At 31.1% G+C, this 57671-nt stretch carries 52 protein-coding genes (1 of these 52 running past the window's edge); 36 read left to right on the top strand and 16 right to left on the bottom strand.

What is annotated here, in order from left to right; all coding sequences use genetic code 11:
• Together AC27L2_RS10355 and AC27L2_RS10360 are read right to left on the bottom strand one after the other, a co-directional pair.
• On the bottom strand, nt 1-3724 hold a 3724-nt coding region (locus tag AC27L2_RS10355; RefSeq protein WP_487211694.1), incomplete at its 3' end, for an SdrD B-like domain-containing protein.
• 290 nt (nt 3725-4014) lie between these two features.
• Nucleotides 4015-5193 carry a C1 family peptidase gene (locus AC27L2_RS10360; RefSeq protein ID WP_487211695.1) on the bottom strand — a complete coding sequence of 393 codons (1179 nt, stop codon included), beginning with the start codon at nt 5191-5193 and terminating at the stop codon, nt 4015-4017.
• 227 nt (nt 5194-5420) lie between these two features.
• Here AC27L2_RS10360 and AC27L2_RS10365 point away from each other — a divergent pair, with 227 nt between their 5' ends.
• From AC27L2_RS10365 to AC27L2_RS10445, 17 genes are all read left to right on the top strand, one after another.
• Nucleotides 5421-5708, top strand: coding sequence for a hypothetical protein (locus AC27L2_RS10365; RefSeq protein ID WP_487211696.1), 288 nt, complete (start codon nt 5421-5423; stop codon nt 5706-5708).
• Nucleotides 5709-5836: 128 nt separating this feature from the next.
• The gene (locus AC27L2_RS10370; RefSeq protein ID WP_487211697.1) at nt 5837-6082 is read left to right on the top strand and encodes a septation protein SpoVG family protein; all 246 of its coding nucleotides are present in this window, start codon (nt 5837-5839) and stop codon (nt 6080-6082) included.
• A 258-nt stretch (nt 6083-6340) separates the two neighbouring features.
• Complete coding sequence (locus AC27L2_RS10375; protein ID WP_487211698.1) at nt 6341-7312, top strand: isoaspartyl peptidase/L-asparaginase family protein; 972 nt, start codon at nt 6341-6343, stop codon at nt 7310-7312.
• A 112-nt stretch (nt 7313-7424) separates the two neighbouring features.
• The gene (locus tag AC27L2_RS10380) at nt 7425-7835 is read left to right on the top strand and encodes a DUF1761 domain-containing protein (protein WP_487211699.1); all 411 of its coding nucleotides are present in this window, start codon (nt 7425-7427) and stop codon (nt 7833-7835) included.
• A 25-nt stretch (nt 7836-7860) separates the two neighbouring features.
• Nucleotides 7861-8547: an HAD family hydrolase gene (locus AC27L2_RS10385; RefSeq protein ID WP_487211700.1), complete on the top strand. Its 687-nt coding sequence runs from the start codon at nt 7861-7863 to the stop codon at nt 8545-8547.
• On the top strand, nt 8523-9281 hold the full coding sequence (locus AC27L2_RS10390) for an enoyl-CoA hydratase/isomerase family protein (protein WP_487211701.1): 759 nt from the start codon (nt 8523-8525) through the stop codon (nt 9279-9281). Before AC27L2_RS10385 ends, AC27L2_RS10390 begins: the two co-directional genes overlap by 25 nt.
• Nucleotides 9278-10063: a Mut7-C RNAse domain-containing protein gene (locus AC27L2_RS10395; RefSeq protein WP_487211702.1), complete on the top strand. Its 786-nt coding sequence runs from the start codon at nt 9278-9280 to the stop codon at nt 10061-10063. The genes AC27L2_RS10390 and AC27L2_RS10395 overlap by 4 nt, the downstream gene beginning before the upstream one ends.
• 17 nt (nt 10064-10080) lie before the next feature.
• On the top strand, nt 10081-11451 hold the full coding sequence (locus tag AC27L2_RS10400; protein WP_487211703.1) for a TIGR00341 family protein: 1371 nt from the start codon (nt 10081-10083) through the stop codon (nt 11449-11451).
• A gap of 3 nt (nt 11452-11454) precedes the next feature.
• Nucleotides 11455-12288, top strand: a complete 834-nt coding sequence (locus AC27L2_RS10405) for an MOSC domain-containing protein (protein ID WP_487211704.1) — start codon at nt 11455-11457, stop codon at nt 12286-12288.
• A gap of 14 nt (nt 12289-12302) precedes the next feature.
• A complete protein-coding gene (locus AC27L2_RS10410; RefSeq protein WP_487211705.1) occupies nt 12303-12899 on the top strand; it encodes a DUF502 domain-containing protein in 597 nt (198 codons plus the stop codon).
• Nucleotides 12900-12975: 76 nt separating this feature from the next.
• Complete coding sequence (locus AC27L2_RS10415; protein ID WP_487211706.1) at nt 12976-13866, top strand: hypothetical protein; 891 nt, start codon at nt 12976-12978, stop codon at nt 13864-13866.
• 68 nt (nt 13867-13934) lie between these two features.
• A complete protein-coding gene (locus tag AC27L2_RS10420) occupies nt 13935-14522 on the top strand; it encodes a TetR/AcrR family transcriptional regulator (RefSeq protein WP_487211707.1) in 588 nt (195 codons plus the stop codon).
• Nucleotides 14523-14569: 47 nt separating this feature from the next.
• Nucleotides 14570-16021, top strand: coding sequence for a TolC family protein (locus AC27L2_RS10425; protein WP_487211708.1), 1452 nt, complete (start codon nt 14570-14572; stop codon nt 16019-16021).
• A gap of 9 nt (nt 16022-16030) precedes the next feature.
• A complete protein-coding gene (locus tag AC27L2_RS10430) occupies nt 16031-17008 on the top strand; it encodes an HlyD family secretion protein (protein WP_487211709.1) in 978 nt (325 codons plus the stop codon).
• Complete coding sequence (locus AC27L2_RS10435) at nt 17005-18189, top strand: ABC transporter permease (protein WP_487211710.1); 1185 nt, start codon at nt 17005-17007, stop codon at nt 18187-18189. The genes AC27L2_RS10430 and AC27L2_RS10435 overlap by 4 nt, the downstream gene beginning before the upstream one ends.
• Nucleotides 18189-19343, top strand: a complete 1155-nt coding sequence (locus tag AC27L2_RS10440) for an ABC transporter permease (protein ID WP_487211711.1) — start codon at nt 18189-18191, stop codon at nt 19341-19343. Before AC27L2_RS10435 ends, AC27L2_RS10440 begins: the two co-directional genes overlap by 1 nt.
• Nucleotides 19344-19350: 7 nt before the next feature.
• Nucleotides 19351-19890: an outer membrane beta-barrel protein gene (locus tag AC27L2_RS10445; protein WP_487211712.1), complete on the top strand. Its 540-nt coding sequence runs from the start codon at nt 19351-19353 to the stop codon at nt 19888-19890.
• Nucleotides 19891-19950: 60 nt separating this feature from the next.
• On the opposite strand, the gene AC27L2_RS10450 is transcribed toward AC27L2_RS10445, so the two are convergent.
• The 3 genes from AC27L2_RS10450 to AC27L2_RS10460 are packed head-to-tail and all read right to left on the bottom strand — an operon-like array spanning nt 19951 to nt 21538.
• Nucleotides 19951-20145 (bottom strand): type II toxin-antitoxin system antitoxin, encoded by a 195-nt coding sequence (locus AC27L2_RS10450; protein ID WP_487211713.1) that lies wholly within the window; start codon nt 20143-20145, stop codon nt 19951-19953.
• 1 nt (nt 20146) lies between these two features.
• On the bottom strand, nt 20147-20647 hold the full coding sequence (locus AC27L2_RS10455; protein ID WP_487211714.1) for a hypothetical protein: 501 nt from the start codon (nt 20645-20647) through the stop codon (nt 20147-20149).
• 15 nt (nt 20648-20662) lie between these two features.
• Nucleotides 20663-21538, bottom strand: a complete 876-nt coding sequence (locus tag AC27L2_RS10460; protein WP_487211715.1) for an SPFH domain-containing protein — start codon at nt 21536-21538, stop codon at nt 20663-20665.
• A 133-nt stretch (nt 21539-21671) separates the two neighbouring features.
• Between AC27L2_RS10460 and AC27L2_RS10465 the strand changes: the two genes are divergently transcribed.
• The 4 genes from AC27L2_RS10465 (at nt 21672) to AC27L2_RS10480 (ending at nt 25878) form a co-directional block, all read left to right on the top strand.
• The gene (locus AC27L2_RS10465; protein ID WP_487211716.1) at nt 21672-22568 is read left to right on the top strand and encodes a DUF1684 domain-containing protein; all 897 of its coding nucleotides are present in this window, start codon (nt 21672-21674) and stop codon (nt 22566-22568) included.
• A gap of 5 nt (nt 22569-22573) precedes the next feature.
• Nucleotides 22574-23287, top strand: a complete 714-nt coding sequence (locus AC27L2_RS10470) for a sensor histidine kinase (protein ID WP_487211717.1) — start codon at nt 22574-22576, stop codon at nt 23285-23287.
• Nucleotides 23287-24051, top strand: coding sequence for a response regulator (locus tag AC27L2_RS10475; RefSeq protein WP_487211718.1), 765 nt, complete (start codon nt 23287-23289; stop codon nt 24049-24051). Before AC27L2_RS10470 ends, AC27L2_RS10475 begins: the two co-directional genes overlap by 1 nt.
• Nucleotides 24052-24309: 258 nt before the next feature.
• A complete protein-coding gene (locus tag AC27L2_RS10480) occupies nt 24310-25878 on the top strand; it encodes a PAS domain-containing sensor histidine kinase (protein ID WP_487211719.1) in 1569 nt (522 codons plus the stop codon).
• A gap of 18 nt (nt 25879-25896) precedes the next feature.
• On the opposite strand, the gene truA is transcribed toward AC27L2_RS10480, so the two are convergent.
• Both truA and pruA read right to left on the bottom strand, forming a co-directional pair.
• Nucleotides 25897-26676 (bottom strand): tRNA pseudouridine(38-40) synthase TruA, encoded by a 780-nt coding sequence (gene truA, locus AC27L2_RS10485; protein ID WP_487211720.1) that lies wholly within the window; start codon nt 26674-26676, stop codon nt 25897-25899.
• Between the two features lie 36 nt (nt 26677-26712).
• Complete coding sequence (pruA, locus tag AC27L2_RS10490) at nt 26713-28350, bottom strand: L-glutamate gamma-semialdehyde dehydrogenase (protein WP_487211721.1); 1638 nt, start codon at nt 28348-28350, stop codon at nt 26713-26715.
• Between the two features lie 270 nt (nt 28351-28620).
• On the opposite strand from pruA, the gene AC27L2_RS10495 reads away from it, so the two are divergent.
• From AC27L2_RS10495 to AC27L2_RS10520, 6 genes are all read left to right on the top strand, one after another.
• Entirely contained in the window at nt 28621-29928 is a 1308-nt protein-coding gene (locus AC27L2_RS10495) for an NfeD family protein (RefSeq protein WP_487211722.1), read from the top strand.
• A 35-nt stretch (nt 29929-29963) separates the two neighbouring features.
• A complete protein-coding gene (locus AC27L2_RS10500) occupies nt 29964-30743 on the top strand; it encodes a slipin family protein (protein ID WP_487211723.1) in 780 nt (259 codons plus the stop codon).
• Nucleotides 30744-30754: 11 nt separating this feature from the next.
• Complete coding sequence (gene amrS / locus AC27L2_RS10505; RefSeq protein ID WP_487211724.1) at nt 30755-31987, top strand: AmmeMemoRadiSam system radical SAM enzyme; 1233 nt, start codon at nt 30755-30757, stop codon at nt 31985-31987.
• A 25-nt stretch (nt 31988-32012) separates the two neighbouring features.
• The gene (amrB, locus tag AC27L2_RS10510; protein ID WP_487211725.1) at nt 32013-33536 is read left to right on the top strand and encodes an AmmeMemoRadiSam system protein B; all 1524 of its coding nucleotides are present in this window, start codon (nt 32013-32015) and stop codon (nt 33534-33536) included.
• Nucleotides 33517-35694 carry a spermine/spermidine synthase domain-containing protein gene (locus AC27L2_RS10515; RefSeq protein ID WP_487211726.1) on the top strand — a complete coding sequence of 726 codons (2178 nt, stop codon included), beginning with the start codon at nt 33517-33519 and terminating at the stop codon, nt 35692-35694. The genes amrB and AC27L2_RS10515 overlap by 20 nt, the downstream gene beginning before the upstream one ends.
• A gap of 61 nt (nt 35695-35755) precedes the next feature.
• Entirely contained in the window at nt 35756-36166 is a 411-nt protein-coding gene (locus AC27L2_RS10520; RefSeq protein WP_487211727.1) for a c-type cytochrome, read from the top strand.
• A gap of 69 nt (nt 36167-36235) precedes the next feature.
• Here the strand turns inward: AC27L2_RS10520 and AC27L2_RS10525 are convergent, their stop codons facing one another.
• The 5 genes from AC27L2_RS10525 to AC27L2_RS10545 form a co-directional block, all read right to left on the bottom strand.
• The gene (locus AC27L2_RS10525) at nt 36236-37228 is read right to left on the bottom strand and encodes a class II fructose-bisphosphate aldolase (protein ID WP_487211728.1); all 993 of its coding nucleotides are present in this window, start codon (nt 37226-37228) and stop codon (nt 36236-36238) included.
• A 97-nt stretch (nt 37229-37325) separates the two neighbouring features.
• Complete coding sequence (aat, locus tag AC27L2_RS10530) at nt 37326-37928, bottom strand: leucyl/phenylalanyl-tRNA--protein transferase (RefSeq protein ID WP_487211729.1); 603 nt, start codon at nt 37926-37928, stop codon at nt 37326-37328.
• Nucleotides 37921-38403 (bottom strand): DUF2721 domain-containing protein, encoded by a 483-nt coding sequence (locus AC27L2_RS10535; RefSeq protein ID WP_487211730.1) that lies wholly within the window; start codon nt 38401-38403, stop codon nt 37921-37923. Before AC27L2_RS10535 ends, aat begins: the two co-directional genes overlap by 8 nt.
• 9 nt (nt 38404-38412) lie before the next feature.
• The gene (locus AC27L2_RS10540) at nt 38413-38841 is read right to left on the bottom strand and encodes a CBS domain-containing protein (RefSeq protein WP_487211731.1); all 429 of its coding nucleotides are present in this window, start codon (nt 38839-38841) and stop codon (nt 38413-38415) included.
• A gap of 90 nt (nt 38842-38931) precedes the next feature.
• Nucleotides 38932-40326, bottom strand: coding sequence for an aminopeptidase P family protein (locus AC27L2_RS10545; RefSeq protein WP_487211732.1), 1395 nt, complete (start codon nt 40324-40326; stop codon nt 38932-38934).
• A 203-nt stretch (nt 40327-40529) separates the two neighbouring features.
• On the opposite strand from AC27L2_RS10545, the gene AC27L2_RS10550 reads away from it, so the two are divergent.
• Nucleotides 40530-41411 carry a DMT family transporter gene (locus tag AC27L2_RS10550; RefSeq protein WP_487211733.1) on the top strand — a complete coding sequence of 294 codons (882 nt, stop codon included), beginning with the start codon at nt 40530-40532 and terminating at the stop codon, nt 41409-41411.
• A gap of 6 nt (nt 41412-41417) precedes the next feature.
• Here AC27L2_RS10550 and AC27L2_RS10555 read toward each other — a convergent pair whose 3' ends face one another.
• A complete protein-coding gene (locus AC27L2_RS10555) occupies nt 41418-43436 on the bottom strand; it encodes a chloride channel protein (protein ID WP_487211734.1) in 2019 nt (672 codons plus the stop codon).
• A gap of 9 nt (nt 43437-43445) precedes the next feature.
• Nucleotides 43446-44633 (bottom strand): PP2C family protein-serine/threonine phosphatase, encoded by a 1188-nt coding sequence (locus tag AC27L2_RS10560; protein ID WP_487211735.1) that lies wholly within the window; start codon nt 44631-44633, stop codon nt 43446-43448.
• Nucleotides 44634-44822: 189 nt separating this feature from the next.
• On the opposite strand from AC27L2_RS10560, the gene AC27L2_RS10565 reads away from it, so the two are divergent.
• Complete coding sequence (locus AC27L2_RS10565) at nt 44823-46127, top strand: sodium:proton antiporter (RefSeq protein ID WP_487211736.1); 1305 nt, start codon at nt 44823-44825, stop codon at nt 46125-46127.
• Nucleotides 46128-46138: 11 nt separating this feature from the next.
• Here the strand turns inward: AC27L2_RS10565 and AC27L2_RS10570 are convergent, their stop codons facing one another.
• Both AC27L2_RS10570 and AC27L2_RS10575 read right to left on the bottom strand, forming a co-directional pair.
• A complete protein-coding gene (locus AC27L2_RS10570) occupies nt 46139-46651 on the bottom strand; it encodes a hypothetical protein (protein WP_487211737.1) in 513 nt (170 codons plus the stop codon).
• A gap of 1 nt (nt 46652) precedes the next feature.
• Nucleotides 46653-47627, bottom strand: a complete 975-nt coding sequence (locus AC27L2_RS10575; RefSeq protein ID WP_487211738.1) for an asparaginase — start codon at nt 47625-47627, stop codon at nt 46653-46655.
• A gap of 395 nt (nt 47628-48022) precedes the next feature.
• Between AC27L2_RS10575 and dnaA the strand changes: the two genes are divergently transcribed.
• The 7 genes from dnaA to gyrA all read left to right on the top strand — a co-directional run.
• Complete coding sequence (gene dnaA / locus AC27L2_RS10580; RefSeq protein WP_487211739.1) at nt 48023-49414, top strand: chromosomal replication initiator protein DnaA; 1392 nt, start codon at nt 48023-48025, stop codon at nt 49412-49414.
• Nucleotides 49415-49731: 317 nt separating this feature from the next.
• The gene (gene dnaN, locus AC27L2_RS10585) at nt 49732-50862 is read left to right on the top strand and encodes a DNA polymerase III subunit beta (RefSeq protein ID WP_487211740.1); all 1131 of its coding nucleotides are present in this window, start codon (nt 49732-49734) and stop codon (nt 50860-50862) included.
• 1 nt (nt 50863) lies between these two features.
• On the top strand, nt 50864-51976 hold the full coding sequence (recF, locus tag AC27L2_RS10590) for a DNA replication/repair protein RecF (RefSeq protein ID WP_487211741.1): 1113 nt from the start codon (nt 50864-50866) through the stop codon (nt 51974-51976).
• Nucleotides 51951-52250, top strand: coding sequence for a DciA family protein (locus AC27L2_RS10595; protein WP_487211742.1), 300 nt, complete (start codon nt 51951-51953; stop codon nt 52248-52250). The genes recF and AC27L2_RS10595 overlap by 26 nt, the downstream gene beginning before the upstream one ends.
• Before the next feature lie 12 nt (nt 52251-52262).
• Nucleotides 52263-54254 (top strand): DNA topoisomerase (ATP-hydrolyzing) subunit B, encoded by a 1992-nt coding sequence (gyrB, locus tag AC27L2_RS10600; RefSeq protein WP_487211743.1) that lies wholly within the window; start codon nt 52263-52265, stop codon nt 54252-54254.
• Nucleotides 54255-54260: 6 nt separating this feature from the next.
• A complete protein-coding gene (locus tag AC27L2_RS10605) occupies nt 54261-55253 on the top strand; it encodes a magnesium transporter (protein WP_487211744.1) in 993 nt (330 codons plus the stop codon).
• A gap of 39 nt (nt 55254-55292) precedes the next feature.
• Nucleotides 55293-57671, top strand: partial view of a DNA gyrase subunit A gene (gyrA, locus tag AC27L2_RS10610; protein WP_487211745.1) — the 5' portion only. Its footprint extends 60 nt past the window's final position; the window shows 2379 of its 2439 coding nt (coding positions 1-2379); its start codon is at nt 55293-55295; its stop codon lies beyond the right edge, outside the window.

The raw sequence follows: 57671 nt of genomic DNA on the forward strand, positions 1-57671 counted from the left end.
TTGCTTCATAGAAATTGTAGAGAACATTAGTAATGCTTGTACCATTTACTGTTAATCCGCCTGTCCAGCTTACATTTGTTCCATCAATATTAACAAGAACTACAGAGCCATTAGGTGCATTAATTGTTACATTATTTGCAGAAGATAAATCAGCACCATTTATTTTGAATACATTTAAGAATGGGTCTGTACCTGTTAAAGTCAGTCCTCCGTATTGGAAATTAACTGTTCCGTTTACAGAGTAACCCGATAATGTTACAGAAAGATTTTCAAGATAAATTTTTGCTGCAGCAAAATTAATCGGGTTGTCTTGTCTCAAAGTTCCGTTAATGCTTACAGAAGATTGAGGCAGATTTGTTGTATTTCCATAGACAACATTTCCATTAACAGCACCGCTTATAAAGGTTAAGTCTCTTCCAACAATTAAAACATCACCACTATTTGGGGGTAATTGGTCGCCAATACTATAATTAGCAAAGTAAGCATCGCGACCAACAGCAACTTTACCTTGAGTATCCGATGATGGCTGACTTACATCATAAATTACAAACAAGTTATAATCTTTTGCTGGACCTAAATCGAATATTGAATTATTCAATTGGTCGCAGCTTACTTTTGCAGTAATAGTTAATGTTGCAAAATCTTGGGAATTCAGATCACCAACAATCCAAATTCCCGTATTTGAATCATATACCCCCTGTGAAGTGGAACTGGATAATAATATCAAACCTTGGGGGATTAAATCTGATACTTGAATTCCTTTTGCTACATTAGGACCGTCATTTGTTACTTTTATAGTGAATGTAACATTTTCATCACAATTAGGATTTGGATTGTCGACAGACTTTTCAATTCTTACATCAGCCGGTTCTTCTTGTGGTGGTGGACATACCCATGGATACCAGTATAAATCTCTGCCAATTCCATTTTTAATTGGATTTCCATTGCAATCCAATACATTTACACCATAATGAATTTCTACAATCTGGTCATCTGGCCGAATGCCTGGCCATTGTGCTGTTATTGAAAATGTTGTATCCTTAGTTATTAATATTGTTTGATAATGAGTTGAATTATCAACACTTCCATCGTTTGGATATACAATTCTCCATGATAATTGCAAATATGCTTTGCTTGGATTTGGAGTTAAATGAACACTTCCATTAATTGTAATTGGTTTTGGGTCATATTCGCATATTGCAGAATCTGGACCAATTGTAGCTGTCCAATCAGTTACGCATGATAATTCACAATCAATATTTACTGTTGCTGTTGCTTCATCTTCTACATTTGCAGAACCATCAATAGGATGACCAACAGCTTTTACTGTGTTTATTAATTCGCCGCAATCATTCTGTGTAACAGTATATGTTTTTGTAAATGATTTAGTTTCTCCCGGCAATACTGGTGAAATATTTTTGATTTTGTGGTCGCCGTTTGGATTCAATAATGCATCATAAAAATCAACTCCGCCGCTTAATGTAATATCGCCGCAATTTTCTACAGTAAAAGTATAAGTAATTACATCGCCGGGTTTAGCAGTTTGTTTATCTGCAGTTTTTGTTACGCTTACACAAGTTTTATAGAAACCAAAATCAATTGTTAAATTATCTGCACAATTAAGAGTTACTGTTACAGATTCATTAATATTTGCATCGCTGTCTTTATTATCGTCACTGCCCTGATCTTTTTTTGTAGAATACCATTTTGTTTGGGATGTGCTTTCCAAAACTCCGCCGCTTGCAAAATTAGATGGAGCTAATTTTACTTCATAAGTTCCGTTTAATAAATTGTTAAATTCATATTTACCGTTTGAATTTGTCGTGTCTTTTGCAATTAATTGATTATTCTGCCAGAGTTCAACAACAACATTAGGAATTCCAGGTTCATTAGAATCTTGAATTCCATTAACATTTTTATCATGCCATACAAAATCACCAATCTTATTTGTGCAAACAGTTTCTTTATAAAGTCCTGCATCCCATGTTAAATCATTTTCTCCTGAAATTAAAGTTGTGCAAACTGTTTTGCCTGTATTGATATTTGCATCTGAATCTTTTGTGTCATTACTTCCTGCATCTTGGGTTGTAAAGATATAACCTGCGGGCGGAACAAATTGAACATAATAATCACCAGGTTGAAGATTTGAAAACAGATAATTTCCCTGTGCATTTGTTGTGGTTGTAGAAATTAAATTTCCACTGCAATCAAATAATTTAACCAGAACATTTGCAATTCCAGGTTCGCCGGAATCCTGAATTCCATTTTTATTTAAATCTTCCCAAACTTTATCACCTATCGATGCTGGTTGTTTACAAGTCAAAAATCCCTTATCAACTTTTCCATTATCAAAATTTTCATTAATTGCTGTAGCTGCATCATTTATTTCAGAAAGAGTAAAACCATTTAAGCTACCGCCGCCAAGAACCTGTTCTGCAAAATTTAAAAACTGACTTACTGAATAACCTGTAAAAGGACCGCTAACAATTACCAAATCACCAAGTGGTGTTGGATTTGTTCCCAAATATCCCGCAGCACTGTAATATACATTCAGCTTGAGTGCAGTAATTTGTCCTGCTAAAACACTAATGCTCGTAGTTGGATTGGTATAGTTTTGAGTCAGTACTGCAGGAGTTCCTCCATCAGGCAAATAATTTTTAATTGCAGCAGCTGATGTAAAAGTAATTTTATAGTTTCCGCCTACTGTCATTCCGCTTGGGAAAACTGAATTAAAATACAAATCTCTAATTTTGCCTGGTGTACTGTTAGAAGGACTTCCCCAGCCTCCCTGAGTATAAGTTACATATCCTCTTAAATCACAATTAGAAGGTGCATACCATTCAACCGTTGCAATTTCTTCTTTAGTATCAAAAGAAGGAGTTGCAAGAACAAGTTTTTGTTTTTCACCTGGTTTTGTTTTGTGGACATACTTTGTTCCTTGTGGAATTTCTACTTCTGCTTTCACTTTTACTGTGGCAGTTCCTGTTCCATTGTAGGAAAGAGTAAATGGTCCAAAGTGACCATTAATATCAGTAACTCCTGAAGTCGTGCTTAATGTTCCAAGATTGGTTGATATTTGAAGACTAACTCCTTCAACTGGATTTCCATTTGCATCATAAGCATAAATATCGAAAGCAGCAGGTGTATTCTGAATCAACGATTGACTTGATGGAATTATCAATAAAGTTTGTAATGGTGCCTGATTATTATGATTTGCATTTGCATCTGCAATTATGGCAAGTGCTCTTGATTTAACTGTGTTATTATTTGTAATTGTATTTGGATTAACTCCATCACTAAAATGCCAGATTGCCATTTGAATTGCAGCAGCTTCTTTGTTAATATCAGATAATTGTCCTGAATAATTATTCTTATAAGGATAATAATTATTGAGAATATAAGTAATCTCTGAAGGAGTAAAATCTTCATCCCAGTAATCTTGATTATAAACCAGACTGTGCTGTAAATCAATACAATAAAACTTTACGGGTTGAGAATTCAAAGTTCCTTTAAAAGTTCCGGCATAATTACTTGCGCTTTGATTCGTGTAGGGATTTATGTAAGAAACTGACACCCCCTCAGCAGTTCCTGTAACTTGAGCAATGCTGGTATAATTACTCGCCTGTTTTATCCCTTTGCTTTGAGCAAAAGAATATGAGATTAACCCAAACATAAGAGACAATAAAATCAAAACTCTTAATAATGGTCTCGGCTGATTAATCACTTTTTCCTCCTTAAAATATTGATTTTAATACCTGCCTCTTAAGTTCAATAGAAGTGCCAGAATAAAAAGCTTGATTTTCGCTTAAAAACAAAAGAAATGGTATAAAAAAAATTAACTGGTTGTTTCAAAATGAGAGGACTTTCAAATTATGATGCAGTTTAATAAGTATAAAAAATTAATGTCAGATTGAATTGTGACAATTTAGAACAGAAATGAAATCCCGATTTGAGTGTCAAAAGAGATAACAAGAAATCAGAGACCTGCTGTTAAACAGGTCTCCTTATGAAAATTTATAATCCAAGTTTAGTTTTAATATCCTGCGGAATAGCATCTTTATGAACCATAATTGCAATTACCTTTAATCTTGCATAAGATTCAGACATATACCAGTAACCATTATACTTTTTGTTTTTTGTGCCCCATGAATTTTTTGTGTAATAAAATTTAGTGCCGTTTTGGTCTTTTGCCAAACCAACAATATGCATTAAATGGTCATCTGTTGTTGTTTGATTATCAAAAGTTTCCTGACGCATCTGCTGTGTGATTGTTTTTTCTCTAACGGGTTTTAGATCTTTGTCATCGTTGCTTTCACTTTTTTCTTCATCTGATTCATCAGATGAATCAGCAGGAATTGTTGCAATACATTTTTTCTTGTCAAATGTTTTTTCGCTTACATCTCCATCCCAAGCAACCGAATAACCATGTTCCAATGCATAATCCATAATTCTCATTAAATCATCAATTGGAACATTATAGTATAAATCTTTACTCCAGTTATCTGGAATTTCTAAATCAAATTTTGTGTAAAAGCGATGATGCGTAAAAGAAGTCAATTCAATATAATCATCTGGATTAAATCCAAGTGAATCTGCAAAACTTCTGGGTGTATAAGTTTTGCCTTTATAATTAAACTCTTTTGGTGGAACTCCCAAATAAATATCCAAAGTTGATTCAATAACTTTCTGCCAAACTGGAGTAATTTTTCCACCTTTCTTTTTTGAAACTGCATCAACAATTGCTTTTAGAACCGCATCCATCTCGCCATGATTATGTTCTTCTTCATTTATGTTCATACCTTTATAAACTTCTTCGGGTACAAATCCATATTTTCTAATTACATTCATTACATCATGTGCTTGTCCTCCCATTCCAAAATTTGTCAATCCATTGTAGCGAATATAATTTTGTGCTTTCTCTGGATATGTAAATCTAACATTCCACATCGGAGATAAAATATGTTCTCCTTTTCCCATTCTAATTAACTCAGTTTCAATGAAAGAAGTTGTTGCAAAAGACCAGCATGTTCCTGTTTTTGCTTGATTTTTTACAGGAGTGGTTTTCACTTGATATATCATTGTAAATTCATACGGTTCTTTTTTATCATTCTTTTTCTTCCCCTGCGCATAAAATACAAATGGGATTAAAATGATAATGACTATTATCTTCTGAAATTCAGTTAACCTTTTCATTATAATTCTCCATCATAAGTTTTTTGATAATGTTAAAATAATTCTCTTCATTATCATAGAAAATAATTTTTTTAATTATCTCTGTATTGACAATAAATTTTTGATTTTTTATGATTAACATTGAATAATAATTTATCTACGGGGGAATAGGAATTAAGCCATTCAAAAGTTATCTGCTTATTGCGGGCAATAATTTTAATGCATGCAATAAAAGGAGGTGACAAAAAATGTTCGGAATGGACTTTGTAAGCTTTTTGATATTGTTGATTATCGCTGCAATTGTAGCAGCAGTATTACATTTTGGTTTTAAATATTACATCATTCCAGGTTTCACTTCTTATTTATCCAAAGTAATTATTGCATGGATTGGCGCATGGCTTGGAACCCCTGTCTTTGGCAAATGGTTCGAAGGACTTGCATACAAAGAAGTATACATTATTCCAGCTATATTGGGTTCACTTGCAATTCTAATTCTAATTGTAGATGTTGTAAAAAGTTGTTCTAAAAAAGAATAATTAAAAAATTGCCCGCAATGGCAGATAACAACAAAAGAAATTTTTATGAACTTTATTAATAAAAATATTTCTCCTCAATTGAGGGTGTAAAAATTAACTAATCTAATCACAAACAAAGGGGGTTAACAATGAAAATTACACGCATGAACAAAATCCAGAATGGAACAGGAAAAACCGCAGCCTTCTTTGACATCGAAACAGACGATGGCATTAAAATCAAAGGATTTAGAGTTGTAAAAGGGGAAAAAGGATTATTCATTTCTTCTCCAGATGAAAAAGGTAAAGACGGTAAATACTACGAGACAGTAACTCTTCCAAAAGAAATGAAAAAGAAATTAGAAAAGATGGCAATCGATGAGTATAATTCAAAGTAAGTAAGATTTTTCAATCGAGTAAATACAAATTCTGTTAACAAAACAAATCAAAAAAATTAAATCCGTGTAAATCTGCATAGAAAATTTTGAAGAACCCTGATGCTTTGGATTTACACGGATACAATTTTATTTCACAAATTCTTATTGCTTTCCTCATTAAATCTATTTTGCACGACGATATGTTTTTAATTTATTGATTGATTTTAATTCAATCTAAACATAATTTCACTTGCAGATAATTTAATTTAGGAAATCAAAATGAGAGTTCTGATTCGCACTTTAATATTTATTTTGCTTTCCATTTCAACAGCTGCACAGACAAATAAATTTGGCATTGTAGTTCACGGTGGTGCAGGTGTTATAAAAAATTTGCCACCCGATAAAGAAAAGGAATACATTTCAAAATTATCAGAAGCAATTGAAGCTGGTTACAAAATTTTAGAAAACGGAGGTTCATCTCTCGATGCTATTACAAAAGCAATTAATATTCTTGAAGATTCTCCATTATTTAATGCAGGTAAAGGTGCTGTGTTAACAGAAAATGGAATTGCAGAACTTGATGCTTCAATTATGGATGGAAAAAATTTGATGGCTGGAGCTGTGGCTGGAGTTCATCACATTAAAAATCCAATTAACCTTGCAAGATTAATTATGGAAAAATCTCCTCATGTTATGATGATTGGAAATGGAGCTGAAGAGTTTGGAAAACTTTTCAATATAGAATTTGTCGATTCAACTTACTTCATTACAAATGAAAGATGGAATCAATATTTAAAAATGAAACAAGAATCCGAAAAAAAGGAAACTGAAAAACATGGAACAGTCGGTGCTGTTGCATTAGATAAATATGGAAATCTTGCTGCAGGAACTTCTACGGGTGGGATGATGATGAAAAAATTTGGAAGAGTTGGAGATTCCCCAATTATTGGTGCTGGAACTTATGCTAATAATAATACCTGTGCTGTTTCCTGCACTGGACACGGCGAATATTTCATTCGTCTTGGCATTGCAAAAGAAATTTCTTCTTTAATGGAATACAAAAACTTATCAGTTCAAGAGGCTGCTGATGAAGTTATAATGAAAAAACTTTCAAATCTCGGAGGAACAGGCGGACTAATTGCAATTGATAAAAATGGTAATATTGCTATATCATTCAATACTGATGGAATGTTTAGAGGTTATTTATTAAATGATGGAAAAATCAACATAAAAATTTATAAAGAAGAATAAATTTTACATCTGCAAAATTCTTTTTGATATTATTGCGAACCCTTCAATGTTGTTTGATTTTTTTCTTTGACATAAATAATTAAAACATGAAAATAAAAACACGGAGGGAAAGATGGAGCCTGTTTACCCAATAAATTTTGGGGCAGTATTTGTGTGTGGTCTAATTGCAATGGCACTCGATTTTATTTACTACAGTCCAATGCTCTTAGGAAAAATCTGGATTGCATCTTCTGAAAAATCTGATGATGAAGATACAATTAACAAAACAAAAATTTGTATTACATGTTTCTTTGCTCAAATTGTTATGGCTTACATACTTGCAAGATTGATGAGTTATCTTGGAGCTTCTACACCACAGGAAGGAATTCGTGTTGCTTTTATGGCATGGCTCGGTTTTGTTGCTACTTCTATCACAGTAACTTTTATTAACGAAGGAAAAAAATTTACACAGTTTTTAATTGACGGCGGTTTTCATTTCATTGTGCTCTTAATTTTCGGAATTATTCTTGGTGCTTGGCATTAATTCACAAATTAAACATAAAAATAAAATGAACATCGAATTAATAGTGTTTGACCTTGATGGAACTCTTGTTAGTTCACACGAAACAATTTATAAAGCTACTGTTCATACATTGAATAAATTAAACATTCAAAACAAATTAACAGAAGAAAAATTTTATAACCGCATTGGTTTACACTTCGAAGATATCTTTAACGAGTTTGATATGAATGTCCCAGATTTTAATGAGTTCATAGAAATTTATAAATCAATCTACTTTGATTACATCGATTCTTCATATTTATATGATGATGTTGAAATTGCTTTAGATAAAATCCATTCTCTTGGAATTAAAACTTCACTCCTTACAACAAAATCACAAGAACAGGCAGAATTAATCCTCAAACACTTTAACATTTATGATAAATTTGATTATGTAATGGGAAGAAGAACAGGCATTGCACATAAACCCTCGCCCGAGCCATTGATTTACATTTGCAATGAATTGAATATTGAAACAAAGAAAACAATGATTGTTGGTGATTCAGAATTAGATGTAATGTGCGGCAAAAGTGCAAATGCAATCACATGTGCTGTAACTTATGGATATAGAAATTTTAAAGAACTCAAAAATTCTAATCCAGATTTTATTGCAAATAAAATTATTGATGTCGTTAATATTGTAAATGGAAAAAGTGAAGGAGGAAAGTTATGGAAAAAGGAAAAGTTACAGTAAACATAATTAATGGAATTGCTACAGTTAATTTTTATCATCCTAAAAGTAATATTCTTCCCATGGCAATGTTAAAGGAGCTCACCGATGCAATTAATAAACTCGCGAATGAGAAAAGTGCAAATGTAATAATTCTGAGAAGCGAGGGGAACAAAACTTTTTGTGCGGGTGCATCGTTTGATGAACTGCTTGCAATCAAAGATTTCAAAAGTGGAAAAGAATTTTTTATGGGCTTTGCTCGATTATTTAATGCTATGAGAAAATGTCCAAAGTTTATTATTGCAAGAGTTCATGGAAAAGCTGTTGGCGGAGGTGTTGGTATTGCAGCTTCTGCAGATTATACACTTGCTTCGAACGAAGCTTCAGTAAGATTAAGCGAAATCCTTTTGGGAATCGGTCCATTTGTAGTCGGTCCTCCAATAGAAAGAAAAATTGGAAAGACTGCTTTTATTACAATGTCAATTGATGCCGAATGGCACGATGCATTCTGGGCAAAACAAAATGGATTATACACAAAAGTTTTTGCAAACAATCACGAACTCGACGAAGCAGTTTCTTCTCTTGCAAAAAAACTTGCAAGCTACAACCCCGAAGCTATTGAACAAATGAAAAAAATTTTCTGGAAAGGAACAGAAGACTGGGAAGAACTGCTTGAAGAAAGAGCAGAAATTAGTGGCAGACTTGTAGTCTCTGAATTCTCAAAAAATTATATCAGAGCCTTCAAAGGAAAGTTATGAAAACTGCTTACTTAAGATTTTATGAAGAGCTTAATGATTTTTTGCCAACAGAAAAAAGAAAGAAACAAATTATACATCACTTTTGGGGACAACCATCTGTCAAAGATATGATTGAATCTCTTGGTGTTCCCCACACAGAAGTCGATTTAATTCTTGTGAACGGAGAGTCAGTTGATTTTAATTATCTCGTAAAAGATCAAGATAAAATTTCTGTATATCCGGAATTTGAATCAATTGATATAAGCAATATCCAGAAACTAAGACCCAAACCACTGCGTAAACCAAAATTCATTTGTGATGTTCATCTTGGAAAACTTGCAAGAAACCTAAGAATGTTTGGCTTTGATGTGTATTATGAAAACAATTTGAATGATGAACAAATTATTGAAATTTCTTTAAATCAGAAAAGGACAATATTAACAAGAGATTTAGGGATTCTAAAAAGAAAAGAAGTATTACGCGGTTACTTTGTTCGAGAAGATGACCCACAAAAACAACTAGAAGAAGTAATTAAAAGATTCGACTTGCTTTCATTGATTAAGCCATTAACCTTATGTTTAGAATGCGGCGGAAAACTAATTAGAATACCCAGAAAAAAAATTCCCAACTTTGAATTATTACCAGAAAAAGTAAAAGCATCACAAAATAAATTTTTTATATGCAAGGAATGTAAAAATTTATACTGGAAGGGAACTCATTACAACAGCATGAAAACATTTATGAATAATTTTATTAATATCTTAAAACAATCAAAGAAAGATTTAATGAATTCCTCTAAATAATTAAAACTGGATAAAATATGAAAGTAAATAAAAAACTTCGGTTGCTTGTTTTATTAAAAGAAATTATTCACGACCGATTTAATCTTGATGAAGATAAATCTTCAGAAGAAGAAATAATAGAAAGCATTAAAAAAGGAGTTGAGTTTAAGGGAATGAATTTGTGGGTTTTAATTTTTGCTATCTTTATTGCATCAATAGGATTAAATGTCAACTCGACTGCAGTAATAATAGGAGCAATGCTAATTTCTCCATTAATGGGACCAATTATGGGAATTGGGTTAGGCATTGGGATTAATGATTTTGAACTTATTAAGAAATCATACAAAAACTTAGGCATTGCTGTTTTAATAAGCATTTTAACATCCACAATATATTTTTTAATAACACCTTTGGGTGATGCTCAATCCGAATTGCTTGCAAGAACTACACCTTCTATTTGGGATGTATTTATTGCATTGTTTGGCGGATTAGCTGGAATTGTAGCAGCAACAAGAAAAAGCATCAGCAATGTAATTCCGGGTGTAGCAATTGCTACAGCTCTAATGCCACCGCTATGCACTGCTGGTTATGGAATTGCAAATGGGAATCTTTCCTACTTTCTTGGTGCTTCTTACTTGTTTTTTATAAATAGTGTCTTTATTACACTTGCAACTTATCTTATTGTTCGATTCATGAAATTTCACAAAAAAGAATTCCTCGACCATCAAACTGAATTAAAAGTGAAGCGTTCTATAATTGCGGTTGTTATTATCACTGTTGTTCCAAGCATAATAATGGCTTATAATATTGTCAACAGAGCATTGATAGAAAAAAACGCTAATCTTTTTATCAACAATGAATTAGCATTCCCAAACTCACAGGTTATAAGCAAAAAAATAAATTACGATTCTAGCCGAGTTAAAATTGAGGTATTTCTTATTGGAGAAATTGTAAAACCAGAATTAATAGAAATTGCCAAAAGAAAACTTCCCAATTATAAATTGCATAACACACAATTAATTATTAAGCAGGGTCTCTCAGAGAAAAAAAATATTGATATAAATGCATTAAAAGCCTCTGTAATTGAAGAACTATACAAAAAAAATGAAGAGATAATAAAAAACAAAGACCAGCAAATTCAACTTCTGGAAAATAAAATAGCACAGCTTTCACAAAATAAATTTCCTGTAGAAGAACTTTCAGCTGAAGCTAAAACATTGTTCAATAAATTAAAAGAATTTACAGTTACCAGCACAGAAATCGTTAATATACACGAAAATAAAATTGATACTGTGACTATTTCTTATGCTAAATTTTCAGGTAAAATATCTTCAACACAAAGAAAAGTCTTAAATGAATGGCTTAAAGCAAGAACTAAATCCAACAACATTAAATTAATTGTTGAATAACTTATGAGTTATGTTTTATCAGAAATTTATATTTATCCAATAAAATCTTTAGGCGGTATTAAACTGGAAAAATCGATTGTTGAAGAAAGAGGATTACATCTCGACAGAAGAATGATGCTTGTTGACAACACTGGAAAATTTATGACTCAAAGAACTTATCCTAAAATGGCTTTGCTGAAAACTAATATTGTTGATGATAAATTAGCTGTTAATAACACCAATAATAAAAGCACAATTTTTATTGAATTGGAATTCATTAAAAATCAAAAATTGATTGACTCATTAGAAAAAATAAATGTAAAAATCTGGGATGACGAATGCATTGCTGCAAAAGTCTCAAAAGAAGCAGATGAATTTTTTTCTGATGCTCTAGGTATAAAATGTTCGCTTGTGATTATGCCACAAGACGCAAAAAGAATTGTTGACCCAGATAAAAAGTATGTAAACGAAGAATATCTTGTCAGCTTTGCTGATGCTTATCCTTTTTTAATTATTGGACATGAATCACTCAACGATTTAAATAAAAGACTTAAAGAAAATTTGCCAATGAATAGGTTTAGACCAAATTTTGTTTTCACAGGAGGAAATCCATATGATGAAGACCGCTGGAAAAGCTTTAAGATTGGAGAGATAATTTTTTATCCAGTAAAACCATGCGCAAGATGTGTAATTACAACTATTAATCAAGATACAGCAGAAAAATCTGATGAGCCGTTAAAAACATTAGCGACTTATCGAACAATCAACAATAAAGTTTTGTTCGGTCAAAATCTTGTCCACAAAGGAACAGGCGAAATTCAAATTAACTCTGAACTTGAAATCTTAGAGTGGAAATAAATAATTAAAATACCATGCTGAAACTTAAATCATTTCTTCGCACAACTTTTTTAGGTGGATTTGTTGTTGTTCTGCCGATTATTGTATCAATTCTTGTTCTTATCTGGCTTTATGAATTTTTGACTGATAAAATAAGACCAATTACAATCTTGTTAATTCAAACAACAAAATTAAACGAAGTAGTTGCTTCGATATTTGCTATTCTTGTAATTCTGATTGTATTCTTTGTTGTTGGATTAATAGTTCAAACAAGAATTGGAAAAATTATAATACAGCTAATTGAAGAGAGATTATTAAAAAGAATTCCTCTTTATAAAATCATAAAGGAAACAATAGTTCAGCTTTTTGGAAGCGAGAAATTAATTTTCAAATATGCTGCACTGGTAAAACCCTTTTCAAATGATACAATGATATTGGGCTTTGTCACAGACGAAAGTCCAAACGGCTATGTTACAGTTTTTATTCCTTCGGTTCCTGCTCCAACGGGAGGATATATCTATAACATCAAAAAAGAATATATTATTAAGCTTGATTATCCAGTCGAACAGGTTATGAAAGTTGTTTTAAGTCTTGGTGCTGGCTCAAAAGAATTTTTATCTAAATTGAATTAACTCAAATCTTTTTTCCAATCATAATGGAAATAAATTTTTAATCAACTTAGTTTGCATCAACAATTTCTCATTTTTTATGAAAAACATATTGTTGTTATTATCGATTACTCTTGGCATCCTGTTTCCTTATGGCCATAGTTACAGATTTTTAATTCGATACTTTTTGATGGTTCTGCTCTTCTTTTCTTTTTTAGATATAAGAGTAAACAAAGAAATCATTACAAAAAAACACTTCATAATTCTATTTACAACAATCTTTGTTTCTATAATTTATTTTGAGTTGACAAAACTTTTTAATGAATCACTTGCTCGAACAGCATTCATTACAGCAATCGCTCCAACAGCTATTGCGGCTCCTGTGATTATCAGTTTAAGAAAAGGAAAAGTTGAGTTTGTGTTCTTTTCTTTATTGCTGAATAATGTTGTTATAACATTGCTCATTCCTTTTTTAATTCCATTGTTAATGAAAAACAATGCACACATAACTGCGGGAAATATTTTCGTTCCTGTCATAATCACGCTTTCCATACCATTTTTCATAGCAAGATTAACAAAATTAATCTCTCCTGTAATCTGGAAAAAATTAGTTGAATGGAAAGACATGTCGTATTACCTTCTGATTATAAATGTTTATATTGCTACATCAGATGCAACAAACTACATCAAGAACGAATTGATTGGGAATATTCAGGTTGTAATTTATATAGCATTAATTTCTGCATCGTTGTGTATAATATTTTTCTCATTAGGCTGGTTAATTGGTGGGAAAGAATTTAGCGCAGAAGCAAGTCAATCACTTGGACAAAAGAACAATGCATTTACAATCTGGATAGCATTAACATTTTTAGAACCCATTACAGTATTAGGACCTGTCTTCTATGTTCTTTATCAGAATGTTTACATATCATGGGTATTATATAAACACAACAAAAACTACAGTGGAAAATTAAAAACCATTGTAGATTAATTTTTATCATACAACTTGCATAAATAATAAATCATTTTTATTTTTGAACGGTGATTCATTAATGTTATATGAGAGTCAAAGAAGGAAATAAAGAAAAAGATATTATGGAAGCCGCCATTAAAGTTTTTGCGCAGGCTGGCTATCATAAAGCAAAGATTTCTAAAATAGCAGAATTAGCAGGCGTTGCTACTGGAAGTGTCTACTTATACTTTGAGGACAAAGAAGATATTCTTCTGAGAATTTTTGACAATGTGTGGAATAAGTTATTTGTAGAATTAAAAGAACTCATTGCAAACAAAACACTCACCGCAGCTGATAAGTTAGATGCAATGATAGACTTAATTTTTGATATTTATATTGAAAATCCAGCACTTGCAATAGTTTTCGTAAATGAGCAAAATCACATAATGCAGCATGCCAGTCAACGCTTTACAGACAAATATGAAAAATTTCTTGATTTAGGAGAATCAATTATAAAAGAAGGAATTAAAGAAGGAGTATTCAGCAATTCAATTGATATCAAAATTCTAAGATATTTTGTTTTTGGTGCAATTAAAAATCTATTACAGCATTGGGCTGCCGACCCACAAAGTTATCCCTTAAATAAAATTCGTCAAAATGTTAAGTTCATAATCAAACACGGCATTAAAAAATAATTTTTTTATTCTATAAATGAATCGTGATTCATAATACAGGAAAATTTATGAGAAGAAAGATTATTATCATACTTACATTTTTTTCTTTCAGCTGCTACGCACAAAATCTTTCGTTAAGTTTGTCTGATGCAATCAACTTAGCACTTAACAATAATCAAACAATCAAACAATATGAAGCAAAACTAAAACAAAAAGAATACGATTATCTTGCATCTTATGGAAATTTCCTTCCAGCTATCAATTTTGACTTCAGCTACTCTCATTTAAATGAGGAAATGGGTATCGATTTAAATCCAATAAGAGAATTAATAATTTCTCTTCAATCATCAAACCAAGTTGAATTAACTAATATTAGCGGAATTCTATCTGGCAATCCACCGATGAATCAAAATCAAAAAGAAATTATAAAGCAGCAAACATCTGCATACCTGAATAATTTAATTCCGCCATTTTATCAAACATTCAAAAAGCAAAACTATAAGAGCGGTGCTTTCCTTGTTACTCAACCAATTTTTGCAGGTGGGAAATTATTAGCCGCAAGAAATGCTTCGTTATCAGAAAAAAATTCAGCAAACAACGAATTAGAAAAAGTTAAAAATGAAGTTATATACCAAACTGTAGATTCCTACTTAAAAGTTCTTCTTCTCAAAGAAATTGTTAAAACAAGAAAAGAAGTTCTTGAAGGAATGATTCAGCATAGAACAAATGCTAATAGATTATTTCAGGAAGGTATAATTGCTAATTATCATCTTCTAAGAGCAGAAGTTGCTGTTTCCGAAGCAGAGAAAAATTTATTAAACGACGAAAATAATTTAAGCTTGGCAATTGAATCCTTTAAGAACATTACCAATATATCTTCCATTTCTGCTGATGACTTTCTTGATACATTATGTTATAAGGTCTTTTCCGATTCTCTTTCTTCAATGCTTAATAAAGCGATGAACAATCAACCAATATTAAAAATTACAGAAGACAAAAAAGAATTAGCAAAACAAAATTTCAATGCAGTTCGTTCTTCATTTCTTCCAACCGTTGCAGCTTTTGGAAAATATGAAGTTTATCCTGAATACCTTTCCAGTTTAGAGCCGCGCTGGGTAATCGGTATTCAAATGAAATACAATTTATTTAATGGATTTAAAGATTATTTGAAATTACAAAATGCAAAATATCTCGAGGAAGAAGTTGCCTTTGCTGAAAATGACATTAGGAAAAAAATTGAGCTCTGGGTTACAAAATCATATCTCGAGATGATAAACTATAAAACTCAATATGAAAAATTAAACTCTACTTTAAAACTGGCAGAAGAAAATCTAAGAATGAACGAAAAAAGATTTGAAACAGGAATGAGTACTTCTTTAGAAGTTATTGATGCTCGATTGTCACTTGAACGAGTTAAAATAGACCGTCTTCTTTCTTTATATCAATATTATAATTCAATGGTAAACTTATTACTTGCTGCAGGAAATCCACAGGAAATCTTACATATCTGGTCAAATTAGGAGTGAAACATGAGAATTAAAAACAAAATAATAATCAGCATACCTGTAATAATTTTAATCATATCAATCACATTTTTAATTATTAACTCGTTAAGCAAGAAAGAAATAATAATTACTGGAATCGTAGAAACAACCGAGATAGACGTTTCTTCTAAAATTCCAGGAAGAATAGATACAATACTTGTCAAAGAAGGTGATATTGTTAGAAAAGGAGATATACTTGCCAAGCTTGAAAGCAAAGAACTTGATGCAAAATTAGAACAGGCAAAAGGAGCAATGGAAGCTGCTAAATCAAAAATGATATTGATTAAAAAGGGAGTTCGAAAAGAAGAAAAGGAAGCTGCAGAAAAATTATACCTTCAAGCAAAATCACAATATGAATATGCATTAAAAACTTGGGAACGTTTTAAGAAGCTTTATCAAGATGGTGTTATTTCTTCTCAAGAAATGGACGAAATAGATTTTAAATACAAAGCAGCATTAAACCAGATGGAAGCCGCAAAAGCAAAATATGACATGGCTCTAAATGGTGCTCGTCAGGAAGAAATTGATGCTGCTGAATCACTTTTTCATCAAGCTGAAAATGCCTATAAAGAAGCTTTGGCTTACTATGATGAATTAAAAATAAAAGCCCCTGTAAGCGGAGAAGTTTATAAAATAATTAGCGACGAGGGTGAAATTATTAACAGCGGTTATCCAATTTTTACTCTCCTAAAAAAAGATGATTCATATGTTGTAATTCAACTACGCGAAGATACAATGAAAAATATCAAACTCAACAAGATTGTTAAGGGAAAAATTCCTTCTCTCGGCAATAAAGAATATGAATTCAAGATTACTTACATCTCACCGATGGCTGATTTTGCAACATGGAAACCTACAAATCAAAAAGGGGAATTCGATTTAAAAACTTTTGAAATACATTTAAGAAGCATTAATCCAATCAAAGAATTACGCCCGGGAATGACAGTAAATATTTCTTTATGAATATGAATAATTCACTGAAAAAAATAATAAAGCGCGAACTTAAAAGAATTGCTGAAAGAAAAACTCTTTATCTTTTATCCATCTTTATACCTGCATTCATGTTTTCACTTTATGCTGTTATCTATCAAAAAGAACTTGTAACTGAATTACCAGTTGCAATTTATGACGAGGATAATTCACAGCTAACACAAAAGATTATTGAAATGATTGAAGCATCACCATCTATGAGAATTGTTAAATACGAAAATTCAATTAATGAAATTAAGGAAGATTTTTTTACAGGCAAGATACAAGGAGCTTTTTATTTTCCTTATCATTTAGAAAAAGATGTTAAGAAAGGAAAATCCGGAACCGTAGTGGTTTACAAAAACACTTCCAATTTGATTTCAGGTAACTTAATATTAAAAGACGGTTCTACTATAATCAAAACTTTATCAGCTGGAATATTATTAAAGAAAATTCAATCGAAAGGAAATACTTACGAAAAATCACTAAACATTATAAATCCTATTCGTATTGAAACAAATACTTTGTTTAATCCCAATTTTGGTTATAAAACTTATCTCGTCCCAGGATTAATTGGTTTTACTTTTCAACTCATAATAATGATTGTTTCTGTTCTAATATTTTCATCAGAGTTTTCGCACAACACTTTCCATGAACTGCTTGAGTTATCGAATAACAAAATTAGTTTAATTATACTGGGAAAATTTATTCCTCATTTTTTCATTCACTTTTCTAATGCTCTATTAATCATCGGTATCATATTTCCACTATTCAAGATTAACATAAATGGTTCTATAATAAATTTAATTTTTCTGCTTGCAGTTTTTATTTTTAGCAGCTTAACAATAGCTTTTGCAGTTTCAAGTTTAGTTCATGACCAGCAGTTTGCAACAGAAATAATTGTATTTTACAATACACCTGCTTTTATATTCAGCGGGTTTACTTATCCTTTATGGGCAATGCCTTTCATTCATTCTTTTATTGCACAATTAATGCCTTTTACACATTTCCTTAATGGATTTCTAAAAATAGCTATGATGAATGCACAGATAATTTCAATAAAAAATGAAATCTTAATTCTAAACTTATTTGCATTAATTGGTTTATTAATCACTTACCTTTCGTTAAAATTCAGTTTAAGAAAACATCAAAACAATTATCAGAGTATTAAGTAATGATTAAATCAATCAAAGAAATTTTTCTGAGAGAAATTAGATTTATAATACACGACAAAAATTTGATATCAATATTATTAATTGCTCCAATTTTCTATGCATTTTTTTACAGTTCAATCTACATGAATAAAACAGAAAATGATGTGTCAATTATAATTGTAGATAATGATAACTCGACTCTATCAAAAAAAATAAATCGTCTTATTGATGCTCACCAATTGCTCTCTGTTTATAAAACTTCACATGATTTTTCAGAAGCAAAAGCAGATTTGCTCAATAGTAGAGCACAAGCTATTTTATTTATACCTTCAAACTTCGAAGCTGAATTAAAAAAAGGAAAAGGTGGTTACATAAAATTATTAATCAATACAACAAAATTTTTAGTATCTAATGATATCAACAAAGCTGTCAACGAAGTAATTGGCGAATTAAATTATGAGATACGATTACAATATTTCTTAACAAATGGTTATAGTGTTGAACAATCAAAAAATCTAATCGAACCATTAAAAACTGTAATTAGTCCATTATTTAATTTCACAGAAAGTTATGGTGATTTTTTAATACCAGGAGTTTTACTTCTCATCCTGCATCAAACACTTCTAATAGGTTTATCTGAAAGCATTGCAAAAGAAAGAGAAAATAGTTCACTTATGGATTTGTATTCTTTATCCAATAAATCAATTTTTTCATTAATAATTGGGAAAGGATTTTTTTATGGAATGATTTATTCTTCATATGCTCTTTTTTTCTTCAGTATTGTTTTCTCAGTATTTAAGATAAACATTTATGGCGGTGCAATTGCACTTTTGCTGAGCACTTTATTAATGATTACCTCGGTTATATTCCTAAGCATTTTCATTTCTTCCTTTTTTGAAAGAAAAATAATTGCAATTCAATATCTGACATTATCTTCATACCCAATATTTCTAATTTCAGGCTACAGCTTTCCTTTAGATTCAATGCCAATGATTATCAAAATAATTTCATGGTTAATTCCATTTACTCCTTACTCACGGGCTGCAATTAGAATTACACAAATGGGAGCTTCTTGTCATCATGTAATCTTGGAATTAATCCATTTAATGCTTTTATCAATATTATACTTCTCAGCAGCATATTTTAGAATTAATTATTTGTTAAAACAAAAATGAGGTGGATATGAAAAACAAACTATTATTTTCATGCTTGATAATTTTATTCTTTTCTGAATTACTGCTTGCACAAAATAAATTATCCGTTGGTCTTGTAACAAGTCGTTTTGATAACATCGGTAGTGATAATAAACTTACAGAAGTTAAAACTCCATTTGGATATGGTGTTATCTTGGGTTACTCACTCAATAAAGAAATTACAATTGCCTTAACCGAAGAATATTTTAAAGATGATTTAGAAAATAAATTTGGAGAAGAAACAGATTACCGTTCACATATTTCTGTTTATTTCAGCCCTTTCAAAACGAATTTAATTAAGCCTTATTTTTCAGCTGGTTTAGTATACACTTATAGAAAAATAAATTATTCCAATTCAGGAATAGAAGAATCAAAAAATATTTTTAATGGCAGATTTGGTATTGGTCTCGATTATAATTTATTGCAAAATATTTATTTGAACGTTGATGCTGGATTATATAATGATGGTTTAACTATTGTAGGCTGGAGTTCAAGCATTGGGATTCGGGTCAATCCTAATATATTTTAGCTTCAGCTTATTCACACAACCCCTCCTCAGCAGCGGAGAATTGCTCCGCTGCTGTTGTTTTCAACCATTGCTTTTTTCATCAATCTGCTGCGTATCATTTTTTGAATCCGGAAGTCTTCCACTCTTTCGTAAAATTTCTTTCAGAAGATACTCAATTTGTGCATTAATGCTTCTTAAATCATCAGCAGCCCACTTTTCAAGTGCATTGTAAATATTTTCGTCTATCCTTAAAAGAAATTTTTTCTTTTCTGCCATATTATCTACTTCTTCTTTTTAACATAACATAAAACAACAATGCTACTATCCAAGGATGTTTATCAACAGTTTCAGATTTCTTTATAATTTCAATTTTTGCTCGAGGATAAAAAATATTATTCTTCAATTTAATTAATGTTTGATTGTATTGATCCCGAACTTCATAATTAACTCCAAATAAATTATACTTAACATACAATTGTTCACCCATCGGCAAAAATATTGTTCCGCTTAATGATAGAATTGTACTTTTATAAGTTGCAAACGGAAGTTCATAATTGATATACCTTATGCATGTTTCTATTGACCATATAGATGTTTTATAAAATTCCACATCTTCTTTTGAAAGACCACTGACAATAGCTTTTTTTGTAAATGCATTTTGAATTTTCATTTGACATAGTATTTCATTTTCAAAAGTTAATTCATAAGTCATCCCAATTAGATGCTTTTTTGTAAAAATTAATTCTTTTCCTATGTAATCCGAAATTTTCTTGTCCATGATAGAAATTTAATTTTATTGATAAAGTGTTCCAGTATTAATTACTGGTTGAGCTTGAACTTCGGAGACAAGAGCAACCATTAGATTATTAACCATTGTAGCTTTTTTATCTTCATCGAGTTGCACAATATTTTGTTGACTTAAAGCTTTTAATGCCATATCAACCATTCCAACTGCACCTTCCACAATTTTTTGGCGGGCTGCTACAACAGCTTGAGCTTGTTGTCTTCTTAACATTGCTTGAGCAATTTCTGGTGCATAAGCCAAGTAACTTATTCTTGATTCAATAACTTCAACACCAGCTATATCAAGTCGTGATTGAACTTCCTTTTTCAGTTCTTCTGCAATTTCCTGTGGATTGCCTCTCAAAGAAAAACTTTCTTCTTCAGAAGCATCGTATGCATATTTTGTGGCAAGAGTTCTTATAGCAGTTTCACTCTGTATAGCAACAAACTGCTCGTAATTTTGAACATCAAATACTGCACGAGCTGTATCAATTACTCGCCATACTATAACAGCTGCAATTTCAATTGGATTTCCATGCAAATCATTTACTTTTATTTTTTCACTGTTAAAATTATGAATGCGCAATGAAACACTTTTCTTTACCACTAATGGATTAACCCACCAAAAACCTGTTTCTCTTACAGTTCCAAGATATTTACCAAAAAGAATAATAACACGAGAATCATTTGGTTGAACGGCAATAAATCCATTGAAAGATATGATGATAAAAACAAATAATAAAATTGAAATAAAAATTAAAGCACCAGATACAGGTTTAATACTATAAACAAAAATTTTGTAATCCAGAATTAGTAAAGCTAAAATAATTAAGAGCATTAAAAAGCCATTAATCTTATGAGCTTTTTTTTCATGTATTGCTTCCATTTTATGAACCTCCTTAATTAAGCTATCACAATGATATCACTTTAATATCAATTTGTCAAGAGGATTTTTTATTTGATGATGATTAAAATATAATTCATTATTTTTTCGATGTATTTAATAAGGTAATTAAAAAATGATAAAATTCATTATTCCTTGCTCATTTATTATTTTTATTTTTTTCTCATGTGAAGAAAATCTTAAAGAGAAAGGAAGTCAAGATTATATTGCCGAGATTAAAGCATGGCATAAAAGAAGAATTGAAAATCTAAAGAAAGAGAATGGCTGGCTAAATCTGGTTGGACTTTATTGGCTGAAAGAAGGCGAAAACAAATTTGGAAGTGATAAAAGTAACGACATCATTTTCCCTAAAAATGCACCTGCATTTATTGGAAAATTTTTTCTAAAAGATTCCACTGTTAAACTTGAAGTCAACGATGGAATTGATGTAACAAGCAACGGGAAAAAAATAAAATCCATTGAACTTAAAAATGATATGCAGGGAAAACCAACTATTCTTGAATATAATTCTTTAAGATGGTTTATAATAAAAAGAGGGAATAAATTTGGAATTCGTCTGCGCGATTTAGAAAGTGAGCTTGTGAAAAACTTCAAAGGCATAGAAACATTTCCTGTTAATGAAGATTGGAAAATCGAAGCAAAGTTTGAGCCTTACAATCCACCTAAAAAAATACTTGTTCCAAATGTTCTTGGAATGATAGAAGAAGAAAATTCTCCCGGGGCATTAATATTTTATAAAGATGGCAAAGAATTCAGAATAGATGTTTTAGATGAAGGCAATTCTTACTTTTTAATTTTTGCAGATGAAACAAGTGGAAAAGAAACATACGGCGCAGGAAGATTCCTTTATGTCAATAAACCCGACTCATCGGGTAAAATTTTCATTGATTTTAATAAAGCATATAATCCTCCATGTGCATTTACAAAATATGCAACATGTCCATTGCCGCCAAAACAAAATTATCTGAAATTAAGGATTACAGCAGGAGAAAAAAAATACGGTAACCATTAATTGCAATGTCGACAAACAAAAAAAATAAAAAAGAAAAGACATTAACTAAGTCTAATAAAGAATTTTTAAGCATAACATCTCATCAGCTTCGAACACCTTTATCAACCATTTTAAGCTCTGTTGATTTATTAGAGTTATACATAAAGAAAAAAAATACTACAAGACAGCTGCAGGTATTAAATAAAATTAAAAATTCGATTCTTTATTTAAGAAATGTAATTGATAACATTACTGAGCTCTACAAAAACGAAACTCTTAAACCAACCATCAAAAAAATTGACTTAAGAAAATTTGTAAATGATTTAATTGAAGAAATAATTATTGAAGCAAGGGAAGATCATCTTATTAATGTTCACATTGATGATTCATTAAAAGAGTTCTGTGGTGATGAATTTATTTTAAAACAAATCTTAGTGAATTTATTCCTGAATTCTATTAAATTTTCACCTGAAGGTGGGCAAATTTTATTAAGTGTTAAGAAATCGGGCAGCTATTTAAATTTTTCTGTAAGAGATGAGGGCATTGGAATTGATGAAAAAGAAATCAAAAACTTATTTAAGCCATTTTACCGAGCTAAGAATGTTCAAAATATTCCTGGCTTGGGGCTTGGTCTTGCAATAGTTCACAAACTGGTAAAATTGCATAAAGGAAAAATTAAAATTACCAGTTCACTTAATAAAGGAACTGAAGTAAATGTATTAATTCCATTAGAACTGTAATGAAAAAAGTACTTATCATAGAAGATAACCACGACCTTGCAGATAATATTTATTTGATGTTAAAAGAAAGAGGTTATAAACCCGTTGTTGCTTACAATGGGAACAATGCATTAAGACTTTTTCAACATGAAAAGCCCGACATAATTTTGTGTGATATAATGTTGTCTGATTTAAGTGGTTATAAAATTCTAAATGAAATAAAAAAAATAGATAATATTAAATTTCCTGTTTTCATTTTTCTAACGGCAAAATCTCAAAGAGATGAAATTAGAAAAGGAATGGAGCTTGGTGCTGATGATTACATTACAAAGCCATTTACTTATGAAGAACTTATCAAATCTATTAATGCTCAATTAAAGAAAAGAGAAAGAATAGGAACAACAAATACTAAAATTTTTCAAAAAGAAGATGATGAAAAAAAGAAACTTAGTTATAATGATTACATTTTCATGAATGATAAAAAGAACCCCGGATTTTATGCTATTAACAATATTATTGCTATTAAAAGCATCAAAGATTATACGCAGATAATTCTTTTAGGCAACAAAAAATTTCTCGTAAGAAAATCAATGTTATACTGGCAGGAAAAATTGCCGCAAAATAAATTTTTAAGAATACACAGACAGACAATAATTAATCTTGATTATGTTGTAAAAGTTGAAAAGATAAGCAGCAACAGACTTAATATTTTTCTAAAATATTTGAATGAGCCCATGCAGGTAAGTCAAAGATATTCACAAAAAATTAAATCTCTGCTCTCTTAAAATCACTTATCTCATTATTTTATCGCTCGTCTACAATTCTTTATATTGCTCAATCTTTAAAATTAAGTTTCGCATGCACCCTCTGTGAAAGTGGAATTGGAGTCATAAACCGCGGGTACAAAGACCCAACGGTTTCCAATTCCACTTGAATATAAAATCCCAGCCGACAACAAGTAAGAGAATTTAATTTGTTGTTTTCTATTAATAATTCTCTTCCGAGGGGCAACAACTTTAGGGCAATATAATGAAAGCAATAATATGCAAAAGAGCAAAAAAGAACTTTCGTTTGTAAATACAGAGGGAACCATTTATGATAAAAAACTTTTCCCACACAGACATGTTTCAAAAGAAAAACTATACAAAATTATAGCTGAATTCTCTGTTGATTGGATATACTGGCTTAATCCTCACAATAAAATTTCTTACATATCGCCATCCTGCAGATATATAACTGGTTATTCGCCAGAAGAATTTCTTGAAGAACAAAGTTTATTAATAAAAATTATTGCACCCGAATACCTTGAAAAATTTATTTCCCATACAAGAGAAGTAATTCGGGGAAAAATCTTTTGCACAGAAGAATTCAAAATAATTACTAAAGCTGGGGAAGAGCGCTGGATTTTACATGCATGCCAGGCAGTATACGACGACAACAATAAATATATCGGCAGATATATAAGCAACAGAGATATAACTGATATAAAATCAGCTTGCGAGAAAATTGAAGCAAACAAAAATTTAATTTTGGAAATATACAATGATGCTTTAATTGGAACTTATCAAGTTTTTCCTGATGGCAAAATAAAATTTGCAAACAGCATTTTAATCAAGATGCTTGGTTATAACAATCTTACTGAATTACAAAACATCAATTTTGATGAAGTAATAATAATAGACAAAGAAAAACGAAACTGGCTTAAAAGCATTCTAAATGTAAACAATATCATTAAAGACCTTGAGTTCGATTGGTTAAGAAAAGATGGAAAAGTAATTCATGTAAGAGAGCAAATAAAAGCTATTAAAGACAATCATGGCAATGTAATTTATTATGAAGGTATTGTTCAAAATATTACTGAAATGAAAAAAGCAGAGGAATCGCTTATTGAAACTGAAATCAAAAAGAAAAAGCTTGAGAAACTGAAAGCAGAATTCCTTGCAACAATTTCTCATGAAATAAGAACGCCGACCAATATAATTGTGAATTTATCTCAAATGTTAAAGAATGATTTAGATAAATCTAAGAATCAAGAATTAATTGAAAGTGCACACATTATTGAAAATGAGAGTTTAAGAATTCAACGGACAATCAATTTAATACTTGAAATTGCTCAACTTACCTCTGATGCTTATGAATACAAACCAGAGATTCTAAATTTATACAGCGATGTTCTTAAAGAGATGATTGAAAAATACAAACCGTTTGCACACAAAAAAGGGTTAGATTTTTTATTTACTGCGAACTGTGAGAATCCTTTAATTTTTGCCGATAAACATTCCTGTCAACAAATTTTTTCTCAGCTAATTGAAAATGCAATAAAATATACATCAGAAGGAAGAGTTGAAATTTTGCTTTACAAAAACTCAAAGGATGAACTTACAATTGATATTAAAGATACAGGAATTGGAATTGATGAAGAATTTATTCCTTACCTTTTTACAATATTCTCACAGGAAGATAATTCATACTCAAGAATGTTTGAAGGCACTGGTCTTGGTTTAGCAATAGTAAAAAAACATTGCGAGCTGAACAATGCAGAAATTAATGTAACAAGCAAAAAAGGTTTTGGCTCAACTTTCACTGTTACTTTTAAGAAAACAGCAATTTAATTTGCACTCAATCCTTTTTTAATTAATTCTTATAACAGGTATCAATTCATCTTCAAGTCTATCATTTTCATATAATACTTTTTCAAGAAATAATCCCGAAGGCGGGGCTGTATATTTTGCTGGTTTATCAGATTTGTTTTCCAAAAAAAATTTTAAATCTTCCTCTGTAAGTTTACCTCTTCCAATTTCAACAAGTACACCTATCATTCTTCTAACCTGTTTCCAGAGAAAATGAGAACCTGTAATTCTTATCAAAATTAAACTGTCTATTTCCTTCAATTGAACATTTTCGATTAATACTTTTGTAGATTTTTCTTCGTCATCCTTATCTGCAAATGATGAATAATCATGCATTCCAATAAAAAGCCTTGAAGCTTTTTCCATCTTTTTAATATCAAGTTTATCTTTAATCCACCATACAAATGGTTTACCAAAAGCTGTTCTTCTTCTTGATATTTGATAAATATAACTTCTTGATTTTGCATTATGCCGTGCATGAAATTTTGAACTGACTTTTTCTACTTCGAGAATATTTATATCTGCAGGAAGTTCGTCATTCATTTTCATTTTTATAATCTCGGGAGCCAACATGGTTTTTACATCAAGATGTGCAACTTGACATAAAGCATGGACTCCGGCATCAGTTCTGCCGGAGCCCTGAATATCAAGATTATTATCACCAAATACTTTTTGAGCAGCTTCGATTAGCTTTCCCTGAATGGTTCTTGCATTTTTTTGTTTTTGCCATCCACTGTAACGAGTTCCTTCGTATTCGATATAGAGTTTAAATCTTGCCATTATATATTCTTTTTCATTAATTCATAAAGTTCATTCTTATTTATCCATCATAAATGGATAACGATAATCTTTTGGAGGAACAAAATTTTCTTTAATTGTTCTTGCAGAAACCCATCTTAAAAGATTAAGATAACTTCCTGCTTTATCGTTTGTTCCGCTTGCACGTGCACCTCCAAAAGGTTGTTGACCAACAACTGCACCAGTTGGTTTATCGTTGATATAAAAATTACCTGCTGCGTTTGTTAATATTTTATCTGCCAGTTCAATTGCTTTTCTGTCCTGTGCAAAAATTGCTCCAGTTAATGAATAGGGGGATGTTTCATCACAAAGATGAAGTGTTTCTTCATATTTATCATCATCATATACAAAAATTGTAAGAACAGGTCCAAAAATTTCTTCTTCCATAGTTTTAAATTTGGGATTGGTGGTCAATATAATCGTTGGTTCAATAAAATATCCAACTGAATCATTATAATTTCCACCATAAATTATTTCTGCTTCGTTAGATTTTCTTGCATATTCAATATAACTTGTAATCGTAGCAAATGCATTTTTATCAATAACTGCATTCATAAAGTTTGTGAAGTCAAGCACATCTCCCATTTTAACTGTATTGAGTTCGCTTATCAAATAATCTTTTAATTTATTCCAGATTGATTTTGGAATATAAGCGCGCGAAGCAGCAGAGCATTTTTGTCCTTGATACTCAAATGCACCTCGAATTAAAGCAACTCCAAGAGCTTCAATATCTGCACTTGAATGAGCAAAGACAAAATCTTTACCACCTGTTTCTCCAACAATTCTTGGATAGGATTTATATTTAGATAAATTATTAGCTACAGTTCTCCACATTGATTGGAAAGTTGCAGTACTACCTGTAAAATGAATTCCACCAAAATGTTCTGAATTCATTACAATGTTTCCCAATTTCGAGCCGGAACCAGGAATAAAATTTATAACGCCTTCAGGCAAACCTGCAGCTTCAAGGAGTTTCATAATCCAGTATGCAGAATAAACTGAACTTGATGCAGGTTTAAGAAGAGCAACATTTCCCATTATTGCAGGTGATGTAGGAAGATTTCCGCAAATTGATGTAAAGTTGAAAGGAGCTACTGCAAAGATGAAACCTTCAAGTGGTCTATATTCCATCCGATTCCACATACCAACAGGAGAATGAAGAGGTTGTTCTTCATAAATTTTCATTGCATAGTAAGCATTGAATCTGAAGAAGTCTGATAATTCTGCAGCAGAATCAATTTCTGCTTGAAAAACATTTTTACTTTGACCAAGCATTGTTGCAGAATTTAAAATATATCTCCACTCAGTCAAGCTGATTAAATCAGCAGCTTTAAGAAAGACAGCAATTCTATCATGCCATTCCATTTTTGACCATATTTTATGGGCTTCCATAGCAGAATCAATTGCCATTTGAATTTCTTTTTCACCAGCTTTATGATACTTAGCAAGCACAGTTTTGTGGTCGTGTGGACAAACACAATTATCTGTGTCGCCCGTTCTAATTTCTTTACCGCCAATAATTAATGGAATTTCGATTGTTTGACGAACCATTGCATTGAGCTGGTTTTTCAATGCTGTTCGCTCCGATGTTCCCGGGGCGTAACTTTTTACTGGCTCGTTTGGCGGAAATGGTACATTAAATTTTGCATTCGCCATATTTTTTTCCTTTTTATTGTGAAAGGATTTTTGTTACTCCTAAATTATGAAAATTTATTCTCCTTTTATTGTATATCGAAACATATTCTTATGATTTTGAAAAACTTTTCTTCTGCTTTAATATTTTCTTTGAAATGCAATTAAACTCATACTATTTCCTTCCATTGCTTGTTGATTTAGAATTATTTACTTTTTGTTTGGTTTATGTTGATACTTTGATTTTATGCTTGTGATTTTGTGAAATGAATTTTTGACAATTTGAGGGAAAATATGAAAGCTTTATTACTTACAATTCTCTTCTTAATAAATTTCTCATCCTCCACAACACAATCAAAAATATTTGTAATAAAAATTGATGGAACAATTAATCCGGTTGCCGCGAGCTTTATTCACAATTCACTCCAGAAAGCTAAACAAGAAAAAGCCGAATGTTTGATTATACAACTTAACACTCCTGGTGGATTATTAAAATCAACAAGATTAATTGTAAGTGATTTTTTATCATCTGAAATTCCAATTGTTGTTTATGTTTATCCTTCGGGTGCACAAGCTGCTTCAGCTGGAGTATTCATCACGCTTGCTTCTCACATCGCTGCAATGGCGCATGGAACTAACATTGGTGCAGCACATCCTGTAATGATGAGTGAAGGTGGAGCTCAAAATAAGAAAGACAGCACAGATATAATGATGGAAAAAGCAACCAACGATGCTGCTGCTTTCATCAGAAGTATTGCAGAGAAAAGGCACAGAAATATTGATTGGGCAGAAAAAGCAGTTCGTAAAAGTCTTTCACTTTCAGAAACAGAAGCACTCAAAGAAAATGTTATTGATTTAATATCAAAAAATCTCGACAGCTTGATTGTTCAATTAGATGGAAGAAAAGTTGAAACAGCAGATGGCATCAAAACAATTAATACAAAAAATGCCAAAATTGATTTTATTGAAATGACAATAATTCAAAAAATTCTTGATATTGTAAGCGATCCAAATATTGCTTACATCCTTTTGATGATTGGAATTTATGGATTGATATTTGAATTAAGCAATCCAGGTTCTATACTACCCGGAATTGTTGGTGTCATTTGTCTTGTCCTTGCATTTTATTCACTTCATACTTTGCCAATAAATTATGCTGGCTTGGGTTTAATTTTATTTGCAATAATTTTATTCATAGCAGAAATTAAAGTTGTAAGTCATGGATTATTAGCTGCTGGTGGAATTATCTCGTTCATAATTGGTTCGTTAATGTTAATGGATACAGACATATCGAGCGACTTCTTAAATATCTCTTTGAGTGTAATAATCACAGTAACAATATTAACTGCTCTGTTCTTTTTATTTGCAGTTGGAAAAGGAATTTCTGCTCAAAGAAGAAAACCAACTACTGGAACTGAAGGAATGATTGGTGAAACTGGAAAGGCAATTTCAAAAATTAGTCCTGATTCTGCAGGCCAAATTCTTCTTCATGGTGAGATTTGGAGTGCAGAATGTAAAAATGGTGAAATAAATCCTGGTGAAAAAGTTAAAGTTATAGGAAGAGTAGATTTAAAACTTATAGTTGAAAAATCAACAGATTAGTTACTTGACATATAAATTAAAAAGGAGAAATTGAAATGGGACCCGAAAATTTTACCGTTACATTTATTATAATTTTATTTGTTATCATAATTCTTGCAAGTGCAATAAGAATTTTAAGAGAGTATGAACGAGGAGTAATTTTTAGATTGGGAAGACTGATTCCAACAAAAGGTCCAGGATTAATTTTTCTTATTCCAATAGTTGATAGAATGGTAAGAGTAAGTTTAAGAGTAGTTGCAATGGAAGTTCCGCCTCAGGATGTAATTACAAAAGATAATATTTCAATTAAAGTGAGTGCTGTTGTTTACTTCAGAGTTATTGATGCTGCAAAAGCAGTTGTTGAAGTAGAAAATTATCTTTATGCAACTTCTCAGCTTGCACAAACTACTCTAAGAAGCATGCTCGGACAATCTGAACTTGATGAGCTTTTAACAGAAAGAGAAAAAATTAACAGACATCTTCAAGAAACAATTGATACTCACACTGCACCATGGGGAATAAAAGTTTCACTTGTTGAAGTTAAGAATGTTGATTTACCTGTTGAAATGCAGCGTGCAATAGCACGACAGGCAGAAGCAGAAAGAGAACGACGAGCAAAAGTAATTCATGCAGAAGGAGAATACCAGGCATCACAACGCCTTGCGGATGCATCAAAGATTATCAGCAGTTCTCCTTATGCACTGCAATTGAGATTTTTACAAACTTTGGTTGAAGTTGCAGCAGAAAAAAATTCTACAACTATTTTCCCTGTTCCAATTGATTTATTCAAACCATTTTTTGAATTAATGGAAAAAGCAAAAAAAGAAGAAAAATAATTTTATAAAAAATGCTTAAGGAAAATTATTCGCGCCGCAATTTTATAAAAACAAGTTTTTATCTTGGAGGAGCATTTGCTTTTATTTCTTCTTTGAATGAAAATCTGATTAATTTTATCAATCATAAATTTCAATCAGATTACAAAAAAGAACTTTACAAATATTCTCCAATTGCTCGTTACTGGATTTCTACTGAATCAAAAAATGTTAATTGTCAACTCTGTCACTCTCCATCTGAGGTTTCAGGAATAAATCAATTTGAACACAAAGAAACAATTATCAAATGTTTGCTTTGTGCTCAAGGATGTATTATCAAAGAAGGCGAGCGCGGAAAATGCCGTGCAAGAATAAATATTGATGGAAAATTAAAAAGTCTTGTCTACGGAAGGCCTGTTTCAATTCATATTGACCCAATAGAGAAAAAACCGTTTTATCATTTTCTGCCTGGCAGTCAGGCATTCTCTCTTGCAACTGCAGGCTGTCCTTTGTCATGTCAATTCTGCCAAAACTGGGAAATATCCCAAGCAAAACCGGAAGACTTTCAAGTTGAATATATTCCACCACAAAAAATTGTTGATGCTGCTTTTTCTCAAAATGTGCCGGTTATTGCTTTCACTTATAATGAGCCAACAGTTTTTACAGAATATTTACTTGATATTGCAAAACTTGCAAAAAGAAAAAACATTAGAAGTGTTCTAATCAGCTGTGGATTTATGAACGAAGAACCGCTCAAAGAAATGTGCGAGGTTCTTGACGCAATTAAAATTGACCTTAAAGGCTTCAGCGAAGATTTTTATAGAAAAGTATCTTCTGCAGAATTAAAACCTGTTCTTAGAAGTATTAAGCAAATTTCAAAAACCAAAACTCATCTTGAAATTGTTAATCTTGTTGTTCCTACATTAAATGATTCAGATAAAATGTTAAATGACCTTTCAAGCTGGATTGTTAACGAAGTTGGTCCGGATGTTCCTGTTCATTTTACAAGATTTCATCCTGATTACAAATTACTAAATCTTCCGCCAACACCAATCTCTACACTTGAGAAAGCAAGAGATATTGCAATGTCAAAAGGAATTCACTATGCATTTATTGGAAATGTGCCGGGGCATCCAGGCAATTCAACTTACTGTCCAAATTGCAAAAAAGTTGTTATCAAAAGAAATGGAATGTTCACAACAGAAATTCACTTGAAAAATGGAAAATGTGAATACTGCGGTCAAAAAATTGCAGGAGTTTGGAAATAATATTTTTTTCTCGAAGGGAAATAAAATGAAAAAGCTTTTATACTTACTGCTTTTTACATTAACATTTTTTTCATGCAAAGCAGAAAACATATCTAATAGTTTAACTGATTCAACACGCTACCCTGTTTTTGCTGGACAATTTTATTCCGGTGATTCAATCATACTAAAAAAACAAATAGAAATATTTTTTAAGAATGCAAAAACAAAAACAGCAGATAGCATAGTTGCTCTTATCGTGCCTCATGCAGGTTATATTTATTCAGGTCAAATTGCTGCAGATGCTTTCTATCAAATCAAAAATGAAAGCTATGATTTAATTGTAATACTTGGAACAAATCATACAACACCAAATTTTCATGGAATTTCTATTTATCCTAATGGTTCTTTTTCTACACCAATTGGTTATCTCAAAATCGACAGCAAAACTGCAAATGAATTATTGAAAAAAGAAAATGATATTACTGTAAATCTTGCAGTTCATGCAAAAGAGCATTCAATTGAAGTTCAATTGCCATTTATTAAATATTTGTTTCCAGATGTAAAAATACTTCCCATAATCGTAGGTTCTTCTGATATTAATTTATGCAGCCGATTTGGAAAAGCTCTGGCTGAAGTTTTACGAAATAAAAAATTTCTAATTGTTGCAAGTTCAGACCTTTCTCATTATCCCAAATTTGATGATGCAATCAAAGTTGACAATATTACTCTTAAGTCAATTACAGAATTAAATCCAGAAAAACTGAAAAATGTCTTAAACAAACAATTACAAAAAGGAATAGAACAACTTGCAACATGTGCCTGCGGCGAAGCTCCAATCATTGCTGCGATTTGTGCAGCAAATGAACTTGAAGCTAAAGGAGCAAAAATTATCAGTTACTGTAATTCGGGTTATAATCCAGTTGGAAGCACGGACAGAGTTGTTGGCTACGGTGCAGTTGCAATTTCTAAAAAAATATATGATGAGCCAGCTGATATCGATACATTAATCGTTAATGACTCTTATCAATTAAATTCTTCTGATAAAAAGTTTCTTCTAAAATTTGCCCGCAATACTCTTGAGCAATATTTCAATACTCAAACTGTTCCCATACCTCGAAATATGAATCAGAAACTCAAAGTCAAGAGAGGAACTTTTGTGACACTTAAAAAACATGGAGAACTTCGTGGTTGTATTGGCCACATGTCAGAAGATACACCGCTTTGCACTCTTGTAGGTGCAATGGCTCTTCAATCCGCATTTAACGATACACGATTTCGTCCTCTTGCAAAAGATGAACTCGAGCAAATCGAAATTGAAATTTCCGTTTTAACGCCATACAAAAAAATTAAAAATGCAGATGAAATTGTTCTTGGCAGAGATGGAGTCATTGTAAAGAAAGGAAACAGGCAGGCTGTTTTTCTGCCGCAGGTTGCAACAGAAACTGGATGGAGCAAAGAAGTATTTTTAGACCAACTCTGTTTTAAAGCTGGCTTAAATGCTGGTGACTGGAAAAGTGCAGAACTTTATACTTTTCAGGCAGATGTCTTCAGTGAAAAAGATTTTGATTAATCCAAAAATTACATCAACAATTCATCTTTGTGCCGTTGGTTTTTTTTCAATCCTTGCACAGGTTATAATTCTAAGAGAATTAAATGTTGCTTTCTACGGAATTGAATTAATTTATATTCTTTCATTTGGAATCTGGTTAATCGGTTCTGCTTTAGGTGCTTCAATTGGTAAAGACTCTTTCATGCCAAAAATAAATCATATTCAAATTCTATTTCATCTTTCAAATTTATTCCTGCTTGGTGATTTCATATTTATTCGTTCGATTAGATATATTTTTAGTTCTGTATCCGGCGGTTATCTCCCCTTTTTGCAGCAAATTGTTGTTTTATTAATAGCTTTAATTCCATTGAGTTTGATTTCTGGATTATTATTTCAGTGGACAGCAAAAAATTTTCTTGCTGAAAATGAAACTCTTGCAAAAGCTTATGCAATTGAAAGTGCTGGAGCCGTTTTTGGCGGTTTATGTTCTACTCTTTTATTAAGCATAAAAGTAAACAATTTTTCTGCAGCATTATTTTGTTGTTTGGTCTTAACTATTACGGCTTCTATTTCATTTGAAAAAAGTAAAATCATAAAAAATTTTTTCTCGGGCTTAACATTTGTTGTTATTTTCATTCTTTTCTTCTTTAATAAAAAAATTGATTATTACATGACTTCGTGGAATCATCCATTTTTAATTAAATCTATTGATACTCCTTACGGGCGAGTTTCAATTTCATCATTTGAAAATCAGATAAATGTTTTTATAGATGATGCTCTGGCTTATGAAACTGAAAGTCTTGAAGCAGAAGAGATTGTGCACATTTCAACTTTGCAGTTTGAGAAGATTGATAAAGTTCTTGTTCTCGGCGGAGGATTTGAAGGAATTATTTATGAATTATTGAAATTACCAGTTAAAAAAATTGATTATGTAGAAATAAACAAGGAATTAATTGATGTTGTTAGAAATTATCTGCCGGAAAATTTATCTAATCCTCTGAAAAATCCAAAAGTAAAAATTGTTTTTGATGACCCACGTAAATTTTTGAGCAGCAAACATTCTTATGATTTAATTCTTATTGGGATGCCCGAACCAATGTCTGCACAAAATAATAGATTTTACACAAAAGAATTTTTTCAAGAATGTTATAATTCATTAACTCAAAACGGAATCCTTGCTTTTAGAATTCGTTCATCAGAAAATATTTGGACAAATCAATTAAAGGAAAGAAACAAAAGTATTTACAATGCTCTTAAAATAAATTTTGAAAATACTATTGTTTTACCTGGTGTAATTTTTATTGCATCAAAGTCAAAATTAATTAAAGATATCTCAGAGCTCATCAACAGATTCAATGAAAGAAAACTCGAAACTAAATTAGTTTCACCTCAATACATAAATTATGTTTTCACAAACGACAGATTTTATGAGATTCAGAGAATCTTTAATGAAAAATCAGAAAATGTAAATTCTGATTTGCAGCCTGTTTGTTATGCATTCACAACATCAATCTGGTTATCAAAATTTTTTCCGGATTTGGCTTATAAAAATATTTCTCTTCTAATAAATTCTGCCAATCAAAAAAAATTATTAATAATTGCTTCAATAATTTTATTTGCATTTATTTTTATTCTGAGAAATCAAGACAATCTTAAAAGAATCTTGGTTGTATTTACAGCCGGTTTTGTTGGAATGATTTCAGAAGTTATACTTTTAATTATTTATCAAAACCAAAATGGTATTTTATACAGAGATATTGGAGTTCTTCTGACTTCTTTTATGATTGGTTTATCATTAGGAGCTTACTTTACGAATTATTTTATTATTTCTTTGGGAAAAAAAGAAAAATATGTGGGAATAATTCTTATTGCTTCATTTCTGCTTTTGAATTTTGCTGTTTACTTTTTTATGAAAACTATTCTGCAAAGCTCTTTGATAATTTTTCTTGTTCTGCTTTTGCTCGATGGATTTTTTACTGCAGGAATTTTTTCTTTCGCAACTTTTTACAAAACAGAAAATCAACAGAAATTAATTTCACAGTTATATGCATCAGATTTAATCGGGGGTTGCTTTGGTTCTTTGATTGCAAGTTTAATATTAATTCCATTTTATGGATTACAAGTTTCTGTTTTACTGCTTGTTATTCTTTTACTCTTTAGCTTAACAATAATTCTATGAAAAATTGTAATTAGTCTTCTTACCTATTAATTTTACAATTGAAAAACGAAAGGAAATCTTTATGACAAATGCACAAAAATGGCTTGCTGCTTTTTTAGGTTTATTTATAATACTTTTTATATTAGGAAGAATTACAAAACCGAAAGAAGAACCTGCTGTTGCTGCAAACTATGTTGAAAAAACAATGCAATCAAATGAAGAGAAAGATGGTTTAACATTAATTCGTGAAAATGGCTGTACTGCCTGCCATGGACAAAATCTTGAAGGAAGCAAAATAGCTCCTGCACTTGTTCAAATTAATAAACATTGGGATAGAGAAAGTTTAATCAATTACTTGAGAAATCCATCTTCATACAGCAATGAAAGATTGAAACAATTTAGAGTGCAATATAAAAACATCGTGATGCCGTCATTCAATAATCTTGATGTAAAAGATTTGGGAAAGATAGCAGATTACTTGTTGACGAGATAAAGTAAATAAATTTGATGGAAAAAATTAAGGGAATCCTTGAACTCTTCTATGGATTCCCTTTATTATTTCTTATGCTTTGTTTGCACTTCCAAGCACATTAATAATTTTATGCTTGTATAATTCTTTTAATGCTTCTCTTGCTGGACCAAGATATTTTCTCGGGTCAAATTCTGCTGGATTTTCAGCCATAACTTTTCTAATAGCTGCTGTCATTGCTAATCTGCCATCTGAATCAATATTAATTTTGCAAACAGCAGAAGCAGCTGCTCGACGTAATTGGTCTTCTGGAATTCCAACAGCATCTTTTAATTTTCCGCCATAGGTATTAATGGTTCTTACCAATTCAACTGGAACTGATGAAGCTCCATGCAGAACAATTGGAAATCCTGGAATTCTTTTTTCAATTTCTTCAAGTATATCAAATCTGAGTGGCGGTGGAATTAAAATTCCATCTTCAGTTCTTGTGCATTGTTCCGGCTTAAATTTATTTGCGCCGTGTGATGTCCCAATTGATATTGCAAGTGAATCAACACCTGTTTTGCTTACGAAATCTTCTACTTCTTCCGGTTTTGTATAATGTGTAACCTCGCTTGATACTTCATCTTCGATTCCTGCGAGAACACCAAGTTCTCCTTCAACAGATACATCAAATTGATGAGCATAATCAACTACTTTTTTTGTAAGCTCAACATTTTGTTCATAAGGTAAATGGGAGCCGTCAATCATAACAGATGAAAAACCTGATTCGATACAGGATTTGCAAAGTTCAAAACTATCGCCGTGGTCAAGATGCAAAACGATTGGAATATCATATCCAAGTTCGTGAGCGTATTCAACTGCACCTTTTGCAAGATGTTTTAACAATGTTTGATTTGCATATTTGCGGGCTCCGCTTGATACCTGCAGTATTACAGGAGATTTTGTTTCTACGCAAGCACCAATAATTGCCTGAAGTTGTTCAAGGTTATTAAAATTGAAAGCCGGAATAGCATATCCGCCTTTCATTGCTTTTTGAAACAGCTCTTTTGAATTTACTAAGCCTAATTCTTTGTAATGTATCATATTACTCGCCATTTTGTTAATTAATAATCATTATTTCATTCATAAGTATAAAAAAAATATGAGGATTTATCAAAGACGAGCAGAATTTTTGGGTTGATTAATTAAAACTAATTTTCTTTTCGTATGCTTTTAGAAGCAAGTCTGTATATTCTTCAAAAGAAATTTCAACTGCACCAAACATTTTTAAGTGTTCTGTTTGAAATTGAACATCAAGCAGAACAAATTCTTTTTTGTTCAGATGTTCTATTAATTTAACAAGTGCACACTTTGAAGCCTGAGATACTTTTGAAAACATTGATTCACCAAAGAAGGCTCCTCTGTAAGTTACTCCATAAAGTCCGCCTACTAATTCATTATTTTGATAGACTTCTACAGAATGTAGATAACCAAGTTTAATTAATCCTTTGTATGCTTCTATTAATTCTTCAGAAATCCAGGTCTTTGGTCTTTTAGAACAATTAATTATAACATCAAGAATTTTAGAATCAATTTTGTATTCGAAAGTAGATTTCTCCATAAATTTTCTAAGTGAGCGAGGAATGTTATAATCGTCAAGTGGTATTATTGTTCTAATTTCGGGCAAATACCATTCAATATTTCCTTCATCATCTGCCATTGGAAATGCACCTTGAGCATATAGTTGAATCATATTTTCTGGTTTTAATAAATCTTTCTTTGAAATTATTTTTGGTTCATTCATGAGACTCAACTTCAAACTTTATTATATCGTAACCTTTTTTGGATTCAATTGCTGTGAAGCATGCACCAAGTAAAACCTGGATCATTCCAAGCAAAAATGCAGTAGTAATAAAAACATCAAGACCTTCAACAGAAAAAATTGAAGCGATGCCAAGCAAAATTGAGCACAAAACAAAAAGAGCAACTGCACTTACAAAACTAAGCACAGAATTTCTAACTAGTTTAACACGATAAACAAGAGCATCAATTTGTCTGGCAATGCTTGTAAGTCTGACATTATCTTCTGTTGTGTAAGGACCTTCACCTATTTTCAAAAGTAATTTTCTCTTTTCTTCATTTAGAAGTCTAATTCGATTTGCAACCATTGAGTAACGGCTGTTCATGCCTAATAATAATAAGCCGCAGGCATTAATCATAACTGCTGGTGCAAGCATCAACTGTATTATGTTCAGAGCATTAATATTTAAGGAAAACATTTTGGTTCTCTATTTTGAATAAATGTAATTGTGAAGAACTTCTATAGTTTCTTTTTGAACTTTCAAATCTATTTCCAATAAATCTCGGATGGAAAGAATTCCAGCTAATTTTTCATTTTCAATAATCAAAATATGACGAGTGCCGCGGTCTTTCATTTTCTTTAAGCATTCTTCATAAGATTCATTAATATCAGCTATAACCAAATCTTTGGACATAACCTCATCAACTTTTGTTGTCTTCAAATCTAGTCCTTTTGCAATTACTCGTCTTACTAAATCTCTTTCTGAAAAAACACCAAGAAGTTTTCCGTCATCGCTTAGCACTGGCACGAGACCAATATTATGCTCTGCCATAAAAAGAACTGTGTCATAAATATTGGTTCCGGATTTTACAGTCAATATTTTTTTTGAAAGCACTTTTTCTCTGATTGACTTCATTTTACCTCCTGATTTCTATTCGGGCTTAATATCCAATTTAATCTAATATTTTTATGCAATGAATTGCAAGAAAAAAATTATGAACATATTCTAAATTTTACTCGATGAAACTTCTTCAACTTCATCAATAAATTTTGGAATTGGTTTGCCCAGAACTTTGCTTCCAGTATCGGTAACAAGAACATCATCTTCTATTCTAATTCCTCCAAAGTTTTTATAAGCTTCTAATTTCTGGTAATTTATAAATTGAGTGAATTTTTTTTCTGCTTCCCATTTTTCAATCAGCTGAGGAATAAAATAAATTCCTGGTTCAACAGTAATTACAATTCCAGGGACAAGTGCTTTTGCATAACGAAGTGATTTCAAACCAAACTGAGAGCTTCTTTTAATTTTATTATCATAACCAAAATTACTTTCACCAAAATTTTCGAGGTCGTGAACATCAAGCCCGAGCAGATGCCCAAGTCCATGTGGAAAGAATAGAGCATGAGCTCCTTCTTTAACTGCTTCTTTTATATCACCTTTCATTAAGCCAAGAGCTTTTAATCCTTCTGCTATAACTGTAGAAGCTTTTAAGTGAATTTCTTTATAGCTAATCTTAGGTTTAATTGATTTTATTGCAGTTAATTGTGCGGTTAGAACAATTTCATAAATTTCTTTCTGCATCTGAGAAAATTTTCCGCTTACTGGAAATGTTCTTGTAATATCGCTTGCATAATGAAGAAGACTTTCTGCACCGGAATCATTAACAACTATATCTCCATCTTCGAGTTTATTTCCATAAAAATGATTATGAAGAGTTTCTCCATGTTTCGAGAATATTACTGGAAATGATAGTCCATTGCCCATCGAAACAGCAATACCTTCTATAAAACCGGCAATTTCTTTTTCAATCATACCAGCTTTAGCAAACTTCATAGCAGCCACATGCATTTCGTATGCTATTGATATTGCATTTTCAATCTCTTGAATTTCTTCAAAAGATTTAACAGCTCTTTGTTCTGCAACTGCTCTAATCAATTCTTGAGAAGCATAATCATTCACTCTTGAAGCATCAATGCCAAGCAGAATTTGAAGTTTAATCATGTTACTGTGTCGATACTGAGGGATGAAATGAATTCTTCTTCCTTTTGAAAGAGCATTTTTCAAAATATTTTCTAATTCACTCATTTTGAAAGTAAGATTGATGCCACATTTAGCTGCTTTTTGCTTAACAGATTTTTGTGGTCCCATCCAGACAATTTCGTCAATTGTAAAATCATTGCCAAAAATCATTTCTTTGTTTTCATCAATATCTATAACTGCAGCAAAATTTGGTTCATCAATTCCAAAGTAGTAAAGGAATGTGCTATCCTGACGAAATCTATAAGCATTATCTGCATAATTCATTGGTGATTCATCATTTCCCAGAAAAAGAATTAATCCACTTTCAATTTTCTTCTTCAATTCATTTCTTCTTTGTTTATAAATTTTTGCTGGAAACATAATTCACCTTTTAATAAGTAATTAATAATTGCCAGCTTCAAAATAGTGTATTGAGTTCAAACAAAAAATAAGTTTATTCAAGAGAGGAAAAATTCTTCATTATTATATAAACATTTTTTAATCATCAATTTATAATGATTAGATATTGGATTTGATTTGTCATACAGGTTTGATTATAATGTTATTCAAAATAAATTTTTTTAATGAGCAATAAGTTAAAATCATTTTTATTTGCAATAGCATCAATTTTGCTCTGGTCAACTTCAGCTACAGCATTTAAGCTTACATTGAAAGGAATGAGTGTTCCTCACCTGCTGTTTATTTCTTCTTTAACAAGCACAATAATTTTTTTAGTCTTTGAATTTGTTAATAACAAAAAGAATATTTATTTGATAACTAAAGGAAAAGATTTTAAAAACAATCTGGTGCTTGGAATAATAAATCCTTTTCTTTACTATTTAATTTTATTTAAGGCATACTCCATTTTACCTGCTCAAGAAGCTCTTCCTCTAAATTATACATGGCCTATTGTTATTTCCATTTTTTCTGTATTGTTCTTAAAAAACAAATTAACTTTGAGAACAATCATTGGCTTGCTCATTGCTTTTACAGGTGTAATTATTATTGCAACAAGAGGAAATTTAATAAGTCTTCATTTTCATAACATTGCTGGTGTAAGTCTTGCAGTAGGAAGTTCTGTTGTTTGGGGTTTATTCTGGATATTAAATTTACTCGACAGCAGAGAACCATCAGAAAAACTTTTTGGCTCATTCTTGTTTGGTACAATATTAATTGCATTTTACATCATATTGTTTGAGCCGGATTTAAATTTCGAAATGAAATACTTATTTGGTGCAATTTATATTGGATTTTTTGAAATGGGTATAACATTTTTCCTATGGATGAAAGCATTATCATTAAGCGAAAACAAAGCACACACGGCAACCCTTGCTTATCTTTCTCCATTCATATCGTTGATTTTTATCTCTGTTGTTCTTGAAGAAAAATTGTTTGCATCTTCTGTTTTGGGATTAATATTTATTGTGGGCGGAATCCTTATTCAACAAATAAAAGCAAACTATTAAAGATTATTACCAGCTTTCTGCTTTATCTACATTTTCATCCTTGCCAAACAAAATGAGTATATCATCTTTTTCAATGATATAATGAGGATGAGGGAAAATTATATTTTCGTTTTCTGTAGAATCCTTTTTTATCATTAAAACTTCTAAACCAAAGTTCTTTCTAAAATCAAGCTGCGAGAGTGTTTTTCCAATTAATTCTTGTGGAGGATTTTTTTCTATAATTGAATAACCTTCAAAAATTTTTATTCTTTTGACCTGTTTGAGTTTTATCAAGTTGAATGATAATTGCTCAATAAGTTCTGCTTTCAGATTTTCTTTGTTATAAATTGTAACAAGGTCGCTTCTGCTTATAGTTCCAAGTATTTTGCTTTTGTCAGATGATAAAACCGGAAATTCATCAATATCATAAATTTCGAAAAGTTTTAGAACTTCATCCAAAGTATCGTTCTCGGTTACAGTAATAATTTTATTTGTTGCAATATCGCCGGCAACAAGAATATCTCTTATGCTTTCATACTCTGTAATTAAAGACCTCAAATCAGACTCTGATATGTATCCTCTTAAATTTCCATTTTTATCAGTCACATAAAAAACATTGTGCTTGCTTTCTATCAATTCTTTTATCAAATGCGGCAATGACGATTCTTCTGAAATCAGAACTATATCATTCTTCATAACAGATTTTACAGGTATCAAACTTAAATTAATCTCACTTCTTGTTGAAATGCGATAACCTTGCTGTTCAAGATATCGTTCATGAATTGATTTTTTCAAAGTCAATTGAACAAACATTGTGCTTGTTATTACTGCAAGCATCAAAGGCAGGATGAAAGAATAATCTTTAGTCATTTCAAAAATTATAAGAATGGCAGAAATTGGTATGAAGTTTATTCCTCCGAGAACAGCTCCCATTCCAACAAGAACAAATGCTGTTACATCAAATTGGTTTCCAAAAAGATAATTTAATCCAGTACCATACAAATAACCTGCACAAGCTCCAATAAATAATGATGGTGCAAAGATTCCTCCAAATCCTCCGGAATTTAGAATAAGAGGCACAAGAATAAATTTCAAAAAAAGCAATATTAAAACCATCTGAAAAGTTAAAGAGCCGGATAAAATTTGATTAATTCCATTATAGCCTATACCAAAAATGTATTTATAAAAGTAGCCGCATATTCCTACAATCAAGCCAACGGATGTCATTACAATCCATTGAGGAATTTTTTTTAGAACGCTTTTAAAAATTTTTTCTGTCTTATCTGAATAACTCACAAATGCAAAAGAAATTATACCTGCAATAATTCCAAGTAAAGCATAGTGATATAAATGGATATAACTTCCGGCATCTGGGCTGTGGAAAATAAAGATCGATTTATTTCCCAAAAAAGTTCTTGATACAGCACTTGCAGAAATAGAAGATAGAATTAAAACAGGAAAGCTTGTTGTTGAAAATTCGTTTAATAGAATTATTTCGAGTGCAAAAAAAATTCCTCCCATTGGAGTATTAAAAATTGCTGAAATAGCAGCTCCTGCTCCTGCTGCAGTAAGAATTCTTTTTTTATTATCCGGCAAGTTAAGAAGAAAAGAAAGTTTATTTGCAATTCCACCTCCAAGACGAGCAGCTGGACCTTCAGGACCAACAGTATTACCAGAGCCAATACTTATGACAGCAGCAAAAAAATTAAAAACTGTTGAGCGAAAAGGAATTCTATTTCCCTTTGCTGCAACTGCTTTTATAACTTCTGTAACTCCCTTTTTACTTGCGTATTCGGGCGAAAGAAAAATCATTATACTCTGGATTAACATTCCAATTGCAGGAATTACAATAACAGCAGCAGCTCCAAGAAAAAATAAACCACTTGTTGTTTGATGAAAAAATAACTCATTAAAAAATTCTATTGAATCATGAAACAGAACTGCAGCAAGTCCTACTACAATTCCAGTTACAACAGCATAAATAATATTTAATGTAAAATCGTTTTTTACTGCTTGAGAAAAAATTTTTTCTGCTCTTGCAAACAACTTATCCTCTTACTTATCTCTTCTTATTATTACAACAGTTGCATCATCGTCCCAGTTTTTTCCGCCTCCATAAACATAAAGTGTATCAAAAATAATATCCAGCAATTGTTCGGGTGTTTTGTCGAAGTGTTCTTTAATTATTCTTTTTAATCCTGAAATGTCAAAATCATTTTCGTTGCCATTTTTTCTTTCTATAATTCCATCGCTGTAAAGAACAAGCAGACTTCCTGGTTTCATAAATGCGTGTCCTCGATGAATATTAATTTCTGGAAGTGCACCAAAAATTAATCCAGTTGAATCAAGTTCAATAAATTCATTTCCATCATATAATAATGGTGCTGGATGTCCTGCATTCACATAAATTATATTTCCATTTTTTTCTATTTCTGCATAAAACAACGAAACAAAGCTTGTTGAATAAACACTTCTATAAATTACATTATTAAGTTTCTTGAAAGTGTATACCATTTTAAGATGTTTTTCAAGACCCATTCTTAATCCTGTTACAACATCTCTAACAAGCAAAGCAGCAGGTAAACCATGACCACTTGCATCTCCAATGCATACACCAAAAACTTCGTTATCAAAATTGAAATAATCATAAAGGTCACCGCCAACCATTTCAGCAGGAATAGACCTGCCGGCTACTGTTAATCCTTCAAATTCTGGTGCTGTAATTGGTAACAAACTTTGCTGAATTTGAACAGCCTGTTCCATTTCACTTTTTACAGCTTCAGATGTTAATCTGTAATTTAGAACTGTTCGGACTGCATTCAAGCATAATTCAATTTCTTCTCTAATCCATCCGCTCATTAAATCAAAAATAAAAATCCATCTTTGTTCTTTTCCTTTAACTGTTATTGCTGCTGGAATTCTGTATTCTCCATTCTTACCAACTGTGCTGTCTATTGATACAGACGGGTCATCAAAAATGTATGTTTTTGATTTGAGCAATAATTGAACAGCTTTCGAATCTGCTGGTATTTTTTCCAGTGAGTGATTTTCTTTTGAGAAGATTAAAACATATTCATTTTCTCTTTCTTCATAAATCCTTCCATTGCCAATATGTAAATCGTAACCAAATGTATTTTCGAGTTCTGTTACAATTGTTGAAAGAAAATCTTTGCCTGATTTTTCTTGTCCTATTTTTGAAAGCAGAGAATCAAGTTTTCGATGAAAAATTTTTGGGTCAAGCATTTTTATATCTTTCTAATTTTACACAAAGTAAATTTACAAAAGATAATAATCTTATTTTTAACATAATTTTTTGTTAAACAGAAATTTCCTTACAAAATTATACTTTTATTAATTTTTTAGTTTTAATTGATTCATTAACATATAAATTTTAGTTTTGCAGGAATTTTTAACTAAATTATGTGAGAAAAAATGGAAACACACAGTATTTCTATTCCGTTGCTTAGTTTACTTCCTTTCGTTTTGATGCTGTTATCAATAGCAATTTTTCCACTTGTATGTAATCATTTCTGGGAAAAAAATTCTAACAAACTTATTATCGCAATTATTTTAAGTATTCCAGCTGCCGTTTTTCTTCTTTCTTCTAACTTAGGCGACCGCCTTTATGAAACAATGGTATTTGATTATATTCCGTTTATAATTCTTCTTGGTTCTCTTTTTACAATAACAGGAGGAATTTATTTATCCGGCGATATTGAAGCTAAGCCTTCAATTAATACTTTATTCTTAGGAATTGGTGCTGTTCTTGCTTCGTTCATGGGAACAACAGGTGCTGCGATGCTTCTTATACGCCCTGTCATTCAAACAAATAAAGAAAGACAATTCAAAGTTCACACAATTTTGTTCTTCATTGGAATTATTGCTAACTGCGGCGGTTTGTTAACTCCACTTGGAGATCCGCCATTGTTTATGATGTATTTGCGTGGTGCTCATTTTACTTGGTTTCTAAAGTTATTTCCGGAATGGCTCTTTACTAATGCTGCATTATTATTAATCTATTTTTTAGTTGATTCTTATTATTACAAAAAGGAACCCAAAGCTGCTATTCAAAAAGATAAAGCTTATATCAAGCCAATTAAGTTAGAAGGAAAATTAAATTTTCTATGGCTTGCTGGTGTTGTTTTATCTGTTGCTTTCCTGAACGAACAATATTTACATTTCATTGAAAAGAATGAATATTATAAGTTTATTCGTGAAGGTGCAATTCTATCAATGGCTATTCTTTCTCTTCTGTTTACATCAAAACTTATTAGAGAATCAAATAACTTCACTTGGGAACCCATTAAAGAAGTAGCCTATTTATTCTTTGGAATTTTTATAACTATGGTTCCATGCTTGTTATATCTTGAAGTAAATGCTCATACACTTGGTGTTACATTGCCTCATCAATTCTATTACTACACTGGGCTATTAAGCAGTTTCCTTGATAACACTCCAACTGCTGTAACATTTCACTCTTTAGCTTTAGGTCTTGGAATTAATACTGGAACTCTTGTAGCAGGAATACCTGAAGAACTTCTTAAAGCAATTTCTGTTGCAGCCGTAATGTTTGGAAGTATGACTTACATAGGAAATGGTCCAAACTTTATGGTAAAGGCTGTGGCAGAAGAAAATAATATCAAAATGCCAAGTTTCTTTGCTTACATTTATAAATTCTCGTTAATTGTTTTACTTCCAATTTTCATATTAATTCAATTATTCTTCATTGGTTGGTAAAAAATTACGGGCTACAACTTCAAATCAATACTGGTTTTGTTGTAGCCCTTTTTATATAAAGGAAGTAATACTGCTGCAATAAAAATTAATATGCCAAGAAAATAAAAAACTTTTCCTGCTATAAAATCATAATTCAAAATTCCAAGTTCTTTCAAAATATAGTTCCAATCATGAAAAACTTTTTTGCCTCCCAATAAAGGCAGCTTTTGTGATTTTGCATCTGCTGCATAAACACTAATATTCAAAAAATTTTCTCCAAGCCAAACTAAAAATATTTGGGCTAAAAATATTTTTTCTTCTTTCAAATAATAAAACACAAACATTGCAGGAATAAAAATTTGCGCAATAGTTCCTCCAAGAGCATGCATAAATTTTCCAAAAATTTTGAATATTCCATGTCCTCCTTCATGAATTAATAAATTGATATAATCAATGAAAATAAATTTTCCTCCGTTGATTAATAAAAAAATTATGATTGGTAAAAGCAAAAACGAACCAATCCATTTTTCTAAATCTTTTTTCACTTTATCCTTCGAACATTTTTCTTAATTGATTAACATCTTTTGTAATACCAAGACAAACAATTAATTTAATTCTTGCTTTTTGGCCATTCAAATATTCTGCAAAGATTACACCTATTTGTTTCAGCCACTTGCCGGCACCTGGATATCCATAAATATCAAGTGTTTCACCTGCTGGGCATCTTGATACAAGAACCACTGGAATATTTTTCTCTACTGCATATTTAATTCCTTCAAAAGCTTTTGGTGGAACATTTCCAACTCCCATTGCTTCTACAACTATTCCATCTGTTCCGCTGTCTGCAGAGAAACGAAAAAATTTTTCATCCATACCTGCATATACTTTTATTAAATCAACATTTGGATTAATCTTTTCTGTTTCGAACTTTTCTAGTTTTCTGGGCAGTCGATTAAAAATTACTTTTCCTCTTTCAACAAAACCAAGTGCACCAAAATCAAGACTCCTGAATGTTTCAACATCTTCAGTATGAGTTTTTGTTACTTCACTTGCTGCATTGATTTCTCCATTTAAACAAACAAGAACACCAAGTCCTCTGCTGTTTGGATTATTAATAATATGAATTGCATCAAGTAAATTTCTTGGACCATCCCAATCTGGTTCAGAACTTGTCTTCATTGCACCAATTACAACAATTGGTTTTTCTGTTTTTATTACGAGGTCTAAAAAATATGCTGTCTCTTCAAGCGTATCTGTTCCATGAGTGATTATTATTCCATCTATGTTTTCATCGTTTACAAATTTTTTTATTTCTTTTGATAACTTTAGCATAAGTTCTGGGGTCATGTGTGGACCTGGATAATTCCCAAATTCATAAATAGAAATATTTGCCAAATCTTTTGCTTCGGGAATTAATTTAATTAATTCTTCTCCATGAAAATATGGAACAGCAGCTTTTGTTTGTTCATCAATTTTCATTGAGAAGGTTCCACCTGTAAAAACAATCAAAATATTTTTCATTATTCTTCCTTTTTATTTTATCGAAAACTAAACAAAATTAATTTCTTTCTTAAGCAGAAAAAATTTTTTAAATATTCTGTAAAAATTAATTTGCTCTTATGCTTTCCAACTCATATTTTCACATGGGTTTAAACCCCACCAAAATATGTTGATAATTTGTTAATAACTTTAATTTGTGAAACGTTTCACACAAATTAAGAGATGCTTTTTCTTTTTTTGTGAAGTTGTATTTATGTTCATTTTTTTACTGTTTTAACCACATCTCATTGTAATTCAATGAGTTATGGTTATTTCTTAATGTTAATAATTTGTTGATATTCTGGGAGTTTATACTCGTTCTTAAATAAAAAAATTTTGTTTTTCTTTCATTTTCTAAACAAAAATTGTGGATAACTATGGAGTTAGTTCAAAAAACAGAAGTAACAAAAGACGCTAAAGATATCTGGAAAGAATGCTTAAATATTATTAAAAATAACGTTCCCTACATAACTTACAACACTTGGTTTTTACCAATTAAGCCTTATGAAATTGAAAATAATACATTAAAAATTTTTGTACCTAATAATTTTTTTATTGAATGGATAGAAGAACATTATAACACATTAATTAATAAAGTTATAAATCAAGTTTTAGGCAGTGATGGAAAATTAGTTTACATAGTTTTAGAAGAAAAAGAAGAACTAATTGAAAGCGAACCTGTTGTTATAAAAAAAGAAGAAACTTCCTTTTATTCAATTCCACAACAAAAACAATATGAAACATTTTTAAATCCAAGATATACTTTTGAAAATTTCATTAAAGGAGAAGGCAACCAGCTTGCAAGAGCAGCTGCTTTTGCTATTGCAGAAAATCCTGGACAAACTTCTTTCAATCCTCTTTTTATTTATGGTGGCGTGGGTCTTGGAAAAACACATCTTATGCATGCAATAGGAAATAAAATATTAGAGAGAACACCAGAAAAAAGAGTTATCTATATTTCTTCTGATGCCTTCACCGTAGAATTTGTTGAATCAATTCAAAGTGATAAAGTAAATGAATTCTCAAGTTTTTATAAAAGCATGGATGTGTTAATAATTGATGACATTCAGTTCCTTGTCGGAAAAGAAAAAACTCTTGATTTGTTTTTCCAAATTTTTAACACTTTACATCAAAACGGAAAACAAATTGTTCTCTCAAGCGATAAACCTCCAAAAGAATTAAAAGGATTAAATGAAAGACTTATTTCTCGTTTCTCTTGGGGATTAACTGCTGATATTCAACCTCCTGATTTTGAAACTCGTGTTGCAATTTTAAAAAACAAAAGTGAAAATTATGGAATTAGTTTGCCTAACGAGTATCTTGAATATATTGCTTACAATATAACTTCAAACATACGCGAGCTAGAAGGCTGTTTAATTAAATTACTTGCTACTTCTTCACTCAATTCAAAAGAAATAGATTTTGACCTAGTGAAAAAAACAGTAAAAGAAGTTTCTACCAATAAACAGGTTAATATTTCTATTGATGTTATAACCAAAGTTGTATGTGATTTTTACAATGTAGATGAAAATAAAGTAAGAGAAAAAAACAGAAGAAAAGAAGTTGTGCTTGCAAGACAAATAGCTATGTACCTTTCTAAAACATTAACAAAATCTTCTCTCAAAACTATAGGTCTGCATTTTGGAGGAAGAGACCATTCAACAGTAATTCATGCCTGTACAAGCATAGAAGAATTAATTCAGACAGACCCAAAATTAAAAGAAACTATAGACTACCTTAAAAACAAAATTGAAATGTCCTCTTCATAAATGTTGATATCTTGTTATTTGTCTGTTTGAACTTTGTTGATTCTGGTATAAAAATATACTTGTAAGTTTTTTCTTTATTTTATTAACAACAAACTAACATTAACAATCTTTAATAACTTTGATTTTTGCACTAATAATAAAAAGAAAATTACTTATCAACATATTAACAATGTTGTTATTTGTGTTATGTTATTAATTAATTAATAAATTATTAAAACAAAGTTGTGAATAAACAGAATAATTAAGTCAATACTAAAATTAATAAATTGAAAGTATAGGCATTTTTTGATATTTTGCACTGTCAATTGGAGATAAAAATGGAATTCAAAGTTAATAGTAAAGAGCTAGAGAAATTGCTCAGTAAAATTATTCCCGCAGTACCAACAAGAACTCCAATGAAAATTTTAGAAAATTTTCTCTTTGATATTAAAGATGGCTTACTTACTGTTTATGCTACGGACCTTGAAATTTCACTAAAGTCATTTTTAAGTGTTGTTTCTGATGATAATGTAAAATTTGTTGTTCCAGCACATAAGCTTTATGACTTAGTTAAGTCTTTCAAAGAAACAACAATTCATTTTCAACTGCAGGAAAGCAATAAGAAAGTAAATTTAACTACAGATATAGGTAAGTATTCATTAAGTTACTTAGAAGCAGATGATTATCCTGAAATACCATCGTTAAACGAAAGCAAAGAACAGGAAATAAATGAAATTACTATTAATGGCGAAGATTTAAGAAGTGCTATAGAAAGAACTGCATTTGCGATGAGTAAAGAAGAAATCAGACCTGCATTATTAGGAACACTGTTTGAATTTTCTGATGATGGATTAAGATTTGTAACTACAGATGGACACAGGCTTGTAAATCTTTTAAGAAAAAACATAGAAGCACCAATTAAAAAACAATATGTAGTACCAGAAAGAGCAGTAAATGTATTAACAAAAATTTTAGATGAGAAAGAAGTAAAAGTCTATTTCACAAATACTTATGTATCTTTTAGATTGAGTGATATAGAATTAATTTCAAGACTCATTTCTCATAAATATCCAGAATATCAAAGTGTAATTCCTTTAGAGAACGAATTCATTCTCAAGGTGAACACAAAGGAATTAAATGATTCGATAAAAAGAATGATGTTGTTTTCTACTTCTAATACAAGGAGAGTAAAGTTTTCATTAAATAAAGAAAATATTACAATCTCTGCAGAAGATGTGGATACGGGGTCCGCAGGAGAAGAAAAGGTTATGTGTGAATATTCTGGTGAACCAATGGATATTGGTTTTAACTCACAATATATGAATGATATTTTAAGTCATCTTACAGATTACGAAGAAGTTATTTTTAAATTACATTCTCCAACAAAAGCAGTAATAATCGAACCGGCAGAAAAGAAAGAAAACATAGAACTTATGATGCTGCTAATGCCGGTAAGAATAAATACATAAAATGGTTCTTAAACAAATTGAGTTGCTTAATTTTAGACTTCACAGGAAAACTTCCATCGAGTTCTCTGATAAATTGAATCTTATAGTTGGAGGAAATGGACAAGGAAAAACAACAATCTTAGAAGCAATTTATTACTTGTGCACAACAAAAAATTTACATCTATCGTCAGAAAATGAAGTTGTTACTTATGATGAGCAATATTTTGAAATAGCAGGGAAGTTTATTGATTTGACAGAAGATAAAGTAAGACTGAACTACGACATACAAAAAAACAAAAAAACTTACTATCTCAACGAAAAACAAATTAATTCTGCAGCAGAAATCATAGGCAAATTTCCAGTAGTATCGTTAACTCAATCAGACCACTCGATAACTCAAGGTGCACCAGCAGACAGAAGAAAGTTTGTTGATTCAATTATTTCACAAGTAAGTCAATCTTATTTGAAAATACTTTTAGAATATTCTAAAATACTTAAACAGCGCTCAATAATTTTAAATCAGATTAGAGAAAACAAGAATATTAATCTTTACAGCCAGCTTGATGTATGGACCGAAGCTTTAATTACAAGAGGAACAGAAATAATTAAACAAAGAAAAAAATTTATAGTTGATTTTGATAATTATCTAAAAGAAGCATATAAGCAAATAATGACAGATGAAGAAATCCCATCAGTTATTTATTCTACACAAATAAATAATGAAGAAAACATAGAGAAAGAATTTAGAGAATCACTTGAGAAACAGAAAGAAGAAGAGATAAGAAAAAGCATGAACTTAATAGGTCCACATAGAGATGATTACATTTTCTATTTAAATGGAAAAGAACTTAAAAGATATGGTTCGCAGGGACAACATAAAACATTTCAAATAGCTTTGAGGTTTGCACAGTTTTTTTATATTCAGGAAAAAATTTCAAAGTCTCCTATATTTTTAATGGATGACATTTTCGGAGAACTTGATAAATATAGAGCAGGAAAAATAAGCAGCTATCTTCCTAAAGTAGGACAAGCATTTATTACAATGACAGATTTAACAAAAAAAGAAGAGCTTGGTGAATTAAAAAATTCACTATTTATAAAAGTTGAAAATGGGAAAACGACAATCATTAATTAGTTTTAAAAGCATAAGCGATATCTTACAGACAGAAAAGGAGTTTGAAAAAATTAGGGAGATAGCAGAAAATTATAATGTTGCAAAAGAGTTTGTTAATATTTTTCCAGAATTAAAAGAAATAGCAAAAGCAAAAAAAGTTGATAAACAAACTTTGTTTTTGAAAGTAGAAAATTCTGTTTGGAAAAGTGAACTGAATCTTCAGAAAAATTTATTAGTAAAAAAAATCAATAAATATTTTGGTAAAGAAGTAATAAAAACTATAAAATTTTTATAGGGACAGGAGAATATGACAAAAGATAAAACAACAGCAGCTTCAGAATATACCGCGAAAAGTATTAATGTTCTAAAAGGACTTGAAGCAGTAAGAAAAAGACCAGCAATGTATATCGGCGATGTTGGGTCACGAGGTCTTCATCATTTAATTAATGAAGTTGTAGATAATAGTATAGACGAAGCACTTGCTGGCTTTAATGATAGAGTAATTGTAACAATTCATAAAGATCAAAGTGTAACTGTAGAGGATAGAGGAAGAGGCATTCCTGTAGATATTCACCCAGAAGAAAAAAGGTCTGCTCTTGAAGTTGTAATGACAGTTCTTCATGCTGGCGGAAAATTTGATAAAAGTTCATACAAGGTTTCTGGTGGTTTGCACGGCGTTGGAGTCTCGGTTGTTAATGCATTATCTGAATGGTTGAAAGTAGAAGTAAGAAGAGATGGAAAAATTTATTTTCAAGAATATCATCGAGGAGTTCCAAAAGCTCCTGTAAAAATTATTGGAACTTATAAGGGTGAACAGACAGGAACAAAAATTACATTTAAACCAGATAAAGAAATTTTCAAAACTGTAAAATTCAATTTTGATACTGTAGCAGAAAGAATGCGGGAACTTGCTTATCTGAATAAAGATGTAACTATGATTTTAAGAGATGAAGCAGAAGGAATAGAAGAAACTTACCGATTCAAAGGTGGATTAGTAGATTTTGTTAAATATCTTGATGAACAGCGCGGTCCGCTTCATAAACCGATTTATATTGAAGGTGAAAAAGATGGAACGCCAGTAGAAGTTGCATTTGAATACAATGATTCTTATTCAGAAAATGTTCATTCCTATGTAAATAACATAAATACAATCGAAGGAGGAACTCACTTAATTGGTTTTAGAACTGCTCTTACAAGAACTTTTAATAATTATGCTTATAAAAATGGATTGATTAAGGAAAACAGTAAAATAACTTTAACGGGGGATGATTTTAAAGAAGGACTTACAGCAGTAATTTCAGTAAAAGTTATGGAGCCTCAGTTTGAGGGACAAACAAAAACAAAACTTGGCAACAGCGAAGTTAAATCAATTGTGGAATCAATAGTAGGCGAAAAACTTTCTGAATATCTTGAAGAAAATCCTTCTGTAGCAAGAAAAATAATTGAGAAATGTTTACGCGCAGCCGAAGCAAGAGAAGCTGCAAGAAAAGCTCGCGAACTTGTAAGAAGAAAAAATGCTCTCGACTCATTACACCTGCCAGGCAAATTAGCAGATTGTTCAATTACTGATCCAGAGCATTGTGAAATTTATATAGTTGAAGGTGACTCTGCTGGCGGTTCTGCTAAACAAGGAAGGGATAGAAGATTTCAAGCTATTCTTCCTATTAAAGGAAAAATTATAAATGTAGAAAAAGCTAAGATTAATAAAATACTTGAAAACCCGGAAATTCAAGCTATTGTTTCGGCAATTGGTGCAGGAATCGGAGAAGATTTTGACCCATCAAAAGCTCGTTATGGAAAAATAATTCTTATGACCGATGCAGATGTAGATGGAAGCCACATCAGAACTTTGCTTCTTACTTTCTTTTACAGACACATGAAAGAATTAATTACAGAGGGAAGAGTATACATTGCTCAGCCGCCACTTTATAAAATTAAAAAAGGTAAAGAAGAGTATTATGCATATGATGATGAAGAGAGAGACAAAATTTTAAAACGCCTTAAAGCAGATGGAAAAGTAAAAAAAGAAAATATGGAAGTTGTTGAATCTGAAGAAGGAACGGAGGAAACAGCATCATCGAAAAACATCGTAATATCACGATACAAAGGTCTCGGTGAAATGAATCCAGAACAACTCTGGCAGACAACAATGAATCCAGAAACAAGAACAATACTTCAAGTAAATCTTGAGAGTGCAGCAGCAGCAGATAAGATTTTTGAAACATTAATGGGAGACGATGTTGAACCAAGAAGAGAGTTTATTGAAAAACATGCTAAATATGCTAATCTCGATGTATAAAATAATATGAACATAAAACCAACATACGATAAACCAATTATTGAATTTGCACGAAAAGATTACACAGTATTAAACAAAAATTTGACAGTTGATGAAGCACTCAAAAAAATTAGAAATGAAGGAGCCGGAGAAAGAATAGTTTATTTTTATGCAATTGATGATGAAGACAAATTAGTAGGAGTTTTGCCTACAAGAAGATTATTAACGGCACAGCCAGATACAAAATTAGAACAAATAATGGTTCAAAGAGTTGCTGCTCTTCCATCAACAGCAACAGTTTATGATGCATGTGAATTTTTTGTAACATATAAATTTCTTGCTTTCCCAATAGTAGATGAACAGAAAAGAATTATAGGAATAATTGATATTAATATTTTTACAGAAGAATTTTTAAGTAGCGAACCGGATATAGAAGAACGACAAAGAATTAATGATATCTTTGAAACTATTGGCGTTAATATTAATGAGATTAAAAATGCTTCTCCTGTTAAGGCATGGAGAATAAGATTTCCATGGCTACTTGCTACAATAACAAGCGGAACAATTTGTGCATTCTTAGCAGGAATGTTCGAAACAACAATAGAAGAAAGTTTAATAATAGCTTTTTTTCTTACACTAATTCTTGGTCTTGCAGAAAGTACAAGCATTCAATCTATGACACTTACTATTCAAGCATTGCATACTGTTAAACCAACTTCAAAATGGTATCTCAGAATTTTATGGAAAGAATTAAGAACAGCATTTCTTCTTGCATTTGCAAGTGGGGTGATAGTATCATCGATAATTATTCTATGGAAAAATGACATGCTTGCTTCATCTGTAATTGGTCTTAGCATTTTGATAATTCAAATTACAGCTGCTTTCTGGGGAATAACAATTCCATCAGTTCTTCATAAAAAAAATCTGGACCCAAAAATTTCTGCAGGACCAATTACACTTGCAATAACAGATATTTTTACAATTATTTTTTATCTCGGTATTGCAACTATGTTACTTTAAAAAATTTTAGAAATAAATTAAGGAAAAAGAAGTAAGATTATGACAACAATATTTGAAAAGATAATTCCTGTTTCTCTCGAAGAAGAAATGAAATCTTCTTACATCGACTATGCAATGAGTGTTATTGTTGCAAGAGCATTGCCAGATGTAAGAGATGGATTAAAACCTGTTCATCGAAGAGTGCTCTTTGGAATGCATGAATTAGGATTGGCATATAACAAGCCTTATAAAAAATCTGCCCGCATCGTTGGCGAAGTTCTCGGTAAATATCATCCGCATGGTGATAGTGCAGTTTATGATACAATGGTTAGAATGGTTCAGGATTTTTCATTGCGTTATCCTTTGATTGATGGACAGGGGAATTTTGGTTCAATTGATGGCGATAGTCCTGCGGCAATGCGTTATACAGAAGCACGTCTTGCTAAAATTGCAGATGAAATGCTTCGTGATTTGGATAAAAACACTGTTGATTTTGTCCCAAATTTTGATGATACACTTCAAGAACCATCAGTTCTTCCTTCTTATCTCCCTAATCTGCTTGTAAATGGCTCAAGCGGAATTGCAGTTGGAATGGCAACAAATATTCCTCCTCATAATTTGAATGAAGTTGTTGATGGCTTGGTTGCTTTGATTGATAATCCAAAGATGAAGCCTGAAGATTTAATGAAATATGTTAAAGCTCCAGATTTTCCAACAGGAGGAATTATTTACGGATACGATGGAGTTCGAGAAGCTTATCTAACTGGAAGAGGCAGAATAATACTTCGTGCAAAAGCAAATATTGAAACTCTTAAAAACGACAGAGAAAATATTGTAATAACAGAAATTCCATATCAAGTTAATAAAGCAGCATTGATTGAAAAAATTGCAGAATTAGTACGGGATAATAAAGTAGATGGAATTGCAAATATTAGAGATGAATCAGACAGAGATGGACTTCGTATTGTTATTGAAATGAAACGTGATGGTCAACCTGCAGTTACATTAAATCAACTTTTCAAACACACACAAATGCAGGTTACTTTCGGCGTCATAATGCTTGCTCTTGTTAATGGAGTGCCAAAAGTTTTAACACTTCAGCAGATGATGCAGCATTTCCTTGACCATCGAATGAATGTCCTTATTAGAAGAACAAAATTCGACCTTGATGCTGCAGAACGCCGTGCTCATATTCTTGAAGGCTACATAATTGCTCTTGATAATATCGATGCTGTAATTGAAACAATTAAAAAATCAAGAGATGTAGAAACTGCAAAACATAACTTGATGCGTAAATTCAAGCTCTCCGAAATTCAGGCAAAAGCAATACTCGATATGAGATTGCAAAGATTAACTGGACTGGAGAGAAAGAAAATTGAAGATGAATATAAAGAAACAATAAAGCTTATTGAAAAATTGAAAGGAATTCTTGAAAGCGAAAAGAAAAGAAAACAAATCATTAAAGAAGAGCTTATTCAATTAAAAGAGAAATATGGTGATGAAAGAAGAACAGAAATAATTTATGACTTCAAAGAATTTTCTTTAGAAGATATTATTGCCGAAGAAGATGTAGTTGTAACAATATCACATCAAGGATTTATTAAAAGATTTCCTGTGAGCGGATACAGAAGACAGGCAAGAGGTGGAAAAGGTGTAACAGGTGCAGGAACAAAAGATGAAGATTTCATTGAACACATGTTCATAGCTTCAACGCATCATTACATAATGTTCTTTACAGACAAAGGAAAATGCTACTGGCTGAAAGTTCATGAAATTCCAGAAGGAGGAAGAGCTGCTAAAGGAAGGTCTATTCTGAATTTAATTGAAAAAGACAAAGACGAAAAGATTACAGCATTCGTCACAGTTAAAGAATTTTCAGATGACAAATATGTTGTAATGGTTACAGAAAAAGGAACAATCAAAAAGACAGTTCTTTCTGCTTACTCAAACATTCGAAGAGGAGGTATTAATGCAATTAATCTTGTTCCTGGTGATAGATTAATTGAAGCAAAACTTAGCGATGGAAATAATGATATTATAATCGGAACTAGAAATGGTATGGCAATAAGATTTAATGAAAAAGATGTAAGAGATATGGGAAGAACAGCAACTGGTGTTCGTGGAATTAAATTAGGCAAGAACGATGCTGTAATAGGAATGATTGTAGTAAGAAATGCTTCTACTCTGCTTGTTGTAACTGAAAAAGGATTTGGCAAACGTTCTGAAATAGAAGAATACAGATTGACAAAACGAGGTGGCAAAGGTGTAATTACAGTTAAGACCTCAGAAAAAAATGGCAAACTAATTGCAATGAAAGAAGTAAATGATGGAGATGAACTTGTAATTATTACAACAAAAGGAATGGTTATTCGTCAAGCAGTAAGCGATATAAGAGTTATGGGAAGAAATACTCAAGGTGTAAGATTAATTAAACTGAAT

The organism is Rosettibacter sp. KY25 (genome assembly GCF_057554405.1).

Coding starts and splice junctions, on each gene's coding strand:
- AC27L2_RS10360 (WP_487211695.1), bottom strand. CDS start 5,193: ATGAAAAGGTTAACTGAATTTCAGAAGATAATAGTCATTATCATTTTA.
- AC27L2_RS10365 (WP_487211696.1), top strand. CDS start 5,421: ATGTTCGGAATGGACTTTGTAAGCTTTTTGATATTGTTGATTATCGCT.
- AC27L2_RS10370 (WP_487211697.1), top strand. CDS start 5,837: ATGAAAATTACACGCATGAACAAAATCCAGAATGGAACAGGAAAAACC.
- AC27L2_RS10375 (WP_487211698.1), top strand. CDS start 6,341: ATGAGAGTTCTGATTCGCACTTTAATATTTATTTTGCTTTCCATTTCA.
- AC27L2_RS10380 (WP_487211699.1), top strand. CDS start 7,425: ATGGAGCCTGTTTACCCAATAAATTTTGGGGCAGTATTTGTGTGTGGT.
- AC27L2_RS10385 (WP_487211700.1), top strand. CDS start 7,861: ATGAACATCGAATTAATAGTGTTTGACCTTGATGGAACTCTTGTTAGT.
- AC27L2_RS10390 (WP_487211701.1), top strand. CDS start 8,523: ATGGAAAAAGGAAAAGTTACAGTAAACATAATTAATGGAATTGCTACA.
- AC27L2_RS10395 (WP_487211702.1), top strand. CDS start 9,278: ATGAAAACTGCTTACTTAAGATTTTATGAAGAGCTTAATGATTTTTTG.
- AC27L2_RS10400 (WP_487211703.1), top strand. CDS start 10,081: ATGAAAGTAAATAAAAAACTTCGGTTGCTTGTTTTATTAAAAGAAATT.
- AC27L2_RS10405 (WP_487211704.1), top strand. CDS start 11,455: ATGAGTTATGTTTTATCAGAAATTTATATTTATCCAATAAAATCTTTA.
- AC27L2_RS10410 (WP_487211705.1), top strand. CDS start 12,303: ATGCTGAAACTTAAATCATTTCTTCGCACAACTTTTTTAGGTGGATTT.
- AC27L2_RS10415 (WP_487211706.1), top strand. CDS start 12,976: ATGAAAAACATATTGTTGTTATTATCGATTACTCTTGGCATCCTGTTT.
- AC27L2_RS10420 (WP_487211707.1), top strand. CDS start 13,935: ATGAGAGTCAAAGAAGGAAATAAAGAAAAAGATATTATGGAAGCCGCC.
- AC27L2_RS10425 (WP_487211708.1), top strand. CDS start 14,570: ATGAGAAGAAAGATTATTATCATACTTACATTTTTTTCTTTCAGCTGC.
- AC27L2_RS10430 (WP_487211709.1), top strand. CDS start 16,031: ATGAGAATTAAAAACAAAATAATAATCAGCATACCTGTAATAATTTTA.
- AC27L2_RS10435 (WP_487211710.1), top strand. CDS start 17,005: ATGAATATGAATAATTCACTGAAAAAAATAATAAAGCGCGAACTTAAA.
- AC27L2_RS10440 (WP_487211711.1), top strand. CDS start 18,189: ATGATTAAATCAATCAAAGAAATTTTTCTGAGAGAAATTAGATTTATA.
- AC27L2_RS10445 (WP_487211712.1), top strand. CDS start 19,351: ATGAAAAACAAACTATTATTTTCATGCTTGATAATTTTATTCTTTTCT.
- AC27L2_RS10450 (WP_487211713.1), bottom strand. CDS start 20,145: ATGGCAGAAAAGAAAAAATTTCTTTTAAGGATAGACGAAAATATTTAC.
- AC27L2_RS10455 (WP_487211714.1), bottom strand. CDS start 20,647: ATGGACAAGAAAATTTCGGATTACATAGGAAAAGAATTAATTTTTACA.
- AC27L2_RS10460 (WP_487211715.1), bottom strand. CDS start 21,538: ATGGAAGCAATACATGAAAAAAAAGCTCATAAGATTAATGGCTTTTTA.
- AC27L2_RS10465 (WP_487211716.1), top strand. CDS start 21,672: ATGATAAAATTCATTATTCCTTGCTCATTTATTATTTTTATTTTTTTC.
- AC27L2_RS10470 (WP_487211717.1), top strand. CDS start 22,574: ATGTCGACAAACAAAAAAAATAAAAAAGAAAAGACATTAACTAAGTCT.
- AC27L2_RS10475 (WP_487211718.1), top strand. CDS start 23,287: ATGAAAAAAGTACTTATCATAGAAGATAACCACGACCTTGCAGATAAT.
- AC27L2_RS10480 (WP_487211719.1), top strand. CDS start 24,310: ATGCAAAAGAGCAAAAAAGAACTTTCGTTTGTAAATACAGAGGGAACC.
- truA (WP_487211720.1), bottom strand. CDS start 26,676: ATGGCAAGATTTAAACTCTATATCGAATACGAAGGAACTCGTTACAGT.
- pruA (WP_487211721.1), bottom strand. CDS start 28,350: ATGGCGAATGCAAAATTTAATGTACCATTTCCGCCAAACGAGCCAGTA.
- AC27L2_RS10495 (WP_487211722.1), top strand. CDS start 28,621: ATGAAAGCTTTATTACTTACAATTCTCTTCTTAATAAATTTCTCATCC.
- AC27L2_RS10500 (WP_487211723.1), top strand. CDS start 29,964: ATGGGACCCGAAAATTTTACCGTTACATTTATTATAATTTTATTTGTT.
- amrS (WP_487211724.1), top strand. CDS start 30,755: ATGCTTAAGGAAAATTATTCGCGCCGCAATTTTATAAAAACAAGTTTT.
- amrB (WP_487211725.1), top strand. CDS start 32,013: ATGAAAAAGCTTTTATACTTACTGCTTTTTACATTAACATTTTTTTCA.
- AC27L2_RS10520 (WP_487211727.1), top strand. CDS start 35,756: ATGACAAATGCACAAAAATGGCTTGCTGCTTTTTTAGGTTTATTTATA.
- AC27L2_RS10525 (WP_487211728.1), bottom strand. CDS start 37,228: ATGATACATTACAAAGAATTAGGCTTAGTAAATTCAAAAGAGCTGTTT.
- aat (WP_487211729.1), bottom strand. CDS start 37,928: ATGAATGAACCAAAAATAATTTCAAAGAAAGATTTATTAAAACCAGAA.
- AC27L2_RS10535 (WP_487211730.1), bottom strand. CDS start 38,403: ATGTTTTCCTTAAATATTAATGCTCTGAACATAATACAGTTGATGCTT.
- AC27L2_RS10540 (WP_487211731.1), bottom strand. CDS start 38,841: ATGAAGTCAATCAGAGAAAAAGTGCTTTCAAAAAAAATATTGACTGTA.
- AC27L2_RS10545 (WP_487211732.1), bottom strand. CDS start 40,326: ATGTTTCCAGCAAAAATTTATAAACAAAGAAGAAATGAATTGAAGAAG.
- AC27L2_RS10550 (WP_487211733.1), top strand. CDS start 40,530: ATGAGCAATAAGTTAAAATCATTTTTATTTGCAATAGCATCAATTTTG.
- AC27L2_RS10560 (WP_487211735.1), bottom strand. CDS start 44,633: ATGCTTGACCCAAAAATTTTTCATCGAAAACTTGATTCTCTGCTTTCA.
- AC27L2_RS10565 (WP_487211736.1), top strand. CDS start 44,823: ATGGAAACACACAGTATTTCTATTCCGTTGCTTAGTTTACTTCCTTTC.
- AC27L2_RS10575 (WP_487211738.1), bottom strand. CDS start 47,627: ATGAAAAATATTTTGATTGTTTTTACAGGTGGAACCTTCTCAATGAAA.
- dnaA (WP_487211739.1), top strand. CDS start 48,023: ATGGAGTTAGTTCAAAAAACAGAAGTAACAAAAGACGCTAAAGATATC.
- dnaN (WP_487211740.1), top strand. CDS start 49,732: ATGGAATTCAAAGTTAATAGTAAAGAGCTAGAGAAATTGCTCAGTAAA.
- recF (WP_487211741.1), top strand. CDS start 50,864: ATGGTTCTTAAACAAATTGAGTTGCTTAATTTTAGACTTCACAGGAAA.
- AC27L2_RS10595 (WP_487211742.1), top strand. CDS start 51,951: ATGGGAAAACGACAATCATTAATTAGTTTTAAAAGCATAAGCGATATC.
- gyrB (WP_487211743.1), top strand. CDS start 52,263: ATGACAAAAGATAAAACAACAGCAGCTTCAGAATATACCGCGAAAAGT.
- AC27L2_RS10605 (WP_487211744.1), top strand. CDS start 54,261: ATGAACATAAAACCAACATACGATAAACCAATTATTGAATTTGCACGA.